The following is a 57,120-nucleotide window of genomic DNA, read 5'->3' as shown; positions in this document are numbered from 1 at the left end:
GACGACTGAGACGGACGAGGGAAGGGCGCGGCGACGTGGCTAGGGTTCGGACAGGGGTACGCGTCGTGGGCGCCGTGCTCGCGGCGGTACTGGGAGCCTCGCTCGCGGGTTGCAGCAGTACCGGCGGCAAGCGCGCCGAGGAGCGGGCGAAGGCCGCCGAGGCGGGCCGGCCCGCCGTCTCCACCCCGCGCTGGACCTTCGCGATGGTGACCCACGCGGGTGACGGCGACACCTTCTGGGACATCGTCCAGAAGGGCGCCAAGGAAGCCGCGGCCAAGGACAACATCAACTTCGTCTACGCCCACGACGACCAGGCCCAGCAGCAGGCACAGTTCGTGCAGAACGCCATCGACCAGAAGGTCGACGGGATCATCGTCAGCCTGGCCAAGCCGGAGGCCCTCAAGGACGTCGTCGGCAAAGCCGTCAAGGCGGGCATCCCGGTGGTCACGGTCAATTCCGGATCCGCCCAGTCCGCCGCCTACGGGGCGCTCACCCACATCGGCCAGGACGAGGAGATCGCGGGCGAGGCGGTCGGCACCGAGCTGAACAAGCGCGGCCGCAAGAAGACGATCTGCGTCCTGCACGAGCAGGGCAACGTCGGGCACGAACAGCGCTGCGCCGGCGCCCGGAAGACCTTCTCCGGGACCATGGAGAACCTGTACGTCGAGGGCACCAACATGCCGTCCGTCCAGGCGGCCATCCAGGCCAAGCTCCAGGCGGACCCGTCGGTCGACGCGATCCTCACCCTCGGCGCGCCGTTCGCCCCCACCGCCGTCAAGGCCAAGGAGGCGGCCGGCAGCGAGGCCGAGGTCGACACCTTCGACCTCAACGACTCCGTGGCCCGCGACCTCAAGGCCGGCGCCCTCGGCTTCGCCGTGGACCAGCAGCCCTACCTGCAGGGGTACGAGGCCGTCGACCTGCTCTGGCTCTACCGCTACAACGCCGACGTGCTCGGCGGCGGCCGCCCCGTGCTCACCGGTCCCCAGATCGTCACCGCCGCCGGGGCCGCCGAACTGGAGGAGTACATCAAGCGGGGCAGCCGATGAGCGCCGCCACCGCCGTCGACGAGCGGCTCGCGCCGGCCTCCCTCGTCCGCAGGCTGCTCGGGCGCCCCGAGCTGGGCGCGGTCGTGGGAGCCGTCGCCGTCTTCGTCTTCTTCTCCGTCGCCGCCCCCACCTTCCTGCAGGCCTCCAGCCTCAGCACGATCCTGTACTCGGCCTCCACCATCGGGATCATGGCCGTGCCCGTGGCCCTGCTGATGATCGGCGGCGAGTTCGACCTCTCCGCCGGTGTCATGGTCACGACCTCGGCGCTGGTGAGCTCGATGTTCAGCTACCAGATGACCGCGAACGTCTGGGTCGGCGTCGCCGTGTCCCTGCTGGTCACGCTGGCCATCGGCTTCTTCAACGGCTTCATGCTGACCCGCACCAAGCTGCCCAGCTTCATCATCACGCTCGGCACCTTCCTGATGCTGACCGGCCTGAACCTGGGCTTCACCAAACTGATCAGCGGCACCGTCTCCACCAAGTCCATCGCCGACATGGAGGGCTTCCCCTCCGCCCGCGCCCTCTTCGCCTCGAAGTGGGACATCGGCTCGGTCACCCTCCAGATCACCGTCCTGTGGTGGCTGGCCCTGGTCGCCGTGGCCACCTGGATCCTGCTGCGCACCCGCGCCGGAAACTGGATCTTCGCCGTCGGCGGCGGGGCCGACGCGGCCCGCGCCGTCGGCGTGCCCGTCGTGAAGACCCGTATCGGCCTGTACATGGGCGTCGCCCTGTGCGCCTGGATCTCCGGCCAGCACATCCTCTTCTCGTTCGACGTCGTCCAGTCGGGCGAGGGCGTCGGCAACGAGTTCCTGTACATCATCGCGGCGGTCATCGGCGGCTGCCTGATGACCGGCGGCTACGGCTCCGCCATCGGCTCGGCGGTCGGCGCCTTCATCTTCGGCATGACCAGCAACGGCATCGTGTACGCCCAGTGGAACCCCGACTGGTTCAAGTTCTTCCTCGGCGCGATGCTCCTGCTGGCCACGCTGCTCAACGCATGGGTCCGCAAGCGGGCGGAGGCGAGCAAGTGACCACCACCAAGACGACCGCCACAGGCCCGGCCGGCCCGGCCGCGCTGGTGAGGCTGACGGGCGTCAGCAAGTACTACGGCAACATCCGCGCCCTCCAGGACGTCTCCCTGGAGGTCTCCGCGGGCGAGATCACCTGCGTCCTCGGCGACAACGGCGCCGGCAAGTCCACCCTCATCAAGATCATCGCAGGGTTGCACCGGCACGACGCCGGCACCTTCGAGATCGAGGGCGAGGAGACCGTCCTCGCCAACCCGCGCGCCGCCCTCGACCGCGGCATCGCCACCGTCTACCAGGACCTCGCCGTCGTCCCGCTCATGCCCGTCTGGCGCAACTTCTTCCTCGGCTCCGAGCCCACGAAGGGCCGCGGCCCGCTGCGCCGCCTCGACGTGGAGCTCATGCGCCGGACCACCCGCGCCGAACTGCTGCGCATGGGCATCGACCTGCGCGACGTCGACCAGCCCATCGGCACCCTGTCCGGCGGCGAGCGGCAGTGCGTGGCCATCGCCCGCGCGGTCCACTTCGGGGCGAAGGTCCTCGTGCTCGACGAGCCGACCGCGGCCCTCGGCGTCAAACAGTCCGGCGTGGTCCTGAAGTACGTCGCGGCGGCCCGCGACGCCGGCCTCGGTGTGGTCCTGATCACCCACAACCCGCACCACGCCCACCTCGTGGGGGACCGTTTCGTCCTCCTCAAGCGCGGCACCATGGCGGGCAGTCACACCCGTGACTCGGTCACGCTCGACGAACTCACCCGCCAGATGGCGGGCGGCTCCGAGCTCGACGAGCTGAGCCACGAACTGGAGCGGGTGGCAGAATCGGGGACGGGCGTCACGGACGCCGCGGCCCGCGGAGCCGGCCGCACCGGACCGGCGGGCGCGGCCGACGAGGCTTCCCGCACCACCCCATCCACGAGGGACGACACGACTCGATGAGCACGTACCGGGACTTCACGCTCACCCACCGGGGGTCGGCGCGAGGCACCGTCCTGCGCACCATCGGAACCCGTGAGCGGCGGTCGCACCTGACCGCCCCGCGCGTCCCGACCGTCGGCATCGACATCGGCGGCACCAAGGTGATGGCCGGCGTCGTCGACGCCGACGGAATCATCCTGGAGAAGATCCGCACCGAGACCCCGGACAAGTCCAAAAGCCCCAAGGTCGTCGAGGACACCATCGTCGAACTGGTCCTGGACCTCTCCGACCGGCACGACGTGCACGCCGTCGGCATCGGCGCGGCCGGCTGGGTCGACGCCGACCGCTCCCGGGTCCTCTTCGCACCCCATCTGGCCTGGCGCGACGAGCCCCTGCGCGACGCCCTCCAGTCCCGGCTGGCCGTCCCGGTCATGGTCGACAACGACGCCAACACCGCCGCCTGGGCGGAATGGCGCTTCGGCGCCGGGCGCGGCGAGGACCACCTCGTCATGATCACGCTCGGCACCGGCATCGGCGGGGCCATCCTCGAAGGCGGCCAGGTCAAGCGGGGCCGGTACGGGGTGGCCGGCGAGTTCGGCCACATGCAGGTCGTCCCCGGCGGCCACCGCTGCCCCTGCGGCAACCGCGGCTGCTGGGAGCAGTACAGCTCCGGCAACGCCCTGGTGCGCGAGGCCCGCGAGCTGGCCGCCGCCGACTCCCCGGTCGCGTACAACATCATCGCCAAGGTCGGCGGGAACGTCTCGGAGATCACCGGACCGCTCATCACCGAGCTGGCCCGCGAGGGCGACGCCATGTGCGTCGAACTGCTCCAGGACATCGGCCAGTGGCTCGGCGTCGGCATCGCCAACCTCGCCGCCGCCCTCGACCCCTCCTGCTTCGTCATCGGCGGCGGCGTCAGCGCCGCCGACGACCTGCTGATCGGCCCCGCCCGGGACGCCTTCCGCCGCCACCTCACCGGCCGCGGCTACCGCCCCGAGGCACGCATCGCCAAGGCCCAGCTCGGCCCCGAGGCGGGCATGGTCGGCGCCGCCGACCTCGCCCGGCTCGTCGCCCGTCGCTTCCGCCGCGCCACCCGCCGGCGGGTCGAGCGCTACGAGCGCTACGCGCAGCTGGGCCAGCTCGGCCGCCGGCGCGAGACCGCAGCCCCCGAGGACCAGGACCCTTCGTGAACCCGCCCACCCTGCCCCACCAGGCCTCCGCCCCCGACGAGGGCGGCACTCCGCCGCCCACCCCCGAGGACCGCAGGCACGTCGTCAAGCGCCGCTGGATCACCGCGATCATCATCGTGCTGCTGATCGGCGTCCCCGCGGGCTACCTGGCGATCTCCACCCAGCAGAGCCGGGAGAGCGGCCGCGACAAGGCCGCCAAGGTCGGCGCGTCGAAGGTGCGCCCCGGCTGGCCCTCCAAGGTGCAGCGCAGCATCTACGAGGTGCCGATCCCGGCGAAGGCCTGGAAGGTCGGGTTCCTGGAGACCAACAACTGGCGCACCAGCCGGCTCTTCACCCAGTTCGCGGTCACCCCGGCCGACCTGGACGCCTTCCTCGCCTCCGTCGGCACCAGCCGCGACGCGCTGGTCGCCGGCGACGTCACGATCTCCCCGCACGACGCGGAGGTCGCCGGCTGGAGCTGGAGCCCGCGCGCCCTCTGGTACGGCACCACCCTGGAGCAGGCCGACCCGCGCCCCAGCCGCGACATCACCGTCGACCTCACGGACCCCGGGAAGCCCAAGGTCTACGTCGTCTCCACGACCACCCCCTGACCGCCCCCGGCCGGGTCCGTCCCGCGGCTAGCCTGGGATCATGAAGCTCACCAAGCGGCTGCACTCCTGCGTCCAGTTGGAGAAGGACGGGCGCACGCTCGTCATCGACCCGGGCGCCTTCAGCGAACCGGACGCGGGCCTCGGGGCGGACGCCCTGCTGGTCACGCACGAACACCCCGACCACTTCGACGAGGGCCGGCTGCGCGCCGCCCTCGACGCGTCCGCGGCGGCCGAGCTGTGGACCCTGCGCAGCGTCGCCGAACGGCTCGCCCCCGCCTATCCGGGCCGGGTGCACACGGTCGGCCACGGCGACACCTTCACCGCGGCCGGTTTCGAGGTGCAGGTGCACGGCGAGCTGCACGCCGTGATCCACCCGGACATCCCCCGGGTCACGAACGTCGGCTACCTCGTCGACGGGTCCCTCTTCCACCCCGGCGACGCGCTGACCGTGCCCGGCGTCCCGGTGGAGACCCTGATGGTGCCGGTGCACGCGCCCTGGAACAAGGTCTCCGAGGTGATCGACTACCTCCGCGAGGTGAAGCCGCGCCGGGCCCTGGACATCCACGACGCCTACCTCGCCGACCTCGCCCGGCCGATCTACGACGCGGCGCTGAACGCGCTGGGCGGCACCGACCACGGGCGGCTCACCGCGGGGGACAGCGCCGAGCTGTAACGGGCGCTGTCGGTGCCGGGCGGTAGGTTGGCAGGTATGCGTATCGCCACCTACAACGTCAACTCCATCACCGCCCGGCTGCCGCGCCTGCTCGCCTGGCTGGAGAGCTCCGGCACCGATGTCGTGTGCATCCAGGAGACCAAGTGCTCGGCGGAGCAGTTCCCGCACGAGCAGCTGCGCGAGCTGGGCTACGAGGCGGCGGTCAACGCCACCGGCCGCTGGAACGGCGTGGCCCTGCTCTCTCGGGTCGGCCTCGACGACGTGGTCACGGGGCTGCCGGGCGGACCCGACTACGAGGGCGTCCAGGAGCCCCGCGCGATCTCCGCCACCTGCGACGGGGTGCGGGTCTGGTCGGTGTACGTGCCCAACGGCCGCGAGGTCGAGCACGACCACTACGGCTACAAGCTGGACTGGTTCCGCTCCCTGGCCGCGGCCGTCGCCGAGGACGCGGCCGGACCGCGTCCCTTCGCGGTGCTCGGCGACTTCAACGTGGCCCCGACCGACGAGGACGTGTACGACCCGGCGGTCTTCGCCGGCCTGACCCACGTCACCCCGGCCGAGCGGGCCGCCCTGGAGGCGCTGCGCGACGTCGGCCTCTCCGACGTCTTCCCGCGGGCGCTGAAGTACGACCGCCCGTACACCTTCTGGGACTACCGGATGCTGGCCTTCCCCAAGAACAAGGGCATGCGCATCGACCTCGTCTACGGCAACGAGCCCTTCACCAAGGCCGTCACCGACGCCTACGTCGACCGCGAGGAGCGCAAGGGCAAGGGCGCCTCCGACCACGCACCGGTCGTCGTCGACCTGGACCTCGACCGCTAGGGAGTGTCCGGCGGCGCGGCCCCGATCGGGAAAACCGGTCAGGCGCGCCCTGTGGCCAGCGGCGGGTCCTGGTGCGACGCTGGGCGGTATGAACATCCCTTTCCTGGACAACTGGCTGAACCGGCGTGAAACGGAACAGGGTGCGGGGCTCGCCGCCGCCCTCGTGGACGACCCCGAGGGCGTCGCCGAGTTGTTCTCGGAGTGCGAGATGCTGCGGGTCCACGCGCGGGCGGCCGGGCTCGAACTCGACGGCAGCCCGGCCTCGTTGGAGGCACTCGACCAGCTCATGCCCCGCTGGCGACGCGACCCGGAGGTGGTGCCCTGGCTGGGGAACGACGCGGGCTTCTACCTCGGCACCGTGATCGTCCGGACGGTCGTGGGGACGGCCTGGAAGGTGTGGCCCAACGGCCAGCCCGTGATCCGGCTGGCCTCGGGCCGCGAGCTGAACGTGATCGAGTCGGGGGTGTCCTGGGCGATGACCGGTTCCCCCGAGCTCAGCCAGGCCTTCGCGGAGGCCTCCGAGGGCTGAGCGCCCCGCGCCCGTCCACGCTGCCCCGGGCGGGCGGCGTGTCGGGGTGAAGTGCCCTTGCGTGACTGGATAGTTTGCGCTGACCGGCTTTTCGGCACCGAGTGGGCAGGGCAGCGCATGGCCGTCGATCCGTTGATCGAGCTGCGGGACGTCAACAAGCACTTCGGACCGCTGCACGTGCTGCGGGACATCAGCCTCACCGTCGGCCGCGGGGAGGTGGTGGTGGTCATCGGACCCTCCGGCTCCGGGAAGTCCACCCTGTGCCGGGCGATCAACCGGCTGGAGACCGTCGAGTCGGGCACGATCCTGATCGACGGGGAGCCGCTGCCCGCCGAGGGCAAGGACCTGGCCCGGCTGCGCGCGGAGGTGGGGATGGTCTTCCAGTCCTTCAACCTCTTCGCGCACAAGACCGTCCTCGCCAACGTCTCGCTCGCCCAGGTCAAGGTCCTCGGGCGCGCGAAGGGCGAGGCGGACCGGCGCTCCCGGCAGCTCCTGGACCGCGTCGGCCTCGCCGACCAGGCCGCGAAGTTCCCCGCCCAGCTCTCGGGCGGCCAGCAGCAGCGCGTGGCCATCGCCCGCGCCCTCGCCATGGACCCCAAGGCACTGCTCTTCGACGAGCCCACCTCCGCACTGGACCCGGAGATGATCAACGAGGTGCTGGAGGTCATGCAGCAGCTCGCCCAGGAGGGGATGACCATGGTCGTGGTCACCCACGAGATGGGCTTCGCCCGCTCCGCGGCCGACCGCGTGGTGTTCATGGCCGACGGCAGGATCGTCGAGGACCGCACCCCGGAGCAGTTCTTCACCGCCCCGGAGAGCGACCGGGCCAAGGACTTCCTCTCCAAGATCCTCAAGCACTGAGGGTCCGGAAGGACGTCCCCGGCCCGGCCGCCGCCGGCGGTCAGCGCTCGCGCAGCGGAACCGAGACGTAGCTGGGGTCGCCCTGCGGCGAGGAGAAGGTCAGCTGCGCACCGGTGGGGTTGTGCTCGATGTACAGCGGGTCGACGGTGTCGACGACGAGGGCGAGCCGGTGGCCCGCGGGCACGTCGTAGGCGGTGGAGAAGAGCTCCAGGTCCACGCCGAAGGGCCGGCCCGGGGTCTTGCCGTGGAAGGTGTACGGGGCGTTGGTGACCAGCTTGCCGATGCCGAGCGGGCCGACGTCGTAGAGGTAGGCGACGAAGGTGCCGTCGCCCTTGGTGGGCGTCACCGTGGTGTGCAGCCGCACGGTGCCCCGGACGCGGCGGGCCCCGTCGTGGCGCCCCGACTGCCAGACGGCGGCGAAGGCCCGGGGGAGGAGCGGCACGGAGGCGATCGGCGGCGCCTTGAAGAACTGGTCGAAGACGCTGGAGAGCAGGACGACACCGCCGTTGGCGCCGGAGTCGACGTTCGCGAAGAGGTGTTCGCTGTCGGAGAGTGCGAGCCGCTCGGTGCCGCCGGAGCCGACCGAGGCCCAGTCGGCGTAGCCCTCGTACCCGCTGTCACTGCGGGACTTGATCTGCACCGGGGCCTCGGTGTCGACGCCGTTGCGCTCGCCCTTGAGGTAACGGTCGAACCAGCGGTGGGCGTTGGTCCAGGTGTCGTTGGGCAGGCCGAGCAGGCCGGTGCCCTCGGCGGTGGCGTGGTCTCCGGGGCGGAACTCCAGCCGCTTGGGGCCGGTGAGGCGCTCGTAGAACTTCGCGTACTGGTTCGGCGGGAAGATCGTGTCACCCCAGGCGTTGCCCAGCATGATCGCGGCGCCGTTGGCGTTGATCCGGTCCACCTGCTCGGCGGCCGACCGCTTCCGGCCCCAGTCGATCATCTGCTGTTCGCGGTCCAGCCGGGAGCCGAGGAAGTCGCCCAGGATCGACTGGAGTTCGGGTCCGGGGCGGCCGGTGAGGTAGCCGGCGGCGCCGAGCAGCCCGGCGGCCTGGAGGTGCTGGGTGCGGCCCGAGTAGATGGATTCGATGAGGTCGGCCCAGCCGCTCATGGCGACCACGGCCTTGACGCGCGGGTCGTGCGCGGAGGCCAGCAGGCTGATGCCGGCGCCGTACGAGACCCCGCCCAGGCCGATGCGGTCCGCGTCGGCGGGTGTGTGGGCGAGGGCCCAGTCGATGACGGCGGACACGTCGGCGACGTCCGGCGGGCCGGCCACCTCGATCTGACCGCCGGAGAGCCAGAAGCCGCGCGAGGTGTAACTGACCACGACGTAGCCGGAGTCGGCGAGCTTCTTGGCCTGGGCGATGTATTCGATCTGCGGCACGCCCCAACTGGTGGGCAGCACGATCAGCGGATACTTCCGGCCGCTCTCGGCTCCGGCCGGGGTGAAGACGTTGCCCTTGAGGGTGATGCCCCCGAAGCCGGGGATGTCGTGAAAGCGCAGGTCCGCCGGGGCGGCCTGCGGGGTGGGGGCGGTGGTGGCCGCGGCGGGCGCGGTGGCCGCCCGGGCCTGGTGGGGGGCCAGGCCCAGGGCGGTCGCCGCCAGGAGTGCCGCCACGGCTGCGGCGGTGGTGGTGCGTTCCATCGGTCGCTCCTCGCGTGCACCGAGTCCTGAAAGTGACCCGACGGTAACGGGAGCGGCTTACCGAAGGTAACCCATTGGTAAGTTACGTGGTGGTAACAATTGAACGAGAGTCAGGAAGCAGGGTCCGCGAGCAAGGCCCGCAGGTCAGCCGTTCTGCGGGGCGGCCGACAGGGCGCTCTTGGCCTTCCACTGGTCCCAGGAGAGGTTCCACTCGCCGTAGCCGTTGCCGATCTCCGCCTGCCCCTTCGAGCCGTCGCCGACCACCTCGAAGAGGTCGCCGACCTGCGACTGCCCGAAGAACTCCTTCGCGTCGGCGTCACTCATCCCCACGCAGCCGGAACTGCTGTTGGCACGGCCGAAGTTGCCGGAGTTCCACGGCGCGGCGTGCGCGTACATGCCCGACCAGGTCAGGCGCATCGAGTAATCGACCATCTTGTCGTAGGCGTTGTCCAGGCCCACCGTCTGGGAGTCCATCCGGATGGTGCCCTCCTTGGTCATGATCACCATCTTCCCGGACCACGACGCCTTCTTCCCGCCCGGAGTGCCGGCCGAGATCGGGACCGCCTTCTGCGCCTGCCCGTCCTGGGTCACCGTCATCTTCTTGGTGTCGAGGCTGACCTGGACCCGGCGGTCCTTTCCGATCTTGAAGTCGGTGTTGTAGTCCCGGGCGAACAGACCGCCGCCCTTGCCGGAGTCCACGCCGTTCAGGTGCATCTCGACCTTCACGTCCGTGCCGGACTTCCAGTAGTCCTTCGGCCGCCAGTCGACGCGGTCCTTGCCGTCGTAGTCCTTCAGCCAGCCCCAGGAGCCCTCGGTGTTGTCCGAAGTGGTGACCTTCAGCTGCTTCTCGACCTCGGCCTTGTTCGCCACCGGGTTGTCGAAGACGAGGGACACCGGCATGGCGATGCCCACCGTGCTGCCCTTGGAGATGTTGATCGAGACCTTGTTCACCTTGTCGGCGGCGCTGGTCCTGAACGACGTGGCGGCGGTCTGGCTGTCGGTGTTCTGCGCCTCCACCTTGTACTCCGCGGCGGGCGGCGCGTTGCGCTCCGAGGTCCATGTCTTCCCGTCGTCGGATATCTTCCCCGGCAGCTCCGCGCCCTTGGCGTCGGTCACCTTCACCTGGGCCAGCTTGCCCTCGGCCACGGTCACGACCACCGGCTGCCCGGCCTTGACCTGCTCGCCCGTCAGGTTGACCGAGACCGCCATGGGCGCCTTCGGCTTCGAGTCCGCCGTGCCCTTGTCGTCGCCGCCGTCACTCCCGCCCGAACAGGCGGTCAGCGCGGCGGCCAGGAGTGCGGTGCCCGCAATGGCGGTGCGGCGTGTGCGGCTCAACGAAGGGCCCCTTCGAGTAGTCGTGGTGATGAACGTTCCGCAAATGAGGATGAGAACGAGGCGACTTTAGGTTGCGCACATCGCGGAAAAGATGCGCATTTCCGCTTGTGACGTGGACCGCAGCAAAACGGTCATCGTTCCGTCACATTCGTCGCGCAGTGCGGTCACGGGTGGCTGTGAGAGTCCTGTGAACGACCCCTCGGCACGAACAGGAAGGCCGTCTCCCGTGTGCGCACTGCTCGTCACCCCCGCCCGGCAGGACCAGGACCAGGAGCTCCAGGTGCGCGCCCTGTCCGTCTCCGAATACCAGTCCTTCCTCTCCAGGACCCCGGCGGCGAGCTTTCTGCAGTACCCGTCCTGGGGCCGGGTGAAGGACCTCTGGCGCTCGGAAATGGTCGGATGGCACCGTCCGGGCGGCGAGATCGAAGGGGCCGGCCTCATTCTCTACCGGCAATTCCCCGGCACCCGCAAATACTTCGCCTACCTTCCCGAGGGGCCCGTCGCCGACTGGTCGGACCCGCGCGTCGACCGCTGGCTGGACCCGCTCATGCGCCACCTGCGGGCCGCCGGCGCCTTCGCCGTCCGCATCGGCCCCAGCCCCGCCTACCGCCGCTGGGACGCCGCCACGGTCAAGGCCGGCGCCGCAGCGGGACGTCAGATCTCCGACGTCCTCGCCACCGAGGTCGACCCCGTGGGCGCCGCCCTCGCCGACCGGCTGCGCACCCGCGGCTGGAAGCGCTGCGGCGGCGAGGACGACGGCGACGCCCAGCCCCGCCACGTCTTCCGCGTCCCGCTCGCCGGCCGCAGCCTCGACGACCTGTGGTCCGGCCTCAACCAGGAATGGCGGCGCAACGTCCGCAAGGCCGGCAAGGCCGGCGTCGAGACCGTCCTCGGCACCTCCGCCGACCTGCCCGAGTTCTACCGGCTGCTGCGCATCACCGAGGAGCGCGACGGATTCCGGCTCGGCCGCTCCCTCGCGTACTACGAACAGCAGTACCGCGTCCTGAACGAGGAACAGCCCGGCCGGATGCGGCTCTACCTGGCCGTCCACGGCGGCGAGATCCTCGCCGCCCACACCATGATCAGCACCGGCAGCCGGGTCTGGTACCAGACCGGTGCCTCCGCCGACCACCGGCGCGAGGTACGACCCAGCAACGCCCTGCAGTGGCGCATGATGCGCGACGCACACGCCCTCGGGGCCGACGAGTACGACATGCGCGGGGTACCCTCCACCCTCGACCCCGACGAACGTTCTTTCGGGCTGCTGCGCTGGAAGCTCGGCACCGGCGGACAGGTCGTCGAAACGCTCGGCGAATGGGAGATCCCGATGGACGGTGTCGCCAACACGGCGCTCCACAAGGCGTTCCAGGCCTACCTGGCCCGCCGGTGACGGCCACCGACACCAGACCGGCCGCCCCGGACGGCACCGGGACCGACGCCGACGGCGCAGCACCGAAGAGGACCTCGGTGCTGCGCAGCGGCGCGCTCATGGCCGCCGGCTCGATCGTCTCCCGCGCCACCGGCTTCATCCGCTCCGCCGTCGTCGTCGCCGCCCTGGGCACCGGACTGCTCGGCGACGGTTACGCTGTCGCCAACACCGTCCCGAACATCATCTACATTCTCCTCGTCGGCGGAGCCCTCAACGCCGTCTTCGTGCCCGAGCTGGTCCGGGCCGCCAAGGAACACGCCGACGGCGGCGTCGCCTACACCGACCGCCTGCTCACCGCCTGCACCGCGGCCCTCGTGGCACTCACCGCCGCCGCCGTCCTCGCCGCCCCGCTGATCGTCTCCGCGTACACCGGCTACAGCGGCGCCCAGGAAAGCACCACCGTGGCCCTCGCCCGGTACTGCCTCCCGCAGATCCTCTTCTACGGACTGTTCACCCTGCTCGGCCAGGTGCTGAACTCCCGCGGCCGGTTCGGCGCGATGATGTGGACCCCGGTCCTCAACAACTTCGTGATCATCGGCGTCTTCGGGCTGTTCCTCCACCTCTCCCACGACGCCGCGGGCGGCCTCACCGCCGCCGAGACCCGCCTGCTCGGACTCGGCACCACCGCCGGCATCGTCGTCCAGGCCCTCGCGCTGATCCCCTCGCTGCGCGCGGCCCGCTTCCGCTGGCGCCCCCGCTTCGACTGGCGCGGCAGCGGCCTCGGCCGCCCCCTGCGCAACGCGGGCTGGACCGTCCTGCTCGTCCTCACCAACCAGATCGCCTACTGGGTCGTCACCCGGCTGTCCACCACCACCGGACAGCACGCCGCCGACGCCGGCCTCGCGGGCGGTGCCGGCTACACCGCCTACAGCAACGCCTACCAGCTGTGGATCGTCCCGCAGGGCATCATCACCGTCTCCCTCGTGACCGCGCTGATGCCCCGCATGAGCGCGGCCGCCGCCGACGGAGACCTCGGCGCCGTCCGCCGCGACGTCTCCTACGCCCTGCGCTCCAGCGCCGCCCTCGTCGTCCCCGCCGCCGCCCTCATGGCCGTCCTCGCCCCCTGGGTGATGGGCGGAGTCTTCGGCTACGGACGCACCGGCGCCGCCGACATCGAGGTGATGGCGGGCATGCTCACGGCCTTCGCCCCCGGCCTGGTCGCCTTCTCCGCCCAGTACGTGCTCTCCCGCGGCTTCTACGCCCTCTCCGACACCCGGACCCCCTTCTTCCTCAACCTCGTCATCGTCGCCCTGAACGCCGGACTGTCGGCCGCCGCCTACGCCGTGCTGTCCCCGCGCTGGGCCGTCACCGGCATGGCCGCCGCCTCCTCGATCGCCTTCCTCGCGGGCGCCGCCGTCACCGCCCGCACCCTCTCCCGCAGGCTCGGCCCGCGCGCCGGCACCCGCACCGAGCGGCGCACCACCGCCGTACGCACCCACCTCCGGCTGCTCGCGGCGTGCGCGCCCGCGGCCGGCGCCGCGTACGCGGCGGCCCGCGCCGCCGAGCACTTCGGCGACTTCGCAGCGGTCGGCGCGGGAACCGCGGCCCTCCTCCTGGTCGTCGTCCTCCTCGCCCGGCCGTTGCGCCTGGCCGAGATCACCGACCTGCTCGACTCCCTGCGCCGCAGGACCCGCCGGTAGCGGGAGGAGCCGAAGACCGCCCTGGGATACTGACCGGATGCCACGCGTACTGCTGATCGAGGACGACCCTTCCATCCGCGAAGGCGTCGGCCTCGGCCTGCGCCGCCGCGGCCACGACGTACAGGCCGCCGAGACCGGGGAGGAGGGGCTCGCGCTGATGGCGGACTTCCACCCCGAACTCGTCCTCCTCGACCTGATGCTGCCCGGCATGAACGGCGTACAGGTGTGCCATCTCATCCGCCGGACCAGCGAAGTCCCGATCATCATGCTCACCGCACGCGGCGACGACTTCGACATCGTCATCGGCCTGGAGGCGGGCGCCGACGACTACATCGTCAAACCCGCCCGCACCGAGGTCATCGAAGCCCGTATCAAGGCCGTACTGCGCCGCCTCAGCGACCCGGTCGGAGCCCGCCCCGGCATCGAGGGCCACGGCGAACTCACCATCGACCGCGCCGGGCTGACCGTCGCCAAGAACGGCGAACGCGTCGCCCTCGCACCCAGCGAGATCAAACTCCTGCTGCACCTGTCGGCCTCGCCCGAGCAGGTCTTCTCCCGCCAGCAGCTCCTCGAGTACGTCTGGGACCACAGCTACCACGCCGACGCCCGGCTCGTGGACGCCTGCGTCCGCCGCCTGCGCCACAAGATAGAGGACCCCGCCCGCAGCCCCCGCTACATACAGACCGTGCGCGGCTTCGGCTACCGCTTCGGCCCGCTGTAGGCCGCGGTGCGACGCATAGCACCCCTCGGGCTGCGCACCCGGCTGATAGCGGCCTTCCTCCTGGTCGCCGCGATCAGCGCCGGAACCACCGCCGCCCTCACCTACCAGCAGGCGCGCAACGCCATTCTCAAGCAGACCCAGGACACCGCCGTCAGCACCCTGCGCGACCAGGTCGAGCAGCAGGAACTGCGCCTCCCGCTGGAACAGCAGGAACTGCAGCGCGTCGTCACCGAACTCGGCAAGCGCGGCAAACCCCACCCGTGGATCGTCTTCGGCGAATACGCCGGCATGCGCCTCTCCACCAACCCCGGCACACCCACCTCCACGGTGATCACCGAAAGCCTGCGCGACAAGGTCCGCAACAACCAGTACGCCGCCTTCCAGCGCGTCGAGGACCAGCGCGGCAACCCGTGGCTCACCATCGGCGTCCCCGCCGTCTTCGAACACAACGGATACACCGAACCCACCGGCGTCGTCTTCTACGCCAGCGTCCCGCTCTCCACCGAGAAGCAGACCGTCGAAGCCATGGTCGAGGCCGCCCAGCAGGGCGCCGTCCCGGGACTCGCCATCGCCATCGTTCCCGCGCTGCTGGCCGCCCGCAGCGTGCTGCGGCCGGTCCGCGACATGCGCCGCGCCGCCCAGAACCTCGGCCGCGGCCGCCTCGACACCCGTATCGAGGTCCGCGGCGCCGACGAACTCGCCGGCCTCGCCCGCACCTTCAACGAGACCGCCCGCGCCCTGGAACAGTCCGTCAGGGAACTGCAGGAGGCCGAGGTCCGCGCCCGCCGCTTCGCCTCCGACGTCTCCCACGAACTGCGCACGCCGCTCGCCGGGATGCTCGCCGTCACCGAGGTCCTCGACGAGGACGCCGCACGCCTCGACGACGACACCGCCAAGGCCCTGCGCCTGGTCAGCGCCGAAACCGGCAAGCTCGCCGTCCTCGTCGAGGACCTGATGGAGATGTCCCGCTTCGACGCCCGCGCAGCCGAACTCAACCTCGACGACGTGGACATCGCCGAAGCCGTCCGCAAGACCCTGGAGCGGCGCCACTGGGACGACGGGCGCGTCGTCACCGAACTGCCCGACGCCGTCCGTGCTCGCCTCGACCCCCGCCGCTTCGACGTGGTCCTCGCCAACCTCGTCGGCAACGCCCTGCGCCACGGAGGGGCCCCCGTACACGTCACCGTGCGGACCGCACCCGGCGACGACGGCGAACGGCTCCTCGTCGACGTCGCCGACAGCGGACCCGGCATCGCCCCCGAGGTCCTGCCCCACATCTTCGACCGCTTCTTCAAGGCCGACGCGGCCCGGACCCGCTCCGCCGGAAGCGGTCTCGGACTCGCCATCACCCTGGAGAACGTCCGTCTGCACGGCGGCTCCCTCCGGGCCGGCAACCGGCCCGGAGGGGGCGCCCTCTTCACCCTCGACATGCCCCTGGAGGCCCGCGCATGACCGGGCGGACGACCGGATTCCGCGCCGTGGCCCTCACGGCCGCCCTCACGGGCTGCGCCCTGCTGCTCACCGGCTGCGGCATCAAACGCACCGGCGTGATCGAGAGCGGTCACGCCGCCGCGGCCAAGGTCCCCGGCGGCAAGAACATCGCCGTCCTCTACTTCATCTCCAAGGAGGGCGACCGGCTCGTCCCGGTGCCCTTCTCGATCGGTACCGACTACATCCTCGCGCCGACCCCACTGCTGCGGGTCCTGCTGAACGGCCCCCTCGGCCCGTCCGCGGACGCCGGTCTCACCACGGCGCTGCCCAAGGTGTCCGGAGAGAACTCCGACGCGGTGACGGTTGGCCCCTACGCGCAGGACAGGGGGCTGACGGTGCGGGTGCCCTTCGCCGTCGGCGGCCTCTCCGAACTGGCCCGCGCCCAGCTGGTGTGCACCATCGGTGTCTCCGGGGTGCGCGACACCGTCAGCCCGGTCGCCATCGCGGGCACCGACACCACCCTCCCCGCCACCGACTGCAGGACCGCACAGCGCTGACGGACACCGCGCCGACGCGCACCCCGCCCTTGCGGCGGGGCCGCGCACCCGCCACGGTGGCCCCATGGACCCCGCCGCGGACGCCCCCGACGTCTTCGACCCCCGCATCTACGCCGCCGGCATCCCGCACGAGCGCTACCGCCTCCTGCGCGACCTGCGCCCCGTGGCCTGGCAACCCGAGCCCGAGATCGCCGGCTGGCCCGCCGGCCCCGGATTCTGGGCCGTCACCCGGCACGCCGATGTCGTCCACGTCCTGCGCGACCACCGGACGTACTCCTCCTGGCTCGGCGCCACCCAGATCCGCGACCCGGACCCGGCCGACCTGCCCTTCCTGCGCCGCACCATGCTCAACCAGGATCCCCCCGGCCACGGCGGACTGCGCCGGCTCGTCGCCCGCGCCTTCACCCCGACCCGTGTCGACGCCTTCGCCGCGCGCGTGCGCCGGCGCGCCCGTACGCTGCTGGCCGCCGCACGGGACGCGGCCGACGACGGCGCCGCCGACCTCGTCCGCACCGTCACCGACGAGTACGCCCTGCTCAACCTCACCGACCTGCTCGGCGTCCCACCGGCCGACCGGGCCCTGCTGCTCGACTGGACCGTACGGATCATCGGCTACCAGGACCCCGAGGACGCTCCGGAACCCCTCCTCGGCCCCGACGGCAAGCCCCTCAACCCGCGCTCCCCGGCCCTGCTCGGCGAGATGTTCGCGTACGCCCGCGAACTCGCCGCCCACAAGCGCCGGCACCCCGGCGACGACGTCATGACCGTCCTCGCCACCGCCGGACTCGACCCCGCCGAACTGGAGATGTTCTTCTTCCTGCTCACCGTCGCCGGCAACGACACCGTGCGCAGCGCCGCCCCCGGCGGCCTGCTCGCCCTCGCCCGGGACCCCGACGCCTACCGCAGGCTCGCGGCGGGCCGGTACTCCCACGCCGCTGCGGTCGACGAACTCCTGCGCGTCCACCCGCCGGTCCTCAGCTTCCGCCGCACCGCCGCCGTCGACCACGAACTGGCCGGGCAGCCGGTCCGGGCCGGCGACAAGGTCGTCGTCTTCCACGCCTCCGCCAACCACGACGAGCGCGCCTTCACCGACCCCGGCCGACTCGACCTCGGCCGCACACCCAACCCGCACGTGTCCTTCGGGGACGGCCCGCACGTCTGCCTCGGCGCGCACTTCGCCCGCCTCCAGCTGCGCACCCTCTACGAGGAGTGGTGCTCGGCCATGCCCGTACCGGAACTCGCCGGCGCACCCCGGCGATTGGTGTCGAACTTCATCAACGGCATCACACGGCTGCCGCTGCGGGTGTCCGGGCCGACCGGGTGACGTCCGCGACCAGCTCGGTCACATCCGGCCCGTAGGCATCGGAGTTGACGACCTTCAGCACCAGGCAGAAGGAGTCCGTGCCGTACGTGCGGGCCAGCCGCGCGTGGTGCCGGTTCAGATACCGGGCGGCCGCCTGGTTGCTGACCGCCGTCTGCCCCGACAGCAGGAACACCGGACGGCCGCCCTCCCCGCCCGCCAGCCGGGCCAGCAGCACGTGTTCCTCCCGTCCCGGCCGCCACCGGTAGGTCTCGCCGCCCACGACGATCGAACCCCGGTCCTCGTGCTGCTCGGTGTCGCCGTTGACAGTGACGCCCGGCAGCATCGACGCCAGGTGCGCCGTCGTCCGCGCGTTGGACACCGGACCGCCCACGCAGAACTCGGCCCGGTCGCCGAAGCCCTGACGGGCCGTGTCGTGCGTGACGATCTGCACGTTCGCCCCGCAGTCCTTGATCAGGGCGGAGATCTCCAGGAGGGCGAAGGCGTCGTTGCGGTGCAGCGAGGACTCCTTCCCGCCCATCTGCCGGTTGACCACGAACAGGCAGTCCGAACCCGTCGGCAGCCCGAAGAACACCTGCTTGCGGCGGAGCGCGCGCCGCCAGAGATAGGTCCGGGAGAACCAGCCGAACCCGCCGCTGACGGCGGTGGCTATCACCCCGAGCACGATGTTGCGCACGTCGTCGTTCATGCGCCGGATGCTAGCGCCGCGCCGGACGGGGGTCACCGGCGCGGTCCGCCCCCGCCGCCCGCCGCGCCCCGGCGGACGCCCTGACGCAGCGCGCCGCCCGGCGCTAGGCTCGGCCCACGCTGCCACTGGAGGTCCGGATGCACCGTCCCGCCGTCGCCCGCAGGTTACCGCTGCTGACCGTCGTCGCCGCACTCGTCTCGACCGGAGCCGCACCGCCCTCCGCCACCGGGACCCCGGCCCCGCCGGCGAAGGTACCGGTCGCCGTCGGCTACGGCGGGGCCGTCGCCAGCGTCGACGCCGACGCCTCGGCCGCCGGGATCGCCGTGCTCCGCGCCGGCGGCAACGCCGTCGACGCGGCCGTCGCCACCGCCGCCGCACTCGGCGTGACCGAGCCCTACTCGGCGGGCATCGGCGGTGGCGGCTACTTCGTCCACTACGACGCCCGCACGCACCGCGTCCACACCGTCGACGGCCGGGAGACCGCCCCCGCCACCGCCACGGCGACCCTCTTCCAGGAGAACGGGCAGCCCATCCCCTTCGCCGAGGGCCAGACCAGCGGCCTCGGCGTCGGAGTCCCCGGCACCCCTGCCACCTGGAAGACCGTCCTCGACGCGTGGGGCAGCCGCTCCCTGGCCTCCCTGCTGAAGCCGGCCCAGAAACTGGCCCGCGACGGCTTCACGGTGGACGGGACCTTCCGCGCCCAGACCGAGCAGAACCAGGACCGCTTCAAGGACTTCCCGGACACCGCGAAGCTCTTCCTGCCGGGCGGCGCACTGCCCGTGGTCGGCTCCACCTTCAAGAACCCCGACCTGGCCGCCACTTACGCCGAACTCGCCCGCAAGGGCACCGGAGCCCTCTACCGGGGGCCGCTCGCCGAGGACATCGTCCGGGCCGTCCGCACGCCCCCGGTGGACCCCGCCGCCACGCGCACGGTCCGCCCCGGCGACCTGACCACCGGCGACCTGCGCGCGTACGCCACCCGACGGCAGGACCCGACCCGCGTGAGCTACCGCGGCCTGGACGTCTACAGCATGGCGCCCTCGTCCTCGGGCGGCACCACCGTCGGCGAGGCGCTCAACATCCTGGAGCGGACCGACCTCTCGAAGCTGTCCGAGACGCAGTACCTCCACCGCTTCATCGAGGCATCCCGGATCTCCTTCGCCGACCGCGGCCGCTGGGTCGGCGACCCGGCGGCCGTGGACGTGCCGACGCGGCAGCTGCTCTCGCAGCGCTTCGCCGACTCCCGCGCCTGCCTGATCAGGCCGGACCGGACGCTGACCAGCCCGCTGGCCCCCGGCGACCCGCGCCACCCGGCACCCTGCGCCACCACCGGACAGGCCGCCCCCACCACGTACGAGGGGGAGAACACCACGCACCTGACGGTCGCCGACCGCTGGGGCAACGTCGTCTCCTACACCCTGACCATCGAGTCCACCGGCGGCAGCGCGATCACCGTCCCCGGCCGCGGCTTCCTCCTCAACAACGAGCTCACCGACTTCTCCTTCGCCCCGGCGGCGCCGGGAGTCCCCGACCCGAACCTGCCCGGTCCCGGCAAGCGGCCGCGCTCGTCCATGTCCCCGACGATCGTCCTGGACGACGGCCGGCCGGTGCTGGCCGTCGGTTCGCCCGGGGGAGCCACCATCATCACCACCGTCCTGCAGACCCTGACCGGCCACCTGGACAGGGGTCTGCCGCTGGTCGACGCGATCGCCGCGCCCCGGGCCAGCCAGCGCAACCAGACCACCACCGAGCTGGAACCGGGTCTGTGGAACAGCCCGCTGCGCGCGGAGCTGGAGGCCCTGGGCCAGGCGTTCCGGCAGAACCCGGAGATCGGCGCGGCGACCGGCGTGCAGCGACTGCCCGACGGACGCTGGCTGGCCGCGGCGGAGACCTCCCGGCGGGGCGGCGGTTCGGCCATGGTGGTCCGCCCGCACGGCACGCCGTAGGGCGGTCCGGCGGTCGGCGGTCAGAGCACGGTGAGGACCCGCGGGCCGCGGCCGGTGATCGCCACCGTGTGCTCGGAGTGGGCGGCGCGGGTGCCGTCGACGGTGCGCAGGGTCCACCCGTCGGCGTCGCACCGGTAGTCGTCCGTACCGCCCGCGATCAGCATCGGCTCGATGGCGAGGACCATGCCGGGGCGCAGTTTCATGCCGCGTCCCGGCGGGCCCTCGTTGGGCACGCCGGGGTCCTCGTGCATGCTGCGGCCGATGCCGTGGCCGCCGAAGCCGTCGGGGACGCCGTATCCGGCGGCGCGGCAGACGGTGCCGACGGCGTGGGCGATGTCCCCGATCCTGTTGCCGGGCACGGCGGCGGCGATCCCGGCCGCGAGGGCCGCCCGGGACGTGTCGATCAGCCGCTGGTCCTCGGGGCGGGCGCGGCCGACGGTGAAGCTGACCGCCGCGTCCCCGACCCAGCCGCCGAGCTCCGCCCCGCAGTCGATGCTGACGAGGTCGCCTTCGCACAGCCGGTAGCCGTCGGGGATGCCGTGCACGATCGCGTCGTTGACGGAGGCGCAGACCACCGCGGGGAAGGGCGCCGGCGCGAACTGCGGCCGGTAGCCGAGGAAGGGCGAGGTCGCCCCGGCCGAGCGGAGCACGTCACGGGCCACCCGGTCCAGGTCGGACAGGGGTACGCCGACGTGCGCGGCCTCGCGTACGGCGGCCAGGGCGCGGGCGACGACGCGGCCCGCGGCGCGCATCTTCTCGATCTCGGGTGCTGTCTTCAGTTCCACCATGCCAATAACTATACCGGTATAACTGTAACGGGATTACTTTACCGGGATAACTATTGGTGCCCCGGGTAGGATGGCCCCATGGTCCGTACCCCACTCACCCCCGAAGAGCGCGAGCGCGGCGAGCGCCTGGGCGCCCTGCTGCGCGAGGCCCGCGGTGCCCGCAGCATGGTCGAGATCGCGGCCGGGGCCGGTCTCTCCGCGGAGACCCTGCGCAAGATCGAGACGGGCAGGGCCCCCACCCCTGCCTTCTTCACGGTCGCCGCCCTCGCCGAGGCCCTCGGTCTCTCGCTGGACGACCTCCTCCGGCGCTGCGCGGTCGTACCGGCGCCGGCGTAGGAGTCGGGGCGGGCCGTTCGGGCGGGAGCCGAGGCCGAACGGCCCAATGGGCGGTGGGACGTGCCGCGCGCGGGGCAAGCGTGAAGGCGTGTCAGCCACCGACGCGGCCAAACGACTCGGATGCGCAGCCGTCGGCGCCCTCCTCGCCGGAGGGCTGCTGCTGGCCGCGTGCGCACTGCCGGACGACCGGCCGGGTCCCGTGCGCGAAGCGAACGGCCGCGGCCGTCAAGGGGCACCCGTCCCGGGCGGACCGGGCGGCCGCTGACCGCAGCGGCCGAGGCGTCCCCCCGGCGCACTGTTTTCACCCATGCGGGTGAGGGGCCCATCCTGCGGCCGGAGCGCACCGAATCCAGGGTGTGAGCACGCTCCGCACCACTCCCGCCCGGCCCGCCCGGCCTGCCCTCGCCGCCCTGTCCGGCCTGCTGGCCGGGTTCGCCGCGCTCGCCGCGGCGGAGCTGGCGGCGGGCCTGATCCGGCCGGCCGCCGGGCCGGTGACCGCGGTGGGACGCGCGGTGATCGACCGGACCCCGGCGCCCGTCAAGGACTTCGCCGTCCGGACCTTCGGAGAGGACGACAAGCTCGTCCTCCAGCTCGGCATCCTCGCGCTCCTCGCCCTCTTCGCCGTGGCCCTGGGCCTGTTGGCCTTCCGGTTCCGGCGTCCGGGAGCCGCCGGCGTCCTGGTGTTCGGCCTCGTCGGCAGCACGGCCGCGCTCAGCCGGCCGGACTCCGGCGGCGCCGTGGACGCCCTGCCCTCCGTCCTCGGGGCCGTCACCGGAGCCTGCGTGCTGTACCTCCTCGCGGGACGGGCGGCACCGGCCGCCGGGCCGGCGGCGCCGCACGAGGGGACGGCCGGCGGCTGGAGCAGGCGCGGCTTCCTCGGCGCCGCAACCGCCGTCGCGGCGGCCGCCACCGGGGCCGGCCTCGCGGGACGGACCCTGAGCGGCCGCGACGGGCGGGGCGCCATCGCCTCGCGCGCCGCCCTCGTCCTCCCGCCCCCCGCCTCACCCGCCCCGCCCGTACCCCGATCGGCGCGCCTGACGACCCCCGGGATCAGCCCCTTCGTCACGCCCAACCGGGACTTCTACCGGGTGGACACCGCCCTGGTCGTGCCCAAGGTCGACGCGGCCGCATGGCGGCTGCGCATCCACGGGAAGGGCGTCACCGCACCCCGCACCTACTCCCTCGCGGACCTCCTCGCGCGGCCCCTCACCGAGCGGGACATCACCCTGACCTGCGTCTCGAACGAGGTCGGCGGCCCCTACCTCGGCACCGCCCGCTGGCTGGGCGTCCCCCTGGCCGGTCTCCTGAGGGAATGCGGCGTACGACCGCCCTCCCGGGGCGGCGCCGCCGACCAGCTGGTGGCCCGGTCGGTGGACGGCATGACGCTCGGCTCCCCGGTCGAGGACGTCATGGACGGCCGCGACGCCATGCTCGCGGTCGGCATGAACGGCGAGCCGCTGCCCTTCGAGCACGGTTTCCCGGTGCGGATGCTCGTCCCGGGCCTCTACGGGTACGTGTCGGCCTGCAAGTGGATCACCGACCTCGAACTCACCACCTACGACGCCTACGACGCGTACTGGGTCCAGCGGCAGTGGGCCGCCAGGGCGCCCGTCAAGACGCAGGCCCGGATCGACACCCCGAAGCCCTTCGCACGCCCCCGACCCGGCACGGTCGTCGTCGCCGGCGTGGCCTGGGCCCAGCGCCGCGGGATCACCCGCGTCGAGGTCCGCGTCGACGACGGCCCCTGGCAGGACGCCGACCTGGCGGCGCCGACCACGGTCGACACCTGGCGGCAGTGGTCCTTCCCGTGGCAGGCCGAACCCGGCGGCCACACCCTCACCGTCCGCGCCACCGACGGCACCGGTCAGGTCCAGACCGAGCAGCGCGCGCGGACGATCCCCGACGGTGCGAGCGGCCGGCACAGCGTCTTCGTCACCGTCCCCCAGACCCCGGCCCGGCCCGCCCCAGGGCCGGTCCGGCAGCACTACCCGCAACCGCACACAGGTACTCAAGGGGAGTAACCACCATGAACAGCATGAAGATCCGCCGTACCGCCCTGGCCGTCGCCGCGGCCGCCGTCCTGCCGTTCTCGCTCGCCGCCTGCTCCGACTCCGGGGGTGACACCAAGGCCGCCCCCGCCGCCGGCGACCAGGCCAAGACCGGTGGGAGCACCCCGATGGACGCGACACCGGCCGGCGACCAGCCCTTCGGCCCGGCCTGTGCCGGGGTCCCGAAGGAAGGCGCGGGCTCCTTCGACGGGATGGCGAAGGACCCGGTGGCCACCGCCGCCTCCAACAACCCCGCCCTGTCCACCCTCGTCGCGGCCGTCAAGCAGGCCGGTCTCGTCGACACCCTCAACAACGCACAGGACATCACGGTGTTCGCCCCGACGAACGACGCCTTCGCGAAGATCCCGAAGGCCGACCTCGACAAGGTCCTGGCCGACAAGGCGACGCTGACCAAGATCCTCACGTACCACGTGGTCGGCCAGCGGCTCACCCCGCAGCAGCTGGAGAACGGCAGCTTCGAGACCCTGCAGAAGGGCAAGGTCAACACGACGGGCTCCGGCGAGGCCTACGAGGTCAACGACACCTCGAACGTCGTCTGCGGCAACGTCAGGACGGCCAACGCCAACGTCTACATCGTCGACACCGTCCTGATGCCCAAGTAGCCCTGCGCCCACCCCGCGGACCGGCCGGGCCCGACACCCCGCCGGTTCCCGGGGTGCCGGGCTCCGGGCCCGCCGCGTTAGGGTCCGGGTATGGGTCTCCAGGAGCTCGGCAACGCGCGCTACGTCAGCCTCACCACCTTCCGCAAGGACGGCACGCCCGTCGCCACACCGGTGTGGGCGGTCGCCGACGGAGGGGAGCTGTACGTGTGGACGCGCAGCGACTCGTGGAAGGTCAAGCGCATCCGCAACGACGGGCGGGTCACCCTCGCCCCCTGCGACGTGCGGGGCCGTGTCGAGGACGGCGCGCCCGTCGTCGACGGGCGCGCCACGCTCCTCGACGAGGACGGCCTGCGCCGGGTGCGCACCCTCATGTCGCGCAAGTACACCTGGCAGTTCTGGGCGGTCGACGTGCCCGCCGCCCTGGTGCGCCGGGGGAAGCGGCCGCACACCGCGATCGCCGTCAAGCTTTGAGGCTCCCGTAGCCCGCCCGTAACACAGGTGGGATCCAATGCGCCCATGGAGACCGCGACTACACTGGCGATCAGTCAACTCTCCGGATACTTAAGGGGATTGACGCAAAGACTGGATGCCGGGGCAGGCTGGTACGGGGAGTTCCTGCGCCGCGATCCTGAGGGACTGCAGGCCTGTCTGAACGGGGCGGCGATACCCCCGTGGGACCTGGTGGAGTCCCTGCTGCGGGACCTGGCGGGGACGGGCGGCGCGGAACTCGCGGCGCGGGAGACCGTATACGCGGCGCGGCTGCGGGCCGCGGCGGTCTCGGTCTGGGACCGGCTCCCGGGGGGCGAGGACGAACTGCGGACCCTGCTCGCCGCGGCGGCCGCCCGGCGGGCCGAGGCGGAGGCCGCCCTGCGGAGCCTGACCGCCCGGCTGGTCGGGACCGCGGACCGGGCCGAGACCGACGCCCTGACCCGGGAGCTGTCCTGGACCCAGGACGACGTGGCACGCGCCGCCGGCCGCCACGAGGACCTGGCGGCCCGCCTGACCGCCCTCCGGGCCGACGCGCCGACGGAGGCCCCGGCTCGGCCGGACACCGGCGCCGACGTGCCCGGTGCGGGCGGGGCGGGGGGACAGGCGGGGGTTCTGCCGCCCGTCGGACGGGCCGAGAGCCGGTGGCTGCGGGGGACGCGGCGCGGCGGGGGCGCCCGGTACGCCGGGGCGGCGGCTCCCGAAGTGCCCGCCTCCACGGCGCCGCCGGGCCACCCGGACCCCGGGGCCCGGCCCGCCCCGCGCGGGGCCCGCTTCGGCGGGCTGCGGCCGGAGCCGGAGCCGCTGCCCGAGCCGGTGCCCGAGCCGGTGCCCGAGCCGGTGCCGGTGCCGGTGGCCGAGGCTGAGCCTGCGCTCCCGCCCGCGCAGCCGACCCGGACGCCGCGGGACGTCGCCGCCGAGCTGATCGTGCTGCGCGCGCAGGGCCGCACGGGCGAGGCGCACGCCCTGCTGTGCCAGGCCGCGGCGTGGCCCGCCGGGCTGCTGCCGCACCTGGCCGCCGAGTTGGTTCGCGCGGGTCTGGCGGCCGACTGGAACACCTTGCTCTGGGAGGCCGCCTCGCTTCCGCCCGGACAGCTCGCGGCGGCCGCCGCCGCCCTCGGCGACGCCGGACGGGAGGCCGACTGCGGAGCCCTGCTGCGCCAGGGCGTCTCCCGTTCCGCCGCCGAGGTCGCGGACGCGGCACTCGCCCTCGGCGCGGCGGGCCGTGCCCGGGAGGTCGAGACCCTGCTCGGGGCCTTCGTGCGCGTCCGCACCGCCGAGGAGGCGGCCGCCCTCGCCCGGCACGACCCCCCGTGGTTCACCCCGCGGCTGCTCCACGCGGCCGGCCGGCTCCCCGGCGCCCACCGCCGCGACCTGGCCCACGCCCTGCGCGTAGCGGGCCTCACCCCCACCGCGCTCCCGCGGCCCTAGCCGCTCCGCTCCCGCGGCGGGCAGCCGTACTCGGGGCCGGGCAGGGCCGGTGGTTTCCGGGGCTCCGCCCCTCCGCTCCCGCGGCGGGTAGCGGATCGGGGGCTGCCCCGGGCCGGTGCTGCTGGGGCTCCCGCCCCAGACCCCGCGCCCTTCCGCTCCCGCGGCGGGTGGCGGTCCGGGGTCGGCCCGGGCCGGTGCTGCTGGGGCTCCCGCCCCAGACCCCGCGCCCTTCCGCTCCCGCGGCGGGTGGCGGTCCGGGGTCGGCCCGGGCCGGTGGCCACTGGGGCTCCGCCCCAGCCCCCGCGCCCCTCCGCTCCCGCGGCGGGTGGCGGTCCGGGGTCGGCCCGGGCCGGTGGCCACCGGGGCTCCGCCCCGGACCCCGCGCCTCAAACGCCGGCGAGGCTGGATGGGGCGGCTCCGCTCCGCCAGCGGGCAGCAGTCGGGGCCGGCGAGGCTGGAGTTGCGCGGGCCGGTGCGCGGGGCCGCCGAGGGGTGTCTCCTCGGCTCGGCGCGCGCGAGCCTTCTCGGCCGCGGGCCGGGGGTTGCGCGCTCGTCCTGCGGGGACACCCCTCACCGTCCCCGCTCCCCCCGCGACGGGCACGGCAGTGGGGCGGGGACACGGCGGAGTGTCCCCACAGGACGAGGCGCCACCCCCGGCAACCACCGCGACACGCCCGCGCGCGCCGAGCCGAGGAGACACTCCGGCGGGGCGCCCCCCCCACACACACCCAACCGACCCCGCTCGGCGGCAATCCCGGCGAAAGCCGCCCCGCGCCGAACCGGCCCCGTTTCGTGGGGCTCCCGGCGGGAGCGGCCCCGCACTGAAATGGCCCCGCTCCGTGGCATCCCGGCGGAAGCCGCCCCGCGCCGTATCGACCCGCTCCGGGGCGCTCCCGGCGGAAGCCGCCCCGCACTGTGCCGGCACCGCACCGCGGCGCTCCCGGCGGGAGCCGTCCCGCAGGTCACGGAGCCGACGGCCGGTACGTGCAGCCCTGCCGGCGATTGAGGCGCGGGGTCCGGGGCGGAGCCCAGCGGGCACCGGCCCGGGGCCGACCCCCGGATCCGCCACCCGCCGCCCGAGAAAGCCACCCCCCGCCGGACCAACACCGCTTCGGTCCGCAATGTCGCCTCCGGTGACCGCAATCGACCGCCGCGCGACGTAACGTGACCGACTGCTCCAACTGCGCAAGGCGGTCTTGCCCCACGCTGTGACGCGGCCTACGTTCTACTCCCTACGCACACCGTCTACGTGCGTAGAACTCGGCGTTCCCGTCACAAGGAGCAGCTCATGGCCCAAGTCGTCCGCGCCGCGCTGGTCCAGGCCACCTGGACCGGAGACACCGAATCGATGATCGCCAAGCACGAGGAGTACGCCCGCCGGGCCGCCGCCGAAGGTGCGAAGATCATCGGTTTCCAGGAAGTGTTCAACGCCCCCTACTTCTGCCAGGTCCAGGAGCCCGAGCACTACCGCTGGGCCGAGGCCGTCCCCGACGGCCCGACCGTCCGCCGCATGCAGGACCTCGCCCGCGAGACCGGGATGGTCGTGGTCGTCCCCGTCTTCGAGCTGGAGAGCGAGGGCTTCTACTACAACACCGCCGCCGTCATCGACGCCGACGGCACCTACCTCGGCAAGTACCGCAAGCACCACATCCCCCAGGTCAAGGGCTTCTGGGAGAAGTACTACTTCCGCCCGGGCAACCTCGGCTGGCCCGTCTTCGACACCGCCGTCGGCCGGATCGGCGTCTACATCTGCTACGACCGCCACTTCCCGGAGGGCTGGCGTCAACTGGGCCTGGCCGGCGCCCAGCTGGTCTACAACCCCTCCGCCACCCACCGCGGCCTCTCCGCCTACCTCTGGCAGCTGGAACAGCCCGCCGCGGCCGTCGCCAACGAGTACTTCGTCGCCGCGATCAACCGCATCGGCCAGGAGGAGTACGGCGACAACGACTTCTACGGCACGAGCTACTTCGTCGACCCGCGCGGCCGGTTCGTCGGCGACGTCGCCAGCGACAAGGAGGAGGAACTCCTCGTGCGCGACCTCGACTTCGACCTGATCAAGGAGGTCCGCGACCAGTGGGCCTTCTACCGCGACCGCCGCCCCGACGCCTACGGAGGACTCGTACAGCCGTGACCAACCCCACCCCGCTCCACAACCGCCACCGCACCGTCCTGCCCGACTGGCTCGCGCTGTACTACGCCGACCCCATCGAGCTCACCCACGGCGAGGGACGCCACGTCTGGGACGCCGACGGCAACCGCTACCTCGACTTCTTCGGCGGCATCCTCACCACGATGACCGCCCACGCGCTGCCCGAGGTCACCAAGGCCGTCGCCGAGCAGGCCGGGCGGATCATCCACTCCTCCACCCTGTACCTCAACCGGCCCATGATCGAGCTCGCCGAGCGGGTCGCGGCCCTGTCCGGCATCCCCGACGCCCGCGTCTTCTTCACGACCTCCGGCACCGAGGCCAACGACACCGCCCTGCTGCTCGCGACGACGTACCGCCGTTCCAACCAGATCCTGGCGATGCGCAACAGCTACCACGGCCGTTCCTTCTCCACCGTCTCCATCACCGGCAACCGCGGCTGGTCCCCGACCAGCCTGTCCCCGCTGCAGACGTACTACGTCCACGGCGCCGTCCGCACCCGCGGCCCCTTCGCCCACCTCGACGACACCGCCTTCACCGCGGCGGCCGTCGCGGACCTCAAAGACGTACTGGGCCAGGCCCGCGGGGGAGTGGCCGCCCTGATCGCGGAGCCGATCCAGGGCGTCGGCGGCTTCACCTCCCCGCCCGACGGCCTGTACGGCGCCTTCCGCGAGGTCCTCGACCGGCACGGCATCCTCTGGATCAGCGACGAGGTGCAGACCGGCTGGGGCCGTACCGGCGACCATTTCTGGGGCTGGCAGGCGCACGCCCAGAACGGCCCGCCGGACATCCTCACCTTCGCCAAGGGCATCGGCAACGGCATGTCCATCGGCGGCGTCGTCGCCCGCGCCGAGGTGATGAACTGCCTGGACTCCAACTCGATCTCCACCTTCGGCGGTTCACCCGTCACCATGGCGGCCGGCGTCGCCAACCTGGGCTACCTCCTGGAACACGACCTCCAGGGCAACGCCCGCCGCGTCGGCGGCCTGCTCCTGGAGCGGCTGCGCGGGATCGCCGCCGCCGTCCCCGCCGTCCGGGAGGTCCGCGGCCGCGGCCTGATGGCCGGCATCGAACTCACCCGGCCCGGCACCGACCAGGCCGACCCGGAGGCGGCCGCCGCAGTCCTGGAGGCCGCCCGCGAAGGCGGCCTGCTCCTCGGCAAGGGCGGCGGCCACAACACCAGCGTGCTGCGGATCGCGCCGCCGCTCTCCCTCACCGTCGCCGAGGCGGAAGAGGGCGCCGAGATCCTCGAACAGGCCTTGCGCGGCATCCAGTAGGGGGACCCGATGAGCAACCGCACCCTGATCAGCGGCGGCCTGGTCGTCACCGCCGCCGACGAGATCCACGCGGACGTCCTGATCGAGGACGGCCGCGTGGCGGCCCTGGCCACCGCCGGCTCGGCGGCCGCCACCGCCTGGACGGCGGACCGCACGATCGACGCGACCGGGAAGTACGTCATCCCGGGCGGCGTCGACGCGCACACCCACATGGAACTTCCCTTCGGCGGGACCTCCGCATCCGACACCTTCGAGACCGGCACCAGGGCCGCCGCCTGGGGCGGCACCACGACCATCGTCGACTTCGCCGTGCAGAGCGTGGGCCACTCCCTGCGCGAAGGGCTCGACACCTGGTACGCCAAGGCCGACGGCAACTGCGCCGTCGACTACGCCTTCCACATGATCCTCTCCGATGTCAACGAGGGCACCCTGAAGGAGATGGACCTCCTCGTGGGCGAGGGCGTCACCTCCTTCAAGCTGTTCATGGCCTACCCGGGCGTCTTCTACAGCGACGACGGGCAGATCCTGCGGGCCATGCAGCGCGGCGCCTCCAACGGCGGGCTGATCATGATGCACGCCGAGAACGGCATCGCGATCGACGTCCTCGTCGAACAGGCCCTGGCCCGCGGCGAGACCGACCCCCGCCACCACGGCGAGGTCCGCAAAGTGCTCCTGGAGGCCGAGGCCACCCACCGCGCCATCCAGCTCGCCCGCGTCGCCGGCTCCCCGCTGTACGTGGTCCACGTCTCGGCGGAGGAGGCCGTGGCCGAGCTCGCGGCCGCCCGCGACAAAGGCCTCCCCGTCTTCGGGGAGACCTGCCCGCAGTACCTCTTCCTGTCCACCGACAACCTGGAGGAGCCCGACTTCCAGGGCGCCAAGTACGTCTGCTCCACACCGCTGCGCCCCCGCGAGCACCAGGCGGCCCTGTGGCGCGGGCTGCGCACCAACGACCTCCAGGTGGTCTCCACCGACCACTGTCCCTTCTGCTTCCGCGGGCAGAAGGAGCTGGGCCGGGGCGACTTCTCGAAGATCCCCAACGGGCTGCCGGGCGTGGAGAACCGCATGGACCTCCTCCACCAGGCCGTGGTCGACGGGCACATCAGCCGCCGCCGCTGGATCGAGATCGCCTGCGCCACGCCCGCCCGGATGTTCGGCCTCTACCCGAAGAAGGGCACCATCGCGCCGGGGGCCGACGCCGACATCGTCCTCTACGATCCGCACGCCGAGCAGGTCATCTCCGCCGAGACGCACCACATGAACGTGGACTACTCGGCGTACGAGGGCAAGCGGATCACCGGACGCGTCGACACCGTCCTCTCCCGCGGCGAACTCGTCATCGACCGGCGCGAGTACACCGGCCGGGCCGGCCACGGGGCCTTCGTCCACCGCTCCACCTGCCAGTACCTGTAAGCCCGTAAGGAGCCGCCCGATGGACTTCGGCCTCGTCCTGCAAACAGACCCGCCCGCCTCGCAGGTGGTCAGCCTCATGCGCCGCGCCGAGCGCAACGGCTTCCGCTACGGCTGGACCTTCGACTCCGCCGTGCTGTGGCAGGAGCCGTTCGTCATCTACAGCCAGATCCTCGCCAACACGCAGAAGATGCACATCGGCCCGATGGTCACCAACCCGGGCACCCGGACCTGGGAGGTCACCGCCTCCACCTTCGCCACCCTCAACGACATGTACGGCAACCGCACCGTCTGCGGGATCGGCCGCGGCGACTCGGCCATGCGGGTCGCCGGCCGGGCGCCCAACACCCTGGCCCGGCTCGGCGAGGCCATCGAGGTCATCCGCGACCTCGCCGAGGGCCGCGAGGCCGAAGTCGACGGCAAGCCCCTGCGGATCCCGTGGATCAAGGACGGGAAGCTGCCCGTCTGGATGGCCGCGTACGGGCCGAAGGCGCTGGCCCTCACCGGCCAGAAGGCGGACGGGTTCATCCTCCAGCTCGCCGACCCCTACCTGACGGAGTGGATGGTCAAGGCCGTACGGCAGGCGGCGACCGAGGCGGGCCGCGACCCGGCCTCACTCACCATCTGCGTGGCGGCCCCCGCCTACGTCACGGCCGACGCCTCCGCAGAGGCCCTGGCGCACGCCCGCGACCAGTGCCGCTGGTTCGGAGGCATGGTCGGCAACCACGTCGCCGACCTCGTCTCCCGCTACGGCGAGCACTCCTCGATGGTCCCCGAGGAGCTCACCGAGTACATCAAGGCCCGCCAGGGCTACGACTACAGCCACCACGGCCGGGCCGGGAACCCCTCCACCGACTTCGTCCCCGACGAGATCGTCGACCGCTTCTGCCTGCTGGGCCCGGCCGAGGCCCACGTCGAGAGACTGCGCGCCCTGCGGGACCTGGGCGTCGACCAGTTCGCGGTCTACGACATGCACGACGCGCGCGAGGCCACCATCGACGCGTACGGCCGGGACATCATCCCGGCGCTGCGCGACTGACCCCACCGCTGCCGGGCGGGACCCCGAACCGCCCCGCCCGGCAGTACCCACTCCCTGCCCCGGCAGAACCGTCCCATGAGCCCGAACTCCGCATCGACGATGATGTGTTCGAGCGGGACCAGCCGCGAGCGCGTGGGCACCGCCACGAGCGGTGCCCGGGACCAGGGGGAGAGCCGATGGACCGGCACGTCGCATTCGACCGCCTGCACAACTTCCGTGACGTGGGCGGATACCGGTCCGCCGACGGCCGCACCGTCGCCTGGCGCACGCTGTACCGGGCCGACTCGCTCGGCAAGCTGCGGGGCGCCGACTGGGAGAGGTTCCTGGAACTGGGCATCGGGACCGTGATCGACCTGCGCTACCCGTGGGAGATCGAGGCGAAGGGCCGGATCCCCCAGGCGCAGCGGTTCCACTACGTCAACCTGAGCATCGAGCACCGGCCCTACGACCAGGCCGAGATCGACCCCGCCATCGACCCCTGGCGCTATCTCGCGGACCGGTTCGCGGAGGTCACCGAGGACGGCGCGGGGGAGATCCGGCAGGTCCTGGAGGAGATCGCCGGGGCGCCCGGCCCGGTGGTGTTCCACTGCACCTCCGGCAAGGACCGGACCGGGCTCATCGCCGCCTTCGTCCTCACCCTGCTCGGCGTCGGCCGGCGGGAGGTCCTCGCCGACTTCGCCCTGACCGAACTCGCCACCGAGCGCCTCGCCGCCGACTGGCGCGCCGCCCACCCCGACCGGGTCATGAAGTGGCCGGCCTACGGACGTGCCCCCGCCGTGATCATGGAGTTGGTCCTGGCCGACCTGGAGGCCCGCCACGGATCGGTGCACGGCTACCTCGCCGACCGCGCCGGACTGTCGGACCGCACGGTGGAGCGCCTGCGCGCCCGCCTGCTCACCGGCGGCACCGACTGACGCGGACCGCCCTCTCCGGGGCGGTTCACCCGCGGGCCACCCGGTGTCCGTCCGGGCGTCCGGTACCGGCGGTGGGGTTTGTCGGCCCGGCGTGCTTTGCTGGAGGCATGATCGATGAGTTCCTGGCCCAAGGCCTGCCCGATGTGGAAGAAGCCGTCCGCAAGGCGGCGGCGATCGAGATCATGCCGCGCTTCAGGCAGCTCGCCGAGCACGAGGTCGACGAGAAGAGCGGTCCGCACGACCTGGTGACCGTCGCCGACCGCAAGGCCGAGGAGCACCTCACGGCCTCCCTGACGCGGCTCCTGCCCGGCTCGGCCGTGGTCGGCGAGGAAGCCGTCCACGCCGACCCCACCGTGTACGAGGCGCTGCGCGCGGACGCCCCGGTGTGGATCGTCGACCCCGTCGACGGCACCCGTCAGTTCGTGAACGGCGATCCGGCCTTCTGCACCCTCGTCGCGCTGGCCCACCGCGGGGAGATCCTCGCCTCCTGGACCTTCGCCCCGGCGCTGGAGGAGCTGGCGACCGCCGTGCGCGGACAGGGTGCCCACGTCAACGGGCAGCGGATCCACAGCGGTTCCCCCGAGCCGGGCGCCGACCTGCGGGTCGCCATCGCCCACCCGCTGTACACCTCCGACGAGAACAAGCGCACCCTGGCCCGGCTGGACGTGCCCGGCGTCGCCGCCAGGCCCTGCGGCTCGGCGGGCCTGGAGTACCTGAAGGTGGCCCGCGGGGAGATGGACGCCCTCGCCTTCACCTGGCCCTCTGCCTGGGACCACGCCGCCGGACTGCTGCTGGTCGCCGAGGCGGGCGGCGCACAGAGCACCGTCGACGGCGTCCCCTTCCGGGTGGACCGCGACAACGCCCTGCCCTTCGCCGTCGGGCGGGACGAAGCCACCGCGCTGCGCATCCGCGACCTGCTCCGGGGCGCCCGCTAGGGAGCCGGCGGGTCCGGGCCCGTCGGCCCGCCGCAATATCCTGGAGGTACGAGCGCCGCCGGAAACGAAGGAGTGCAAGTGCCGTCGATTTTCGATGTGGTGGTGGTGGGTGCGGGCCCCAACGGGCTTACGGCCGCCGTCGAACTGGCCCGGCGCGGCTTCTCCGTGGCCGTCTTCGAAGCGGCCGGCACGGTCGGCGGCGGAGCCCGGACCGAGGAGCTCACCCTCCCCGGCTTCCGGCACGACCCGTGCTCGGCGGTGCATCCGCTCGGGATCGGTTCGCCGGTCTTCGCCACCATGCCGCTGAAGCGGTACGGGCTGGAGTGGCTGCACGCCCCGCTGCCCATGGCGCACCCCTTCGACGACGGCACGGCCGCCGTCCTCTCGCGTTCCGTCGCGGAGACGGCGGCGTCCTTCGGGCCGCGCGACGCCGGTGCCTACCGGCGCCTGGTCGGTCCGTTCCTCGGCCGATGGGACACCCTGGCCCGGGACTTCATGTCCCTGCCGAACACCGCCCTGCCCCGCGACCCGGTCACCCTCGCCCGCTTCGGGCTGGCCGGACTGCCGCCCTCGACCTGGCTCCTGCGCCGCTTCCGCGACGAACGGGCACGCGCGCTCCTCGCGGGGCTCGTGGCCCACGTCATCGCACCGCTCGGCGGGATCGGGACCGGCGCGGTCGGCCTGGTCTTCGCCCTCGCGGCCCACGCGGGCGGCTGGCCCCTGCCCCGCGGCGGCTCCCAGTCCATCTCCGACGCCCTCGCCGCGTACCTGCGCGACCTCGGCGGCCAGATCCACACGGACTTCGAGGTCAAGCGGCTCGACGACCTCCCGCCCGCCCGCGCCTACGTCTTCGACACCTCGCCGACCGCGCTCGCCCGGATCGCCCGCCTCGGGCGCGCGTACGACGGCTACCGGTACGGCGCCTCCGTATTCAAGATCGACTACGCCCTGGACGGGCCGGTCCCGTGGACGGCCGAGGAGCCGCGCCGCGCCGGCACCGTCCAGGTCGGCCCGCGCATGCGCGACATCGACGCGGCCCTCCAGCTCGCCTCGGGCGGCCGGGCCCCGCGCGCGCCGTTCCTCATCACCGCGCAGCCCAGCCTCGTCGACCCCGGCCGGGCCCCCGCGGGCAAGCACGTCTTCTGGGCCTACGGGCACGTCCCGGCGGGCTGGGACGGCGACCTCACCGAGGCCGTCGAACGCCAACTGGAGCGCTTCGCCCCCGGCTTCCGCGACCTCGTCCTGGCCCGGGCCACGGCCGGCCCGCCCCAGCTCGCCGCCCGCAACCCCAACTATGTCGGCGGGGACATCGCCTGTGGAGCCGCCTCGGGACTCCAGCTCCTGCTGCGCCCGCGGCTCAGCCTCTCCCCCTACACCACCGCCCACCCCGCGGTCTTCCTCTGCTCCTCGGCGACCCCGCCGGGTCCGGGCGTCCACGGCATGTCCGGCCACAACGCCGCCAAGGCCGTCTGGCGCCACCTGCGCACGTCCTCCTGAACGGCCCGGCCGCCCCGACGCACCGCCGGCCACCCTCCACGAAAGGACAGTCCGATGGTCCGCATCACCCTCGTGCGCGGCGACATCACCGCCGAGACGGCCGATGCCATCGTCAACGCCGCCAACTCCTCCCTGCTCGGCGGCGGCGGTGTCGACGGAGCCATCCACCGCAAGGGCGGCCCGGAGATCCTCGCCGCCTGCGAGGACCTGCGGCGCTCGCACTACGGCAAGGGCCTGCCGACGGGCCGGGCCGTCGCCACCACCGCCGGCCGGCTGGCCGCCGGCCACGTCATCCACACCGTCGGCCCCGTCTGGTCGCGCGAGGAGGACCGGTCGGAGCTGCTCGCCTCCTGCTACCGCGAGTCGCTGCGCGTCGCCGACGAGCTGGGCGCCCGTACGGTCGCCTTCCCGGCCATCTCCACCGGCGTCTACGGCTGGCCCATGGACGACGGCGCGAGGATCGCGGTCCGGACGGTCCTGGCGGCCCGGACCGAGGTGCGGGAGGTGCGCTTCGTCCTCTTCGACGAAGCCGCCCACGCCGTCTTCGAGGCGGCGGTCGAAGCGGCGGTCCAAGCGGCCTGGAGAACCGGTCAGCGCGGCCGGCGGGACGCGCCCGGCGCCGGCCGCGGGTAGGTCCTGGACTGCTTCACGCTGCCGTAGGCGAAGCTCGACTCGATCGAGGCGATCCCGGGGATGGCGTGGATCCGGTGGCGCACCAGCGCCTCGTACGCCTCCAGGTCCTCGATGACGACCCGGAGCAGGTAGTCGCTGCTGCCCGCCATCAGGTAGCAGTCCTGGATGTGCTCGATGACCGAGACGTGCTCCTCGAAGAGGCGCACCGCCTCCGCCGTGTGCCGCTCCAGCCGGATCCGGACGAAGACGGTCACCGGCAGCCCGAAGGCGACCTGGTCGACCATGGCCGTGTAACCGCGGATCAACCCCGCCTCCTCCAGTCGCCGCACCCGGCGCAGGCAGGGCGAGGGGGACAGCCGGACCCGGTCGGCCAGTTCCTGGTTGGAGAGGCGTCCGTCCGCCTGCAGCTCCCGGATGATCTGCAGATCGACTGCGTCCACGGCCCCTCCTTGGCAGATCCTGCCCCAAACGTATGTCCGAGAGGCAGAACTGGCAATCGGCTGCCCCGGCGGAAGCCCTAGCGTTGCCCCTGAGCGGGCCGGACCGGTCCGTCTTCCAGAGGCTGGAGTGGATCCCTTGGTCGCGACGCACACCACCCGGGCGACCCTGCCTCCCGATGCGGCGGGCCCGCGCGCCGGACACCCCGGCCGGCGCGGGCTCTCCCCGCAGGCCCAAGGCCTGCTGGCGCTGCTGGTGACCGTGTCGATCTGGGCGGCGTTCGCCCTGAGCGCCCGAGCCCTGAGCAGCTCCTCGCTGCTGCCCGCCGACGCGGCGCTGCTGCGGTTCGGCCTCCCCCTCCTTCTCCTCCTGCCCGCCCTGTGGCGGCGCCGCCGCGCCATCGCCGCGGTGCGGCCGGGCCCCGCCCTGAAGATCGTCTGCGGCGCCGGGGTGCCGTTCTTCCTGGCCGCGATGCACGGCGGGGCCCTGACCTCCGCCGCCTTCGTCGGCTCCATCGTCCCCGGCATGGTCCCGCTCTTCGTCTCCCTGATCATGATCCGGCGCGGTCACGGCGTCCCGAAGGGGACGCAGGCCGTCGGCCTGGCGCTGATCGCCGCCGGGGTCGTCGCCCTGGTCTGGCGCTACGTCGTCCCCGTGGACACCGACGTCCTCGCGGGCTCCGGCATCCTCCTCGTCGCCAGCGGCCTGTGGGCCCTCTACACGGTGGGGCTGCGCGAGGTCGAACTCGATCCCGTCGGCTCGATCGGCCTGCTCTGCCTGCCCTCCTTCGTCGTCATCGGACTGCTCGCCCTGACCGGGGTCCTGCCCACCGGGATGGCGCACGCCACCGGCGCAGACATCGCGCTGTTCCTGGTCGTGCAGGGACTCGGCGTCGGACTCTGCGCCGGCCTGCTGTACGCCTTCGCCATCCGCCGCCTGGGTGCCGAGCGCAGCTCCGTCGTCGGCAGCCTCAGCCCCGTCGCCGTGGTCCTGCTCGCGATCCCCCTGCTCGGCGAAGCACCGACCGCCGCAGTCCTCGTCGGCGTCCCGCTCATCACCGCCGGCGTCGTCCTCGCCAACCGCCGCCCCCGACCCGAGGTCCCCGCAGATGCTTGAGCTCCTTCCCCCGCCGCCCACCGACCCGCTGTGGGACCTGACGTACGAGTTCGGCGGCGACGAGCGGCCCGAACGCCTTAACCTCGTCCTGGGCGTCTACCGGGACCAGTCGGGCACCACTCCGGTCATGGCCGCCGTCCGTGAGGCCGAGATCCGGCTGGCGCAGGCGTCCGAGTCCAAGGAGTACCGCGGGCTCTCCGGCAACACCGCCTTCAACCGCTCCCTGCTCGACCTGGTCCTCGGCCCGAACGGGCCCGCGGAGCGGGCGGCGGCCGTCCAGACCGTCGCGGGCTCCGGCGCGCTGCGGCTCCTCGCGGACCTGGTCTGCCGTACCCGCCCGGGCGCCACGGTCTGGATCAGCGACCCGGCCTACGTCAACCACCGGCCCATCCTGGAGGCCGCCGGCCTCACGGTCCGCACCTACGGATGGCGGGACGCCGACGGCGGCTTCGACACGGCCGGCGTGCTGCGGGAGCTGGCGGGCGCGGGCCGCGACGACGTCGTCCTGCTCCAGGGGTGCTGCCACAACCCCACGGGCGTCGACCCGCTGCCGGACGACTGGGAGGCGCTGGCCGAGTCGGCCGAGCGCGGCGGCTGGGTGCCCTTCGTCGACCTCGCCTACCACGGGCTCGGCGACGGCCTGGAGGCCGACCTGCTCGCCACGCGGATGCTGGCGGCCCGGGTGCCCGAGATGCTGATCGCCGTGAGCTGCTCGAAGAACTTCGGTCTCTACAGCGACCGCGTGGGCTGCGCGATCGTCCTCGGCTCCTCGGGCCGGGCCGTGCGGCACGCCGAGACGGCCCTGCAGAACTCCGCCCGGACGCTGTACTCGATGCCGCCCGAGCACGGCGCCGCCGTCGTGACCACGATCCTCCAGGACGAGGGCCTGCGGGCCTCCTGGCGGGCCGAACTGGACGTCATGCGTGGCCGGATCATCGCCAACCGGGCGGACCTGACGGCTCATCTCGGCAATTTCGGCTGCACGGAGCAGGCGCACTCCCTGGCCCGGCAGAAGGGCATGTTCTCGATGCTGCCGCTGTCCCCGAACCAGATGCTGCGGCTGCGCAGGCAGTACGCCATCTACGGGACGACCTCGGGGCGGATCAACATCGCCGGCATACCGGCCCACCGCATCCCCTGCCTGGCCCAGGGGATCGCGGCGGTCCTGGACACGGCCGAAGTCTCCCGCCCGCGCGAACTCGCCTGAGCGGTCGCGTCGACCCGCCTGCCCGGAAGCCGCGAGGCCTCAGGGTCGGGCAGCACACAGGACGGCAGCCCGGTCGGCGCCGGTGGTCCACGGGGCTTCGTCCACGGGGCCCATGGTCCCCGTGCTCGTCGCTCGAGGCGCTCCACGCGCCGGGTACGGGCTGCGCGGGCAGCCCGTCCGCCGCTCCGACGCCCGGCGGCCGCCGCTCCCGTGCGGCGGGCGGGTCGATCAGGTCCCCGGCGCGCCACGACCTGCCCGCGGGTGTCCGTCGCCATGACAGTCCCCGGCAGTCCGCCGTCCTCGGGTCGTAGGCTGGAAGAAATTCGCGTCGCGCTCCGTACCAGGCCGACGGGAGGTTGTGGCCATGACCGCAGCGCCGGATTTCACGGTCGCCCGCGGGCCCGGCGCCACCGTCTGGACACCCGAGACGGTCACCGCCCGCCCCTACAACGCACAGACTCCGTCGGCCGCGCTGAGCGAACCCCTCACCCCCGTCGCGGCCCTCTTCGTACGCGACCACTTCGGCCTCCCGCCCACCCTCCCCGGCGGGTGGCGGCTGCAGGTCGGCGGCGCCGTGGCCACCGCCCTCTCCATCGGGCACGCAGAACTGCTCGCGCTGGAACACCGCGAACTCGACGTCGTCGTGGAGTGCGCCGGGAACGGCCGCAGCCAGATGCGGCCGGTCCCGCCCGGCGTGCCCTGGGGCCAGCGGGCCGTGGGCTGCGCACGCTTCGCGGGCGTGCCCTTCCGCGTCCTCGCCGACCGCGCCGGCATCGACCCCGAGGCCGTCGAGGTCGTCTTCACCGGAGCCGACACCGGCACCGTCCACGGCCGCCGGACGCCCTTCGCACGCAGCCTCCCGCTCGCCGCGGCCCGCCACCCCGACACCCTCCTCGCCACCCGGATGAACGGCGAGCCGCTCACCCCCGAGCACGGCGCGCCGGTCCGCCTGGTGGTCCCCGGCCGCTTCGCCGTCGCGGACGTGAAGTGGCTGGTCGGGGCGCGGGTCGTGACCGCCCCCTTCACCGGTGTCTTCCAGGCCGAGGACTACCTCTACGTCACCGCGCAGGGCACCTGCGAAGGACCCGTGACGACCCTGCGGGTCAAGTCCCACATCACCGGACCCGCACCCGACGAGGACCTGCGCCGCGGCCACGAGACCCTGGTCCGCGGCCACGCCTGGTCGGGCGACGGGGTGCCCGTCCGCAGCGTCGAGGTGCGGGCCGAACACGAGGACGACGGCCGCGACCCGGACCACGTCCGCGGCTGGCACGAAGCCGTCCTCGAACCACCGGCCGGCCCCTACGCCTGGTGCTCCTGGTCCTACCGGTGGACCCCGCGGCAGCCGGGACCGTACCGGCTGCTGTCCCGCGCGACCGACGCCCGCGGCGCCACGCAGCCGTCGCGGGCCCCGTGGAACGCCCGTGGCTACGGCTGCAACCCCGTGGCCTCCGTCGAGGTGGTGGTCGTATGAACCGTTCCGAGGCGACGATCGATGTCGTCGCCACCCCGTCGCTCGGGGACACCAGCTACCTGCTCGTGAGCGGCGACGAGGCCGCCCTCGTCGACCCGCAGCGCGACAGCTGGGACCTGATGGAGTCCTGTGCCCGCCGGGGGATCCGCATCCGGTACGTCCTGGAGACCCACGTCCACAACGACTACGTCTCCGGAGCACTGGAGGTCCGCGCCGCGACCGGTGCCACGGTCGCCGGCCCGGCCCGCGCACCGTACGCCTTCGACCACCTGCCCATGGCCGAGGACGACGAGGTACGCGTCGGCGACGTGACCGTACGGGCCGTGGAAACCCCCGGCCACACCGCCGAGCACACCTCCTACCTGGTCTGCGAGGACCACGCCCAGGCCCCCTCCGCCGTCTTCACCGGCGGCAGCCTGCTCGTCGGCAACGCCGGCCGGACCGACCTGTCCGGCAGCGGCCGTACGGAGGAACTCGCCCGGGCCCAGTACCGGACGCTGCGCCGGCTCGCCCTGCTCCCCGACGGCACCCGCGTCCTGCCGACGCACGGCGCGGGCAGCTCCTGCGCGGCCGGCCCGGTGTCGGGGGAGCGGACCAGCACCGTCGGCACGGAGCGGCGCACCAATCCCGTGCTCACCGCCCAGGACGAGGAGGAGTTCGTCAGGGGACGCACGTCGGGCCTGCCCCCGTACCCCGCCTACTACCGCCACATGGGATCCATCAACGGCGCCGGCCCCCGGGTGCTCGGCGGGCCGCCCCTGATGCGCCCGCTCACGCCGACGATGGTGGAGGGGCTCCTCGGCGGCGGCGCGCAGATCGTCGACGGACGGGACCGGGCCGCCTTCGCCGCGGGCCACCTGCCCGACTCGATCTGCGACGAACTGGACGAACGCTTCGCCGGCCTCGTCGGGGAAGTCGTGCCCTTCGGCACGCGTCTGGTCCTCGTCCTGCCCGAACCGGCCGAGGACGCGGCCCACGAGGCCATGCTCCAGCTCCTGCGGATCGGCTACGACGACATCGCCGGCTACCTGGCGGGCGGAGCCGACGCCTGGGCGGCCGCCGGCCGCCCCCTGCGCACCTTCCCGACCGCGGACGCGGCAGCCCTGGCCGGTCGCGTCGACGGCCGACGGGTGCTCGACGTGCGGCCGGACCGCCCCGAGGGCGGCATCCCCGGCTCCCTCGCGGTGCCCCTCGCCGAGCTGCCCCGCAGGATCGGCGAGCTGCCCCGCGACCGGGAGATCCTGGTGGTGTGCGGCAGCGGCCGCCGGGCGGCCGTCGCGGCGGGCCTGATCGACCGCGCCGGCATCCCGGTGACGGCGGTTATCAGCGGCGGAGCCCGGGAGCTGATGGCACACACCTGAGATCCGCACCCCGCCGCGGGCACACGCGGGAGGGTGCCGGCGGGCCCGTGCGGCGGCCGCCCCCGAACGAACCGGCCGTACGGGTTTCGCCGCGCCCCCGCGGAGGTACCGTCCTCACCCGCCCTTCCGGCGACGCAGAGCCCGGCGCCGATGCCTCGGATAGGGTGAATCGGTAGGAATCGGGCCCCCGGGGTGAGGTCGGTGTGGACACGTACCAGTCGACGAGCGAGGTGCCGGACCCGCCGGCGGCGGCTGTCGGCTACGCGGGCGTACTCCGCGAGCTGCTGCCGATCGCCCTGTGGCGGGAGGACGCCGACGGCCGGATCGTGGAGTGGTCCCTGGCCGCCCAGGACCTCCTCGGACACCGCCCCGAGGACATCCTCGGCCGCCCCGGCGCCTCCGTCCTGGTCCCCGAGGCCAATCGCGAGCTCGCCGACCAGCTGACCCGCCGCGTCCAGGCCGGCGAGACCGTCGTCGGCACCCTCCCCGTCCGCCACCGCGACGGACACCGCGTCGTGATGGAGATGTGGATCGTCCCCGCCGTCGACGCCTCCGGACGCATGGGCGCCATGCTCATCGCCGTGGAGACCTCCGAAGTCCTCCACATGCGCGACTCCCTCGCCGCCCTCCAGAGCCTCTTCACCCAGTCACCCATCGGCCTCGCCACCCTCGGCACCGACCTGCGCTTCCTCCGGGTCAACGACGCACTGGCCCGCATGAACGGCGTCTCCGCCACCGAACACCTCGGCAAACGCCTCACCGAAGTGGTCCCCGGCGTCAACGCCGTCGCCCTGGAGGCGACCATGCAGCAGGTCCTCGACCGGGGCACCGCCGTCGTCGACGTCCGCCGCACCGGTCGCACCCCCGCCGACCCCGACCACGACCACACCTGGTCCTGCTCCTACGCCCCCCTCCTCGACGGCTCCGGGCGGGTCCTCGGCGTGATCGCCTCCCTCATCGACGTCACCGAACGACAGCGGGCCCAGGCCGAGGCCGAACTGGCCCGGCACCGCCTCGCCCTGCTCGCGGAAGCCGGCACCCGCATCGGCACCACCCTGGACCTGCACCAGACCGCCCAGGAGATCGTCGAACTGCTGGTACCGCGGTTCGCGGACTCCGCCGACGTCCAGCTCCTCGAATCCGTCCTGGGCCCCGACGAGGGCGCCGCCCCCGCGGCCTCCGCCCGCGGAGTCCTGCGCCGCCTGGCGGCCCAGTTCCCCGACCCCTCGGCCCCCACCGCGAAACTCGCCGCCGGCCAGACCTTCCAGATCCCCGCCGGCACCGTCTACGAGCGGGTCATCACCGAGGGCCTGCCCATGAACCTCTACGTCTCCGACATCCCGGCACTGATCACCTCCCCGCGGGCCGGCGCCCTGCGCACCTACCTGGCCACTCTCGGCTCGGCCCGCCTGGTCCCCCTCGTCGCCCGCGGAACCGTGCTGGGAGCCGTCTCCGTGACCCGGACCCGCGAGCGCGCGCCCTTCGACGCGCAGGACTGCGTCCTCCTCGACGAACTCGTCGCCCGCGCCGCCCTCAACATCGACAACGCCCGCATGTACACCCTCCAGCGCCAGGCGGCCCTCACCCTCCAACGCAGCCTCACCAACAGCGCCCTGCCCGAGGTCCCCGGCCTCGAACTCACCGGCCGCTACCTGCCCGCCAGCGACCACGACGTCGGCGGCGACTGGTTCGACGCCATCCCCCTGCCCGGCGGCCGCACCGGGCTCGTCATCGGCGACGTCATGGGCCACGGGGTCCACGCCGCCGCCGTCATGGGCCAGCTGCGCACGGCCGTACGGACCCTCGCGCGCCACGGCGTACCCCCCGCCCAGCTGCTCCGCTCCCTCGACGCGGTCGTCGCCGACCTGGGCGAGGACGAGATGGCGACCTGCGTGTACGCCGTGCACCACGCGGCGTCCGGCGCCTGCGTGATCGCCCGGGCGGGCCACCCGCCGCCCGCGGTCGTCGCCACCGACGGCACCGTCACCTTCCTCCACGGCCCGCCCGGCACCCCGCTCGGCGCCGGAGGGCGCGACTTCCGCACCGAAGAGGTGCGCCTGCCCCCCGGCAGCCTGCTCGTCCTCTACACCGACGGCCTCATCGAGGCCCGCGACCGCGACCTCGACCAGGGGATGGAACAGCTGGGACGGGCCCTGCACGGGGTGGAGCAGCCCCTGGAGGGGCTGTGCGACCAGATCCTGCGGCAGCTGCTGCCCTGCGCCCAGCAGGACGACGTGGCGATGCTGCTGGCCCGCTCCCGGCGCGCCTGAGCCGCCCCGGTCACCAGGCCAGGTCCTCCAGCGCGTCCAGGTCCAGCGGCGCCGTCGGCTGCGGCTCCGCGCCCCCGGTCAGCGGCAGCTCCGCCCAGATGACCTTCCCGCGGTCCGTGTAGCGGGTGCCCCAGCGCTCGGCGTACTGCGCCACGAGGAACAGCCCGCGCCCGCCCTCGTCGGTGGTGGCCGCGTACCGCAGGTGCGGGGAGGTGCTGCTGCCGTCGGAGACCTCGCAGATCAGACTCCGGTCACGGAGCAGGCGGACCCCCACGGGCGCGCTGCCGTACCGGATGGCGTTGGTGACCAGCTCGCTGAGGATCAGCTCCGCGGTGAAGGCGATGTCCTCCAGGCCCCACTCGACGAGCTGCGCCGAGCCGGCGTTGCGCACCCGCGACACGGCCGCGTGCTCGACCGGTACCTCCCACTCGGCGATCCGGTCCGCCTCCAGCCGCCGGGTGTCCGCGATCAGCAGGGCGATGTCATCGCTCGGCACCGGGAACAGCATCGCCGCCAGGACGTCGGAGCAGGCCTGGTCGGGGCTGCGGCCGGGCCGCGACAGGCTTTCGGCGAGCAGGCGCAGACCGGTGTCGAAGTCCCGGTCGCGGTCCTCCACCAGCCCGTCCGTGAACAGCACGAGCCGGCTGCCCTCCGGCAGCTCGAACTCGACCGCCTCGAAGGGCATGCCGCCCACGCCGAGCGGGATGCCGGCCGGCATCTCGGGGAACTCCACCCGGCCGTCGGGGCGGATCAGGGCCGGCCCGGGATGCCCGGCGCTCGCCATGCGGCACCGCCCGGAGACGGGGTCGTAGACCGCGTACAGACAGGTCGCGCCCGTGACGGAGGACGCCCGGCCGGCCGCACCGTCCGCCCCCGGTTCGTCCCCGTCCGCTTCGTCCTCGACCCCGCCGTCGCCGTCCCCGGCACCCCCGGCCTCGTCCTGGTCGATCCGGTTGATCAGCTCGTCCAGGTGCCCCAGCAGCTCGTCCGGGGGCAGGTCCAGGGTGGAGAAGTTGTGCACCGCGGTCCGCAGCCGGCCCATCGTGGCCGCCGCGTGCACCCCGTGCCCGACGACGTCGCCCACCACCAGCGCCACCCGGGCGCCCGGCAGCTGGATCACGTCGAACCAGTCGCCGCCCACCCCCGCCGTCGCCGGCAGGTAGCGGTAGGCGACGTCCACGGCGCTCTGGTCCGGCAGCACCCGGGGCAGGAGGCTGCGCTGCAACGTCACGGCCATCGCGTGCTCGCGGGTGAAGCGGCGCGCGTTGTCGATGGAGACGGCCGCCCGAGCACCCAGCTCCTCCGCGAAGGACAGGTCCTCCTCGTCGAAGGGCTCCGGGGTGTCGGCCCGCCAGAAGTTGGCCATCCCCAGGACCACCCCGCGGGCCTGCAGGGGTACGGAGATCAGCGAATGCAGCCCGTACTCCAGCGCCACCCGGGTGCCCTGCGAGTCCTGGGCCCGCCAGCCCATGGCGGCCTTCAGGTCGGCTGCGAGCACCGCGTGCCCGGCGTCCAGGGCCGCCGCCATCGGGGCCGTGGGCACCTCGAAGCGGATGAGGTCGCCGACCGGCTGGAGCGGCGAATCGGTACGGACGCCGGAGATGGCGGCCCGGCGCATCTCGGTGTAGACACCGGCGCCCGAGGGCTCGTCGCCGCGCAGCACCGGCTCCAGCAGCTCCACCGTCACGAAGTCCGCGAAGCGCGGTACGGCCACCTCCGACAGCTCCTCGGCGGTCCGTGCGACGTCCAGTGTCGTCCCGATCCGCACGCCCGCGTCGTACAGCAGCTGCAGGCGGCTGCGGGCGACCTCGGCCCGGCCGGAGAGCGAGGCCAGCTCGGTCGTGTCGCGCAGGGTCACCACCCGGCCCGCCGGCCGCCCCGCGTACGCCATCGTGGGCCGGACGTTCACCGCGAGCAGCCGGTCGCCCGCCAGGTGCACGTGGTCGGTCACCACCCGGCCCGAGGCGAGCAGCTCGGTGGTGCGGGGGTCGAGGCCGAGCTCGCCGACGTGCCGCTCCTCGGCGTCCTGGGGCAGGTCCAGCAGCCGGCGCGCCTCGTCGTTGGCGAGGATGAGCCGCTGGTCGTTGCCGATGATGAGCACGCCCTCGCGGACGGCGTGCAGAACGGCCTCGTGGTGTTCGTTCATCCGGGTCATCTCGGCCGCGCCCAGGCCGCGGGTCTGGTGCAGCAGCCGCCGGCTGACCAGGGCGGCTCCGGCCGTTCCGAGCAGCAGCCCGCCCGCCGTGGCGCCCACCAGGAGCGGGAGCTGTCCCTCGACCGCGTGGGAGACGTTCTCCACCTCGATACCGGTGCCGACCAGGCCGATGACGTCGCCGTCGGCGCTCCGCACCGGTACCACCGCGCGGACGGCGTCACTCGGCTGCCCCTTGAACACCTGGGTGAAGGACTCCCCGGCGACCGCGCGCGAGATGTCCGAGGCCCGCTGGCCGATCAGCTCGGGCCGCGAATCGGTGTAGCGGACGCCGCGCAGGTCCATCACCGCGATGAAGTCCAGGCCCGAGGCCCGGCGGGCGGCCTCCGCCAGGGGCTGGAGCGCGGCCGTGGGATCCCGCGACATCAGTGCCTGCGGGAGCCCGGGGGCGTGCGCGAAGGCCTCCGCGGCGGCCAGCGAGCGGTTGCGGGCGTCGCGCTGGCTGTCGTAGCGGGCCTGGAGCACCAGGGCCAGCGCCGCCGCGGTGATCAGCAGCAGTACGATCACCGCCTGGAGGGCGAAGACCTGACCGGCGACGCTGTGAGCCCCCCGGGACAGGCGCGCGGACATGCGCGAACCCCACCCGGTCGGCTGACGGCCAAAACGTCCGGTCATGAGCCCTTTCTAACACTGTCCCGGGCTTTGGGCGTGGGCGAGGGCCGCCGGCCGCCCCCGGAGCGGACCGCATGCGGAACGACCGCGGCCCGGCCCCCTCGGTGGGGGCCGGGCCGGCGTGCCGGACGGGTCAGAGGACCTCGGCGGCGATCTCGGCCGCGACCCGCTCCAGGAGGGGGCCGGCGTTCGGGATGGACTTGGCCGGGTCGGGCTCCAGGTCCGTCAGCGGGTACGCCTTGCGGATACCGGCCGCCTCCAGCGCCTCCTGGTCCAGCAGCAGCCGGCCGCAGACCGCCACCACCGGCTTGCCCGCCGCACGCGCCGCCGCCGCGACGCCCGCCGGGGCCTTGCCGTGCAGGGTCTGCTCGTCCAGCGAGCCCTCGCCGGTGATGACCAGCGTCGCCCGCTCCAGCGCCGGCGCGAAGCCCAGCACCTCCAGCATCAGCTCGATGCCCGGGCGGAAGCTCGCCCCCAGCAGCAGCGCGCCGTAGCCGATGCCGCCCGCGCCGCCCGCGCCCGGGGACGCGGCCAGCTCGGCGGCCTTCGGGCCGATCGCCTTCTCCAGCACCTGCGCGTAGTGCGCCAGCGCCGCGTCGAGCGTCGCCACGTCCTCGGGGGAGGCGCCCTTCTGCGGGCCGTAGACGGCCGCACAGCCCTTCGGGCCGGTCAGCGGGTTGTCCACGTCGCTGGCCAGGACGAAGTCGACCTCCGCGAACCGCGGGTCCACGCCCGACAGGTCGGCCGAGGCCAGATCGGCCAGCGCACCGCCGCCCGGACCGACCGGTTCGCCGTTCGCATCCAGGAACACCGCGCCGAGCGCCGCCAGCATGCCGGCGCCGCCGTCCGTGGTGGCGCTGCCGCCGACGCCGAAGACGATCGAGCGGGCGCCCGCGTCCAGCGCGGCCCTGAGGACCTCGCCCGAGCCGTACGTGGTCGCCGTCAGCGGGGCGAAGGTGCCCGACGGCAGCAGCTGGAGGCCGGAGGCCTCCGCCATCTCGACCACCGCGGTGCCCCCGCGCAGCGCGAAGGTGGCCGTGACCTGGTCGCCGAGCGGCCCGGTGACCCGTACCTCCCGGCGTTCGAAACCGGCCGCCACGGCGGCCGCGACCGTGCCGTCGCCGCCGTCCGCGACGGGGAGGGTCTCGACCTCCACGTCCGGTACGGCCCTGCGAAGGCCGGCCGTCACCCGCTCCGCGACCTGAACGGCCGTGAGCGAGCCCTTGAATTTGTCCGCGGCGATGAGCACGCGCGCGGCCTCAGTTACTGCTCCGTCCGTCACCTTGCTATCCCTTGCTATCGAACAGTGCAGTCGCGCCTCCATGAGCTTATCCGGAGGATCCTCCTATGCCCATGAGTGGCCTGGGCCACATCCGGCGCGCCATGCGCCTAAAGGGGGATATACGCCTGCATAGTGTGGCCGCATGAGCGCCGAATCACTGGAACAGCCACGTCCGGACCCTCCGGGCGGCGGCCCCGGCGGACCCGTGGACGGCGCCCCCGACCACACCGTCGTCACCATCGGCGTCGTTGCCGTGCTGGCCGTCGTCGCCTGGGCGGCCCTCGCCGGGAACTCCTTCGACACCGCCTCCGCCGCAGCGCTGGCCTGGGTCCTGGACAACTTCGCGTGGCTCTTCGTGATCGCCGCCGACGTCTTCCTCGTCCTGTGCGTCGTCCTCGCCATCAGCCGCTTCGGCCGGATCCGGCTCGGCGCGGACGACTCCGAGCCCGAGTTCACCAACCTCTCGTGGATCGCGATGATGTTCAGCGCGGGCATGGGCATCGGCCTGATGTTCTACGGCGTGGGGGAGCCCCTCACCCACTACCTCGCCCCGCCCCCCGCCTCCGGAGCGGCCCCGCGCACCGGCGCCGCCGCCCTCGCGGCCATGGAGTACTCCTTCTTCCACTGGACCCTCACCCCCTGGGCCATCTACGGCATCGCCGGGCTCGCCCTCGCCTACGCGACCTTCCGCAAGGGCCGCGGCAACCGCCTCAGCTCCGCCTTCGTCCCCCTCATCGGCCAGGAGCGGGCCGACGGCGCGCCGGGCAGGGCCATCGACCTGCTGTCCGTCTTCGCCACCGTCTTCGGCACCGCCACCAGCCTCGGCCTCGGCGCGCTGCAAGTCTCCAAGGGCCTCAGCCTCACCGTCGGGACCGAGGACTCCACCACCGTCGAGCTGATCATCATCTGCTCGCTGTCGGCGGCCTTCGTCCTCTCCGCCTTCTCCGGCCTGCACAAGGGCGTGAAATGGCTCAGCACCAGCAACATCGTGCTCGCCGCCGTCCTGATGCTCTCCGTCTTCCTCCTCGGCCCCACCGTCTACATCCTCGACGTCATCCCCTCCAGCGTCGGCGGCTACCTCAGCGAGCTGCTGCCGATGGCCAGCCGCACCGGCGCCTTCACCGACAGCGCCTGGCTGGGCGCGTGGACGATCTTCTACTGGGCGTGGTGGCTCTCCTGGGCCCCCTTCGTCGGCACCTTCATCGCCCGCATCTCACGGGGCCGCACCATCCGCGAGTTCCTCATCGGCGTGCTGCTCGTGCCCAGCGGGGCCACCGTCGTCTGGTTCTGCGTGATGGGCGGCACCGCCATCCGCCTCGACTCCACCGGCGCCGTCGCGTTCGCGGCCGAACTCAAGGAGGGCACCGAGGCCTCCCTCTTCGCGATGCTGGACGCGCTGCCGCTCTCCGCGCTGACCTCGTGGATCGCCATGGTCCTCGTCATGACCTACTTCGTGACCAGCGCGGACTCCGCCTCCCTGGTCATGGGCTCCCTCACCAGCCGGGGCTCCCTCCACCCGCCCACCTGGCTCGTCGTCACCTGGGGCGTGCTGATGGCGGCCGTGGCCGCCGTACTCCTCGTCGCGGGCGGACTGAAGTCCCTGCAGACCGCCACCATCCTGGTCGCCCTGCCCTTCGTCGTCGTCATGCTGCTCCTCTGCTGGGCCCTGCTGAAGGAGCTGCGCGAGGACCCCGGCGCGGGACCCGCCCGCCACCACCCCCCGCACGGCATGCGCGACGCCGTCCGGGCCGTGGTCGGCGACACCGTCACCGCGCCGGGGACGGTCTCCCGCCACGCCCGCCTGCGCCGCGTCGCACGGTCCAGGGGCCGCGACCCCGAGGGCGGGCCCGGCACCGGCTACGGGCCGGACGGCTGACCGGCGCCGCCTCGGTAGGGTGGCCGGGTGACCACCACGGATGACTACGCCACGTACATCGCGAGCCTGCCCCGGGTGCTGGCCGGCGCGGCCGCCCTCTACCGGGACGCCGAGGGCCGGGTCCTGCTCGTCGAGCCCAACTACCGCGAGGGCTGGGCCCTGCCGGGAGGCACCATCGAGTCGGACCAGGGCGAGTCGCCGCGCACCGCCGCCCGCCGCGAGAGCGCCGAGGAGATCGGCATCGACGTCCCCCTCGGCCGCCTCCTCGCCGTGGACTGGACGGTGGGCCCCGACCGGCCGCCGCTCGTCGCCTACCTCTACGACGGGGGCGTGCTCGACGCGGACCAGCTCGCCTCGATCAGGCTCCAGGAGACGGAACTGCTCTCGTGGCGGCTCGTCGAACCCGCCGAACTCCTCGGCCATCTGCCCGGATCCCTCGGGCCGCGCGTGCAAGAGGCCTACCGCGTCCTCCAGTCGGGTGAGGGCACCGCGGAACTGGAGAACGGCCGGCGCCCGGTCACCCCGTAAACAGCCGGCTCACTTCGACCAGGACAGAATCAAAAGATGATCACGATGTACGCCTGGCCCAGCACGGCCGACGGGCCCGACGCCCTGCCCATGGTCCACTTCACCACGGACGAGCAGGCCGGCGGCGAGGTCACGCCCGACGGGACGCCGGTGTGGCTCTTCGACACCGCGATACGCGAGGGCCACTGGGCCCGGTTCGACGACTTCGAGGGCTGGTCCACGCCCGCCGCCGACTGGCGGGCCCTCTACCGCCGTGAGGACGACGTCCTCGCCGTCACCGGCCCGGGTGCCTGCCAGGGCTGGTACGAGGGCAACCTCGGCGCCGACGCCGAATGGGTGACGGCGGCGGCCGCACAGCAGAGCGTGGTGCTGCTCGCCGCCCCCGTGCAGCACCCGTCGCTCTACGGCTACGCCGTGGAGGCCGGCGCCGCCTTCGCCCTGCTCGTCCCGCTCATGGTGGTCTGACCCGGGGTCAGGCCAGCAGCTTGGCCTTGGCGCGGTCGAACTCCGCCTGGGTGATGTCGCCCTTGTCCTTCAGGACGGAGAGCTTGTGCAGCTCGTCCGCCGAACCGCCGCCGGGGCCGGCCGCCTGCTGGACGTACTGCTTGAAGGCCGCCTCGTTCTCCTGCACCTGCTTCATCTCCCGCTCGGTCATGCTCTTCCCGCGGGCGATGAGGTACACGAACACGCCGAGGAAGGGCAGGATCAGCACGAAGATCAGCCAGCCGGCCTTGCCCCAGCCGCCGAGCGAGTGGTCACGGAAGATGTCCGTGATGATCTTGAAGAGCAGGAAGAACCACATGATCCACAGGAACAGCCACAGCATCGTCCAGAAGACGTTCAGCAGCGGATAGTCGTCCATGCTCGGCTCCGATCGTGTAGCGGTATTTCCTTCATACAGGCGGTCCTGTATGTCCGCACGCGGAGCAGAACGTCGGCCGGACACCGGCTAGCGACGGGCCCCCGATTCGAAGTCCAGCAGCTGCACCTTGCGCTCGACCCCGCCGCCGTAGCCGGTCATGCCGCCGGACGCACCGATCACCCGGTGGCACGGCACGATGATCCCCACCGGGTTCTTCCCGTTCGCCAGGCCCACCGCCCGCGACGCGTTCGGCTTGCCCAGCCGCGCCGCCAGCTCCCCGTACGACCACGTCTCGCCGTACGGGATGCGCACCAACTGGTCCCAGACGCTCCGCTGGAAATCGGTGCCCTCCAGACGCAGCGGAAGGTCGAACTCGGTCAGCTCCCCGGCGAAGTACGCGGCCAACTGCCGTACCACTTCGGGGAACGGTTCCTCCGAGGCCGCCACCCGCTCCCCGAAGGACTCCTCGGCCGGCCGGTGGCGCTGCCCGGTCATGTAGAGGCCGCTGAGGACGCCGTCCGCGGCGACCAGGGTGAGCGGGCCGTACGGACTGTCGACGACCGTGTGCTGCTTGACGTTCATGGCTGCTCCTCAGACCGGCAAGTGGTTGATGGGGTGGGCGTCGGTGGCCCACAGGTACTGGACGGCGTACGCGCGCCACGGCCGCCAGCCGGCCGCCCGGGCCGTCAGCGCCGACGGGGTGGACGGCAGGCCGAGCCCCTGCGCCGCGCGCCGCACGCCCAGATCGGACGGCAGGAAGGCATCCGGATCGCCGAGCGCCCGCATCGCGATCACCTCGGTGGTCCACGGACCGAAACCGGGCAGAGCCATGAGCTGCGCGCGGGCCGCGTCCCAGTCGCTGTCGATGCCCAGCGGCAGCGAGCCGTCGGCGAGCGCCGAGACCAGACCGGTGAGCGTGGCCCGTCGGCTGCGCGGCAGTGCCAGCGACTCCGGGTCCAGGCCGGCCAGGGCCTGCGGCGAGGGGAAGAGGTGCGTCAGCCCGCCCAGCGGGTCCTCCACGCGCTCCCCGTGCGCCGTGACCAGCCGGGCGGCGTGCGTGCGCGCTGCCGCCGTGGACACCTGCTGGCCCAGCACGGCCCGTACGGCGAACTCCGCCGCGTCGACCGTACGGGGAACCCGGCGGCCGGGGGCCTTGTCCACGAGCGGCGCCAGCAGCGGGTCGGAGCGCAGCTGCTCGTCGACGGCCTCGGGATCGGCGTCGAGGTCCAGCATCCAGCGGCAGCGGCTGATGGCGATGGTCAGGTCCCGCAGGTCGGTGAGGGCGAGGCGGCAGCCGATGTGGTCCGGCTGCGGGGTCAGGGCGACGACGCCGGTGCCGTGCGGGAGGCGCAGGGTGCGGCGGTAGGCGCCGTCGCGCCACTCCTCGACGCCGGGCACCGCGGTCGCGGCGAGGTGGCCGAAGAGGTTGTCGGGGTTCAGGGGCGTGCGGAACGGCAGGCGCAGGCTGATCGTCCCCGGGACCCGGGGCGGGGCGCTCCTGGTGCGGCCGGCCCTGACCGACCGGTCGCGCAGCTCGCTGGGGGAGAGGGCGAAGACCTCGCGGACGGTGTCGTTGAAGGTGCGGATGGAGGCGAAGCCGGCGGCGAAGGCGACGTCGCCCATGGGCAGCCCGGAGGTCTCGATGAGCAGCCGGGCGGTCTGGGCGCGCTGGGCCCTGGCCAGGGCGAGCGGGCCGGCGCCCAGCTCGGCGTTCAGCTGGCGCTCGACCTGGCGGGTGGAGTACCCGAGGCGGGCGGCGAGCCCGGGGACCCCTTCGCGGTCCACGACCCCGTCCTGGATCAGGCGCATCGCGCGGGCGACGGCGTCGGCGCGGGCGTTCCACTCGGGGGAGCCGGGGCTGGTGTCGGGCCGGCACCGCTTGCACGCGCGGAACCCGGCCTGCTGGCAGGCGGCGGCGCTGGGCAGGAAGGTCATGTTCTCGACCTTCGGGGGCACGGCGGGGCAGCTGGGGCGGCAGTAGATCCGGGTGGTCAGGACGGCGGTGAAGAACCAGCCGTCGAAGCGGGCGTCCTTCGACTGCACGGCCCTTACGCAGCGCTCGGTGTCGGTGTGCATGGCTCCAGGATCCGGGGCGGGATCGACGGGGGCTGGCGGTTTTCCGACATCAAGCGTAGCCCCGGCCGGGGGCTCGGCGGGGCCCCGGGCGGTGGGGGCGGGCGGGGCGGGTCCGTGACCGGCGGCGGGGCGGGGCGGGGCCGGGGCCGGGCTCGGTGGCGGGGCGGGGAGGGTCCGGGGTAGGCATGATTTATGGCCCCCGAGCGGGGCGCAGCAGGACTCGGGGCCACGGGCCACAAATCACGTTTTACACCCCGGACCCTCCCCGCCCCGCCACCGAGCCCGCCCCCACCGCCCGCCCCCGCCGAGGGACACCGCCCGGCGGTGCGGGGACGGGGCCGGCGGTGGGGCGGGGGCCGTCCGGGGTGTAAAACGTGATTTGTGGCCCATGCCGTGGAGCACGGTGCGACCCGGCCCGGGGGCCATAAATCATGCCTACCCCGGACGGCCCCCGCCCCACCGCCGGTCACGGCACCGCGCCACCCCGCCCGGACACGCGGAAGGCCCCGGATGTCAGGGACATCCGGGGCCTTGCGTCAGCCGGGCTAGCGCAGCGACGTCGCTCGGGCTTCGCGGCGGTTGTGGCGGAAGGTGTTGGCCCTCCGCGTCGTCGCGAACAGCGGGATGGTCGCCGCCATCGCGATCTGCAGGGCGCAACCGGTCTGGAGCAGCAGCTGGCCGCCGGGGGCGTCGAACGCCCAGGCCGCCAGCAGCCCCATCGCGCTGATGATCCAGCAGAGCATCGCCACCGCGAGGACGCCCCTCGGCTTGGGGTACTCGACGCGGCTCACCATCAGCCACGCCACGCCGATGATCGCCAGCAGCGTCGGGATGAACGGGAGCTCCAGCAGGACGATCGAGACGACCGTCAGGGCGCCGAAGGGGCTCGGCATGCCCTGGAACATGCCGTCCTTCATCGTCACGCAGCTGAATCTCGCGAGCCGGAGCACCACGGCGAGCAGGACCACGATCGCGGCGAGCGCCGACATCTTCTGGTCCGCGTCGACGGCGACCATGCCGTAGACGAGGACGAAGTAGGCCGGGGCCAGACCGAAGCTGATCAGGTCGGACAGGTTGTCCAGCTCGGCGCCCATCGGGGAGCTGCGCAGCTTGCGGGCCACGATGCCGTCGAAGAGGTCGAAGACCGCGGCGAGCAGCATCAGTATCACCGCCGTGGCGGCGCTGTTGCGGGCCATGCCCGTTTCGCCGCTCCCGGTGAGGTGCGGGATGAGGATTCCGGTGGTGGTGAAGTACACCGCCATGAATCCGCACGTCGCGTTGCCGAGGGTGAGGGTGTCCGCTATCGACAGCCGCAGCGAGAGCGGCATGTCGTCCTCGGCGGACTCCTCCTCGGAGGACTCGGGCACCCAGCCGGTGGCCGGAGTCTCAGGGTCAGTCACGGTCAATTCGTGTCACCCCCGCGGTGGTGGCCTGACCGACCTCGACCGCGACCTCGACGCCCTCCGGGAGGTAGATGTCGACGCGGGAGCCGAAGCGGATCAGACCGATGCGTTCGCCCTGCTCCACCTTGGTGCCGGCCGGCAGGTACGGGACGATGCGGCGGGCGACGGCGCCGGCGATCTGCACCATCTCGATGTCACCGAGCTCGGTGTCGAAGTGCCAGACAACGCGCTCGTTGTTCTCGCTCTCCTTGTTGAAGGCCGGGACGAATCCGCCGGGGACGTGCTCGACGGACGTCACCGTGCCCGCCAGCGGCGCGCGGTTGACGTGGACGTTGAGCGGGCTCATGAAGATCGCGACCCGGGTCCGTCCGTCCTTCCACGGCATGATGCTCTGCACCACACCGTCGGCGGGCGAGATGACACGGCCCTGAGCGATCTCACGCTCGGGGTCGCGGAAGAACCACAGCATGCCCGCGGCGAGCGCGGTTGCGGGCACGGCCACAGCGGCCCAGCGTCCGGACTTGCGGGCCCGGGTGAGGCTGAGCGCCGCGGTGGCGACGGTCGGCAGAAGCCACGGCGATGCTCCGCGGGCGAGACGTACGCCGAGTCGGCTGTCGCGGGATGCAGAGGTTTGGCTGTGGGGCATGGATGACCTTCGTAGCGGGTGACTGCCGCGCCGCAAACAGGGGGACGGGACGGCGGCTTTACTGGAATGCTATCGGTTGCGCGCAACAACTGGGCAAGCCAGAAGCCGAGTCGATGACCGTCGGCCAGTGACTGGTAGTGACCTTGCTGCGACGGACCCGGGGAGGATCCGTCGCAAAAGGGACTTTCAGCCCTGGAGTCGGTACTCCTCGAGCAGGCGTCGCCCGATGATCATTTTCTGGATTTCGGCGGTACCTTCACCGATCAGCAGCATCGGAGCCTCGCGGTAGAGGCGCTCGATCTCGTACTCCTTCGAGAATCCGTATCCACCGTGGATGCGGAAGGCGTCCTCCACCACCTCCTTGCAGTATTCGGAGGCGAGGTACTTCGCCATCCCTGCTTCGAGGTCGTTTCGTTCCCCGGAGTCCTTTTTGCGTGCTGCGTTCACCATCATCGCATGAGCGGCTTCGACCTTGGTAGCCATCTCGGCCAGCTTGAACTGGATGGCCTGGTGTTCGGCGATCGCCTTGCCGAAAGTGTGACGTTGCTGGGCATACGAGACACCCAGTTCGAAAGCACGCTGTGCGACGCCGCAGCCACGGGCCGCCACGTTGACGCGGCCGACCTCGACACCGTCCATCATTTGGTAAAACCCTCGGCCCGTCTGCCCGCCGAGGACGCGATTGGCCGGAATGCGCAGTCCGTCCATGATGAGCTCGGTCGTGTCGACGCCCTTGTAGCCCATCTTGTCGATCTTGCCGGGGATGGTCAGGCCCGGACGGACCTCACCGAAGCCGGGCTCCTTCTCGACGAGGAAGGTCGTCATCGACTTGTGGGGCGCGGTGCCCTCGGGGTGTCCTTCGTCACTTCGCACGAGAACGGCCACCAGGGTGGAGCTGCCGCCGTTCGTCAGCCACATCTTCTGGCCGTTCAGGACGTACTCGTCGCCGTCCTTCACCGCCTTGGAACTGATGGCCGACACGTCCGAGCCGAGCGCCGGCTCGGACATCGAGAACGCGCCGCGCACCTCGCCCAGGGCCATGCGCGGGAGGAAGTGGTCCTTCTGCTCCTGCGTGCCGTGCTGCTTGAGCATGTACGCCACGATGAAGTGCGTGTTGATGATGCCCGAGACGGACATCCAGCCGCGCGCGATCTCCTCGACGCACAGGGCGTAGGTGAGGAGCGACTCACCCAGGCCGCCGTACTCCTCCGGGATCATCAGCCCGAAGAGGCCGAGCTCCTTGAGGCCGTCGACGATCGCCTGCGGGTACTCGTCGCGGTGCTCCAGCTCGGTGGCGACCGGGATGATCTCCTTGTCGACGAACTCGCGGACGGTCTTGAGGATCTCCCGCTGGACGTCGGTCAGCCCGGCGGTCTGGGCGAGTCGGGCCATGGCTACTTCTCCTGGGTCTTCGGCTGGGGGCGGCCGGGCTGCTCGCCGCCGCGCTCCTTGATGTACGTCTCGGTCGGGACCATCACCTTGCGCCGGAAGACGCAGACGAGGGTGCCGTCCTGCTTGTAGCCCTTGGTCTCGACGTAGACGATGCCGCGGTCGTTCTTCGACCTGGACGGGGTCTTGTCGAGGACCGTGGTCTCGCCGTAGATCGTGTCGCCGTGGAAGGTCGGCGCCACGTGCCGCAGGGACTCGATCTCCAGGTTGGCGATGGCCTTTCCGGAGACGTCGGGCACGGACATGCCGAGCAGCAGCGAGTAGACGTAGTTGCCCACGACGACGTTCTTGCCGAAATCGGTGGTGTTCTCGGCGTAGTTCGCGTCCATGTGGAGCGGGTGGTGGTTCATGGTCAGGAGACAGAAGAGGTGGTCGTCGTACTCGGTGACCG

General features: G+C 72.8%; 52 protein-coding genes (1 of these 52 only partly in view). 38 read left to right on the top strand and 14 right to left on the bottom strand.

Annotation, left to right across the window (positions count from 1 at the left end):
* The first annotated feature begins 35 nt into the window (after positions 1-35).
* The 9 genes from AC2RP6_RS09870 to AC2RP6_RS09830 all read left to right on the top strand — a co-directional run bounded on the left by AC2RP6_RS09870 (position 36) and on the right by AC2RP6_RS09830 (position 7,650).
* Positions 36-1,046: a sugar ABC transporter substrate-binding protein gene (locus AC2RP6_RS09870; protein WP_486445878.1), complete on the top strand. Its 1,011-nt coding sequence runs from the start codon at positions 36-38 to the stop codon at positions 1,044-1,046.
* Entirely contained in the window at positions 1,043-2,077 is a 1,035-nt protein-coding gene (locus AC2RP6_RS09865; protein ID WP_486445877.1) for an ABC transporter permease, read from the top strand. The genes AC2RP6_RS09870 and AC2RP6_RS09865 overlap by 4 nt, the downstream gene beginning before the upstream one ends.
* Positions 2,044-3,006 (top strand): ATP-binding cassette domain-containing protein, encoded by a 963-nt coding sequence (locus AC2RP6_RS09860; RefSeq protein WP_486445876.1) that lies wholly within the window; start codon positions 2,044-2,046, stop codon positions 3,004-3,006. Before AC2RP6_RS09865 ends, AC2RP6_RS09860 begins: the two co-directional genes overlap by 34 nt.
* Complete coding sequence (locus AC2RP6_RS09855; protein ID WP_486445875.1) at positions 3,003-4,175, top strand: ROK family glucokinase; 1,173 nt, start codon at positions 3,003-3,005, stop codon at positions 4,173-4,175. Before AC2RP6_RS09860 ends, AC2RP6_RS09855 begins: the two co-directional genes overlap by 4 nt.
* Positions 4,172-4,765, top strand: coding sequence for a hypothetical protein (locus tag AC2RP6_RS09850; protein WP_486445874.1), 594 nt, complete (start codon positions 4,172-4,174; stop codon positions 4,763-4,765). Before AC2RP6_RS09855 ends, AC2RP6_RS09850 begins: the two co-directional genes overlap by 4 nt.
* Positions 4,766-4,805: 40 nt before the next feature.
* Positions 4,806-5,438, top strand: a complete 633-nt coding sequence (locus AC2RP6_RS09845; protein ID WP_486445873.1) for an MBL fold metallo-hydrolase — start codon at positions 4,806-4,808, stop codon at positions 5,436-5,438.
* 36 nt (positions 5,439-5,474) lie between these two features.
* Entirely contained in the window at positions 5,475-6,260 is a 786-nt protein-coding gene (locus AC2RP6_RS09840; RefSeq protein WP_486445872.1) for an exodeoxyribonuclease III, read from the top strand.
* A gap of 88 nt (positions 6,261-6,348) precedes the next feature.
* Complete coding sequence (locus AC2RP6_RS09835; RefSeq protein ID WP_486445871.1) at positions 6,349-6,789, top strand: DUF6278 family protein; 441 nt, start codon at positions 6,349-6,351, stop codon at positions 6,787-6,789.
* Between the two features lie 117 nt (positions 6,790-6,906).
* Complete coding sequence (locus tag AC2RP6_RS09830) at positions 6,907-7,650, top strand: amino acid ABC transporter ATP-binding protein (RefSeq protein ID WP_486445870.1); 744 nt, start codon at positions 6,907-6,909, stop codon at positions 7,648-7,650.
* 40 nt (positions 7,651-7,690) lie between these two features.
* On the opposite strand, the gene AC2RP6_RS09825 is transcribed toward AC2RP6_RS09830, so the two are convergent.
* The gene (locus tag AC2RP6_RS09825) at positions 7,691-9,289 is read right to left on the bottom strand and encodes a CocE/NonD family hydrolase (RefSeq protein WP_486445869.1); all 1,599 of its coding nucleotides are present in this window, start codon (positions 9,287-9,289) and stop codon (positions 7,691-7,693) included.
* Between the two features lie 144 nt (positions 9,290-9,433).
* The gene (locus AC2RP6_RS09820; RefSeq protein WP_486445868.1) at positions 9,434-10,624 is read right to left on the bottom strand and encodes a L,D-transpeptidase; all 1,191 of its coding nucleotides are present in this window, start codon (positions 10,622-10,624) and stop codon (positions 9,434-9,436) included.
* A 226-nt stretch (positions 10,625-10,850) separates the two neighbouring features.
* Between AC2RP6_RS09820 and AC2RP6_RS09815 the strand changes: the two genes are divergently transcribed.
* The 6 genes from AC2RP6_RS09815 to AC2RP6_RS09790 all read left to right on the top strand — a co-directional run bounded on the left by AC2RP6_RS09815 (position 10,851) and on the right by AC2RP6_RS09790 (position 17,726).
* A complete protein-coding gene (locus tag AC2RP6_RS09815) occupies positions 10,851-12,014 on the top strand; it encodes a lipid II:glycine glycyltransferase FemX (protein ID WP_486445867.1) in 1,164 nt (387 codons plus the stop codon).
* Positions 12,011-13,693, top strand: a complete 1,683-nt coding sequence (murJ, locus tag AC2RP6_RS09810; RefSeq protein WP_486445866.1) for a murein biosynthesis integral membrane protein MurJ — start codon at positions 12,011-12,013, stop codon at positions 13,691-13,693. The genes AC2RP6_RS09815 and murJ overlap by 4 nt, the downstream gene beginning before the upstream one ends.
* Before the next feature lie 37 nt (positions 13,694-13,730).
* Entirely contained in the window at positions 13,731-14,414 is a 684-nt protein-coding gene (locus AC2RP6_RS09805) for a response regulator (RefSeq protein ID WP_486445865.1), read from the top strand.
* Between the two features lie 6 nt (positions 14,415-14,420).
* A complete protein-coding gene (locus tag AC2RP6_RS09800) occupies positions 14,421-15,866 on the top strand; it encodes an ATP-binding protein (protein ID WP_486445864.1) in 1,446 nt (481 codons plus the stop codon).
* Complete coding sequence (locus AC2RP6_RS09795; RefSeq protein ID WP_486445863.1) at positions 15,863-16,402, top strand: hypothetical protein; 540 nt, start codon at positions 15,863-15,865, stop codon at positions 16,400-16,402. Before AC2RP6_RS09800 ends, AC2RP6_RS09795 begins: the two co-directional genes overlap by 4 nt.
* 64 nt (positions 16,403-16,466) lie before the next feature.
* The gene (locus AC2RP6_RS09790) at positions 16,467-17,726 is read left to right on the top strand and encodes a cytochrome P450 (protein WP_486445862.1); all 1,260 of its coding nucleotides are present in this window, start codon (positions 16,467-16,469) and stop codon (positions 17,724-17,726) included.
* Here AC2RP6_RS09790 and AC2RP6_RS09785 read toward each other — a convergent pair.
* Positions 17,686-18,411 carry a hypothetical protein gene (locus AC2RP6_RS09785; RefSeq protein WP_486445861.1) on the bottom strand — a complete coding sequence of 242 codons (726 nt, stop codon included), beginning with the start codon at positions 18,409-18,411 and terminating at the stop codon, positions 17,686-17,688. The two genes, AC2RP6_RS09790 and AC2RP6_RS09785, sit on opposite strands and share 41 nt — an antisense overlap.
* Positions 18,412-18,548: 137 nt before the next feature.
* Here AC2RP6_RS09785 and ggt point away from each other — a divergent pair, with 137 nt between their 5' ends.
* Positions 18,549-20,357: a gamma-glutamyltransferase gene (gene ggt / locus AC2RP6_RS09780; protein ID WP_486445860.1), complete on the top strand. Its 1,809-nt coding sequence runs from the start codon at positions 18,549-18,551 to the stop codon at positions 20,355-20,357.
* A gap of 20 nt (positions 20,358-20,377) precedes the next feature.
* On the opposite strand, the gene map is transcribed toward ggt, so the two are convergent.
* Positions 20,378-21,145, bottom strand: coding sequence for a type I methionyl aminopeptidase (gene map / locus AC2RP6_RS09775; RefSeq protein ID WP_486445859.1), 768 nt, complete (start codon positions 21,143-21,145; stop codon positions 20,378-20,380).
* 78 nt (positions 21,146-21,223) lie between these two features.
* On the opposite strand from map, the gene AC2RP6_RS09770 reads away from it, so the two are divergent.
* The 14 genes from AC2RP6_RS09770 to AC2RP6_RS09705 all read left to right on the top strand — a co-directional run bounded on the left by AC2RP6_RS09770 (position 21,224) and on the right by AC2RP6_RS09705 (position 35,917).
* Positions 21,224-21,481 (top strand): helix-turn-helix domain-containing protein, encoded by a 258-nt coding sequence (locus AC2RP6_RS09770; protein WP_486445858.1) that lies wholly within the window; start codon positions 21,224-21,226, stop codon positions 21,479-21,481.
* An 88-nt stretch (positions 21,482-21,569) separates the two neighbouring features.
* On the top strand, positions 21,570-21,746 hold the full coding sequence (locus AC2RP6_RS09765) for a hypothetical protein (RefSeq protein WP_486445857.1): 177 nt from the start codon (positions 21,570-21,572) through the stop codon (positions 21,744-21,746).
* A gap of 91 nt (positions 21,747-21,837) precedes the next feature.
* The gene (locus AC2RP6_RS09760; RefSeq protein ID WP_486445856.1) at positions 21,838-23,502 is read left to right on the top strand and encodes a molybdopterin-dependent oxidoreductase; all 1,665 of its coding nucleotides are present in this window, start codon (positions 21,838-21,840) and stop codon (positions 23,500-23,502) included.
* A gap of 5 nt (positions 23,503-23,507) precedes the next feature.
* Entirely contained in the window at positions 23,508-24,152 is a 645-nt protein-coding gene (locus AC2RP6_RS09755) for a fasciclin domain-containing protein (RefSeq protein ID WP_486445855.1), read from the top strand.
* 90 nt (positions 24,153-24,242) lie between these two features.
* Complete coding sequence (locus AC2RP6_RS09750; protein ID WP_486445854.1) at positions 24,243-24,623, top strand: PPOX class F420-dependent oxidoreductase; 381 nt, start codon at positions 24,243-24,245, stop codon at positions 24,621-24,623.
* 99 nt (positions 24,624-24,722) lie between these two features.
* Entirely contained in the window at positions 24,723-26,069 is a 1,347-nt protein-coding gene (locus tag AC2RP6_RS09745) for a hypothetical protein (RefSeq protein WP_486445853.1), read from the top strand.
* A 1,288-nt stretch (positions 26,070-27,357) separates the two neighbouring features.
* Positions 27,358-28,200 (top strand): nitrilase-related carbon-nitrogen hydrolase, encoded by an 843-nt coding sequence (locus tag AC2RP6_RS09740; protein ID WP_030026227.1) that lies wholly within the window; start codon positions 27,358-27,360, stop codon positions 28,198-28,200.
* The gene (locus AC2RP6_RS09735; RefSeq protein ID WP_486445852.1) at positions 28,197-29,492 is read left to right on the top strand and encodes an aspartate aminotransferase family protein; all 1,296 of its coding nucleotides are present in this window, start codon (positions 28,197-28,199) and stop codon (positions 29,490-29,492) included. The genes AC2RP6_RS09740 and AC2RP6_RS09735 overlap by 4 nt, the downstream gene beginning before the upstream one ends.
* A 9-nt stretch (positions 29,493-29,501) precedes the next feature.
* A complete protein-coding gene (hydA, locus tag AC2RP6_RS09730) occupies positions 29,502-30,902 on the top strand; it encodes a dihydropyrimidinase (protein WP_486445851.1) in 1,401 nt (466 codons plus the stop codon).
* A 19-nt stretch (positions 30,903-30,921) separates the two neighbouring features.
* Entirely contained in the window at positions 30,922-31,938 is a 1,017-nt protein-coding gene (locus AC2RP6_RS09725; RefSeq protein ID WP_486445850.1) for a TIGR03842 family LLM class F420-dependent oxidoreductase, read from the top strand.
* Positions 31,939-32,114: 176 nt separating this feature from the next.
* Entirely contained in the window at positions 32,115-32,852 is a 738-nt protein-coding gene (locus AC2RP6_RS09720; protein ID WP_486445849.1) for a tyrosine-protein phosphatase, read from the top strand.
* A 107-nt stretch (positions 32,853-32,959) separates the two neighbouring features.
* Complete coding sequence (locus AC2RP6_RS09715; protein WP_486445848.1) at positions 32,960-33,787, top strand: inositol monophosphatase family protein; 828 nt, start codon at positions 32,960-32,962, stop codon at positions 33,785-33,787.
* Positions 33,788-33,865: 78 nt separating this feature from the next.
* Positions 33,866-35,284, top strand: coding sequence for a phytoene desaturase family protein (locus AC2RP6_RS09710; RefSeq protein WP_486445847.1), 1,419 nt, complete (start codon positions 33,866-33,868; stop codon positions 35,282-35,284).
* A gap of 54 nt (positions 35,285-35,338) precedes the next feature.
* Positions 35,339-35,917, top strand: a complete 579-nt coding sequence (locus AC2RP6_RS09705) for an O-acetyl-ADP-ribose deacetylase (protein ID WP_486445846.1) — start codon at positions 35,339-35,341, stop codon at positions 35,915-35,917.
* On the opposite strand, the gene AC2RP6_RS09700 is transcribed toward AC2RP6_RS09705, so the two are convergent.
* Entirely contained in the window at positions 35,875-36,357 is a 483-nt protein-coding gene (locus tag AC2RP6_RS09700; protein WP_486445845.1) for an Lrp/AsnC family transcriptional regulator, read from the bottom strand. The two genes, AC2RP6_RS09705 and AC2RP6_RS09700, sit on opposite strands and share 43 nt — an antisense overlap.
* 136 nt (positions 36,358-36,493) lie before the next feature.
* Here AC2RP6_RS09700 and AC2RP6_RS09695 point away from each other — a divergent pair, with 136 nt between their 5' ends.
* The 5 genes from AC2RP6_RS09695 to AC2RP6_RS09675 all read left to right on the top strand — a co-directional run bounded on the left by AC2RP6_RS09695 (position 36,494) and on the right by AC2RP6_RS09675 (position 43,783).
* Entirely contained in the window at positions 36,494-37,471 is a 978-nt protein-coding gene (locus AC2RP6_RS09695; RefSeq protein WP_486445844.1) for a DMT family transporter, read from the top strand.
* Positions 37,464-38,678, top strand: a complete 1,215-nt coding sequence (locus tag AC2RP6_RS09690; protein ID WP_486445843.1) for an amino acid aminotransferase — start codon at positions 37,464-37,466, stop codon at positions 38,676-38,678. Before AC2RP6_RS09695 ends, AC2RP6_RS09690 begins: the two co-directional genes overlap by 8 nt.
* A gap of 364 nt (positions 38,679-39,042) precedes the next feature.
* Positions 39,043-40,152 (top strand): sulfite oxidase, encoded by a 1,110-nt coding sequence (locus tag AC2RP6_RS09685; RefSeq protein WP_486445842.1) that lies wholly within the window; start codon positions 39,043-39,045, stop codon positions 40,150-40,152.
* Entirely contained in the window at positions 40,149-41,513 is a 1,365-nt protein-coding gene (locus tag AC2RP6_RS09680) for an MBL fold metallo-hydrolase (RefSeq protein WP_486445841.1), read from the top strand. The genes AC2RP6_RS09685 and AC2RP6_RS09680 overlap by 4 nt, the downstream gene beginning before the upstream one ends.
* A 203-nt stretch (positions 41,514-41,716) precedes the next feature.
* The gene (locus tag AC2RP6_RS09675; RefSeq protein WP_486445840.1) at positions 41,717-43,783 is read left to right on the top strand and encodes a SpoIIE family protein phosphatase; all 2,067 of its coding nucleotides are present in this window, start codon (positions 41,717-41,719) and stop codon (positions 43,781-43,783) included.
* Positions 43,784-43,793: 10 nt separating this feature from the next.
* Here the strand turns inward: AC2RP6_RS09675 and AC2RP6_RS09670 are convergent, their stop codons facing one another.
* Together AC2RP6_RS09670 and AC2RP6_RS09665 are read right to left on the bottom strand one after the other, a co-directional pair.
* A complete protein-coding gene (locus AC2RP6_RS09670) occupies positions 43,794-46,610 on the bottom strand; it encodes a SpoIIE family protein phosphatase (RefSeq protein WP_486445839.1) in 2,817 nt (938 codons plus the stop codon).
* A gap of 130 nt (positions 46,611-46,740) precedes the next feature.
* Positions 46,741-47,889 (bottom strand): glycerate kinase, encoded by a 1,149-nt coding sequence (locus AC2RP6_RS09665; RefSeq protein ID WP_486445838.1) that lies wholly within the window; start codon positions 47,887-47,889, stop codon positions 46,741-46,743.
* A 142-nt stretch (positions 47,890-48,031) separates the two neighbouring features.
* Here AC2RP6_RS09665 and AC2RP6_RS09660 point away from each other — a divergent pair, with 142 nt between their 5' ends.
* The 3 genes from AC2RP6_RS09660 to AC2RP6_RS09650 are packed head-to-tail and all read left to right on the top strand — an operon-like array spanning position 48,032 to position 50,758.
* A complete protein-coding gene (locus AC2RP6_RS09660; protein ID WP_486445837.1) occupies positions 48,032-49,765 on the top strand; it encodes a BCCT family transporter in 1,734 nt (577 codons plus the stop codon).
* A gap of 27 nt (positions 49,766-49,792) precedes the next feature.
* A complete protein-coding gene (locus tag AC2RP6_RS09655; RefSeq protein ID WP_486445836.1) occupies positions 49,793-50,293 on the top strand; it encodes an NUDIX domain-containing protein in 501 nt (166 codons plus the stop codon).
* Positions 50,294-50,329: 36 nt separating this feature from the next.
* Entirely contained in the window at positions 50,330-50,758 is a 429-nt protein-coding gene (locus AC2RP6_RS09650; RefSeq protein WP_486445835.1) for a hypothetical protein, read from the top strand.
* A 7-nt stretch (positions 50,759-50,765) separates the two neighbouring features.
* Here AC2RP6_RS09650 and AC2RP6_RS09645 read toward each other — a convergent pair whose 3' ends face one another.
* The 7 genes from AC2RP6_RS09645 to AC2RP6_RS09615 form a co-directional block, all read right to left on the bottom strand.
* Positions 50,766-51,155 carry an SHOCT domain-containing protein gene (locus AC2RP6_RS09645; RefSeq protein WP_486445834.1) on the bottom strand — a complete coding sequence of 130 codons (390 nt, stop codon included), beginning with the start codon at positions 51,153-51,155 and terminating at the stop codon, positions 50,766-50,768.
* 87 nt (positions 51,156-51,242) lie between these two features.
* On the bottom strand, positions 51,243-51,737 hold the full coding sequence (locus AC2RP6_RS09640) for a methylated-DNA--[protein]-cysteine S-methyltransferase (RefSeq protein ID WP_486445833.1): 495 nt from the start codon (positions 51,735-51,737) through the stop codon (positions 51,243-51,245).
* 9 nt (positions 51,738-51,746) lie between these two features.
* Positions 51,747-53,231 (bottom strand): AlkA N-terminal domain-containing protein, encoded by a 1,485-nt coding sequence (locus AC2RP6_RS09635; protein WP_486445832.1) that lies wholly within the window; start codon positions 53,229-53,231, stop codon positions 51,747-51,749.
* A gap of 545 nt (positions 53,232-53,776) precedes the next feature.
* A complete protein-coding gene (gene pssA / locus AC2RP6_RS09630; protein ID WP_220818446.1) occupies positions 53,777-54,559 on the bottom strand; it encodes a CDP-diacylglycerol--serine O-phosphatidyltransferase in 783 nt (260 codons plus the stop codon).
* 64 nt (positions 54,560-54,623) lie between these two features.
* On the bottom strand, positions 54,624-55,280 hold the full coding sequence (locus AC2RP6_RS09625; RefSeq protein WP_030962725.1) for a phosphatidylserine decarboxylase: 657 nt from the start codon (positions 55,278-55,280) through the stop codon (positions 54,624-54,626).
* Positions 55,281-55,466: 186 nt separating this feature from the next.
* On the bottom strand, positions 55,467-56,672 hold the full coding sequence (locus AC2RP6_RS09620; protein WP_185558013.1) for an acyl-CoA dehydrogenase family protein: 1,206 nt from the start codon (positions 56,670-56,672) through the stop codon (positions 55,467-55,469).
* 2 nt (positions 56,673-56,674) lie between these two features.
* Positions 56,675-57,120, bottom strand: partial view of a MaoC family dehydratase gene (locus AC2RP6_RS09615; protein WP_486445831.1) — the 3' portion only. The gene runs 67 nt beyond the window's last position; the window shows 446 of its 513 coding nt (coding positions 68-513); its start codon lies off the right edge, out of view; the stop codon is at positions 56,675-56,677.

The organism is Streptomyces sp. WAC03905, from assembly GCF_057371075.1.
Note: the sequence above shows the minus strand (reverse complement) of the source record. Positions and strands in the feature narration are given on the sequence as shown.

Coding starts and splice junctions, on each gene's coding strand:
- AC2RP6_RS09865 (WP_486445877.1), top strand. CDS start 1,043: ATGAGCGCCGCCACCGCCGTCGACGAGCGGCTCGCGCCGGCCTCCCTC.
- AC2RP6_RS09860 (WP_486445876.1), top strand. CDS start 2,044: ATGGGTCCGCAAGCGGGCGGAGGCGAGCAAGTGACCACCACCAAGACG.
- AC2RP6_RS09855 (WP_486445875.1), top strand. CDS start 3,003: ATGAGCACGTACCGGGACTTCACGCTCACCCACCGGGGGTCGGCGCGA.
- AC2RP6_RS09845 (WP_486445873.1), top strand. CDS start 4,806: ATGAAGCTCACCAAGCGGCTGCACTCCTGCGTCCAGTTGGAGAAGGAC.
- AC2RP6_RS09840 (WP_486445872.1), top strand. CDS start 5,475: ATGCGTATCGCCACCTACAACGTCAACTCCATCACCGCCCGGCTGCCG.
- AC2RP6_RS09835 (WP_486445871.1), top strand. CDS start 6,349: ATGAACATCCCTTTCCTGGACAACTGGCTGAACCGGCGTGAAACGGAA.
- AC2RP6_RS09830 (WP_486445870.1), top strand. CDS start 6,907: ATGGCCGTCGATCCGTTGATCGAGCTGCGGGACGTCAACAAGCACTTC.
- AC2RP6_RS09825 (WP_486445869.1), bottom strand. CDS start 9,289: ATGGAACGCACCACCACCGCCGCAGCCGTGGCGGCACTCCTGGCGGCG.
- AC2RP6_RS09805 (WP_486445865.1), top strand. CDS start 13,731: ATGCCACGCGTACTGCTGATCGAGGACGACCCTTCCATCCGCGAAGGC.
- AC2RP6_RS09795 (WP_486445863.1), top strand. CDS start 15,863: ATGACCGGGCGGACGACCGGATTCCGCGCCGTGGCCCTCACGGCCGCC.
- AC2RP6_RS09790 (WP_486445862.1), top strand. CDS start 16,467: ATGGACCCCGCCGCGGACGCCCCCGACGTCTTCGACCCCCGCATCTAC.
- AC2RP6_RS09785 (WP_486445861.1), bottom strand. CDS start 18,411: ATGAACGACGACGTGCGCAACATCGTGCTCGGGGTGATAGCCACCGCC.
- ggt (WP_486445860.1), top strand. CDS start 18,549: ATGCACCGTCCCGCCGTCGCCCGCAGGTTACCGCTGCTGACCGTCGTC.
- map (WP_486445859.1), bottom strand. CDS start 21,145: ATGGTGGAACTGAAGACAGCACCCGAGATCGAGAAGATGCGCGCCGCG.
- AC2RP6_RS09770 (WP_486445858.1), top strand. CDS start 21,224: ATGGTCCGTACCCCACTCACCCCCGAAGAGCGCGAGCGCGGCGAGCGC.
- AC2RP6_RS09755 (WP_486445855.1), top strand. CDS start 23,508: ATGAACAGCATGAAGATCCGCCGTACCGCCCTGGCCGTCGCCGCGGCC.
- AC2RP6_RS09750 (WP_486445854.1), top strand. CDS start 24,243: ATGGGTCTCCAGGAGCTCGGCAACGCGCGCTACGTCAGCCTCACCACC.
- AC2RP6_RS09740 (WP_030026227.1), top strand. CDS start 27,358: ATGGCCCAAGTCGTCCGCGCCGCGCTGGTCCAGGCCACCTGGACCGGA.
- hydA (WP_486445851.1), top strand. CDS start 29,502: ATGAGCAACCGCACCCTGATCAGCGGCGGCCTGGTCGTCACCGCCGCC.
- AC2RP6_RS09725 (WP_486445850.1), top strand. CDS start 30,922: ATGGACTTCGGCCTCGTCCTGCAAACAGACCCGCCCGCCTCGCAGGTG.
- AC2RP6_RS09720 (WP_486445849.1), top strand. CDS start 32,115: ATGGACCGGCACGTCGCATTCGACCGCCTGCACAACTTCCGTGACGTG.
- AC2RP6_RS09715 (WP_486445848.1), top strand. CDS start 32,960: ATGATCGATGAGTTCCTGGCCCAAGGCCTGCCCGATGTGGAAGAAGCC.
- AC2RP6_RS09705 (WP_486445846.1), top strand. CDS start 35,339: ATGGTCCGCATCACCCTCGTGCGCGGCGACATCACCGCCGAGACGGCC.
- AC2RP6_RS09690 (WP_486445843.1), top strand. CDS start 37,464: ATGCTTGAGCTCCTTCCCCCGCCGCCCACCGACCCGCTGTGGGACCTG.
- AC2RP6_RS09685 (WP_486445842.1), top strand. CDS start 39,043: ATGACCGCAGCGCCGGATTTCACGGTCGCCCGCGGGCCCGGCGCCACC.
- AC2RP6_RS09680 (WP_486445841.1), top strand. CDS start 40,149: ATGAACCGTTCCGAGGCGACGATCGATGTCGTCGCCACCCCGTCGCTC.
- AC2RP6_RS09670 (WP_486445839.1), bottom strand. CDS start 46,610: ATGACCGGACGTTTTGGCCGTCAGCCGACCGGGTGGGGTTCGCGCATG.
- AC2RP6_RS09660 (WP_486445837.1), top strand. CDS start 48,032: ATGAGCGCCGAATCACTGGAACAGCCACGTCCGGACCCTCCGGGCGGC.
- AC2RP6_RS09650 (WP_486445835.1), top strand. CDS start 50,330: ATGATCACGATGTACGCCTGGCCCAGCACGGCCGACGGGCCCGACGCC.
- AC2RP6_RS09645 (WP_486445834.1), bottom strand. CDS start 51,155: ATGGACGACTATCCGCTGCTGAACGTCTTCTGGACGATGCTGTGGCTG.
- AC2RP6_RS09640 (WP_486445833.1), bottom strand. CDS start 51,737: ATGAACGTCAAGCAGCACACGGTCGTCGACAGTCCGTACGGCCCGCTC.
- AC2RP6_RS09635 (WP_486445832.1), bottom strand. CDS start 53,231: ATGCACACCGACACCGAGCGCTGCGTAAGGGCCGTGCAGTCGAAGGAC.
- pssA (WP_220818446.1), bottom strand. CDS start 54,559: ATGCCGCTCTCGCTGCGGCTGTCGATAGCGGACACCCTCACCCTCGGC.
- AC2RP6_RS09625 (WP_030962725.1), bottom strand. CDS start 55,280: ATGCCCCACAGCCAAACCTCTGCATCCCGCGACAGCCGACTCGGCGTA.
- AC2RP6_RS09620 (WP_185558013.1), bottom strand. CDS start 56,672: ATGGCCCGACTCGCCCAGACCGCCGGGCTGACCGACGTCCAGCGGGAG.